Origin of the sequence: Algibacillus agarilyticus (genome assembly GCF_003286125.1) — a bacterium.
GTDB lineage: Bacteria > Pseudomonadota > Gammaproteobacteria > Enterobacterales > Alteromonadaceae > Algibacillus > Algibacillus agarilyticus.
In genome coordinates, this window is record NZ_QMED01000012.1 from 1 (window position 1) to 57671 (window position 57671).

The 57671-nt window shown below is 39.2% G+C and carries 45 protein-coding genes and 1 pseudogene (1 of these 46 running past the window's edge); 12 read left to right on the plus strand and 34 right to left on the minus strand.

What is annotated here, in order from left to right:
* The first annotated feature begins 575 nt into the window (after positions 1–575).
* Both DPX34_RS10965 and DPX34_RS10970 read left to right on the plus strand, forming a co-directional pair.
* Positions 576–4847: a hypothetical protein gene (locus DPX34_RS10965; RefSeq protein ID WP_111978477.1), complete on the plus strand. Its 4272-nt coding sequence runs from the start codon at positions 576–578 to the stop codon at positions 4845–4847.
* A 198-nt stretch (positions 4848–5045) separates the two neighbouring features.
* Positions 5046–6401 carry a YfiM family lipoprotein gene (locus DPX34_RS10970; protein ID WP_111978478.1) on the plus strand — a complete coding sequence of 452 codons (1356 nt, stop codon included), beginning with the start codon at positions 5046–5048 and terminating at the stop codon, positions 6399–6401.
* 554 nt (positions 6402–6955) lie between these two features.
* On the opposite strand, the pseudogene DPX34_RS10975 reads toward DPX34_RS10970, so the two are convergent.
* The 12 genes and pseudogenes from DPX34_RS10975 to sohB form a co-directional block, all read right to left on the minus strand.
* Positions 6956–7120 (minus strand): annotated as a pseudogene (locus tag DPX34_RS10975) (IS3-like element ISSde8 family transposase); the annotation flags it as partial.
* Positions 7121–7638: 518 nt separating this feature from the next.
* Positions 7639–8121, minus strand: a complete 483-nt coding sequence (locus DPX34_RS10980; protein ID WP_111978479.1) for a hypothetical protein — start codon at positions 8119–8121, stop codon at positions 7639–7641.
* Between the two features lie 21 nt (positions 8122–8142).
* Positions 8143–8907: a hypothetical protein gene (locus tag DPX34_RS10985; protein ID WP_111978480.1), complete on the minus strand. Its 765-nt coding sequence runs from the start codon at positions 8905–8907 to the stop codon at positions 8143–8145.
* 12 nt (positions 8908–8919) lie between these two features.
* Positions 8920–9264 carry a hypothetical protein gene (locus tag DPX34_RS10990; protein WP_111978481.1) on the minus strand — a complete coding sequence of 115 codons (345 nt, stop codon included), beginning with the start codon at positions 9262–9264 and terminating at the stop codon, positions 8920–8922.
* A gap of 251 nt (positions 9265–9515) precedes the next feature.
* The gene (locus DPX34_RS10995) at positions 9516–10397 is read right to left on the minus strand and encodes a hypothetical protein (RefSeq protein ID WP_111978482.1); all 882 of its coding nucleotides are present in this window, start codon (positions 10395–10397) and stop codon (positions 9516–9518) included.
* Between the two features lie 11 nt (positions 10398–10408).
* Positions 10409–10615, minus strand: coding sequence for a hypothetical protein (locus DPX34_RS11000; protein WP_157964699.1), 207 nt, complete (start codon positions 10613–10615; stop codon positions 10409–10411).
* A gap of 128 nt (positions 10616–10743) precedes the next feature.
* Complete coding sequence (locus tag DPX34_RS11005) at positions 10744–11052, minus strand: hypothetical protein (RefSeq protein ID WP_111978484.1); 309 nt, start codon at positions 11050–11052, stop codon at positions 10744–10746.
* A 102-nt stretch (positions 11053–11154) separates the two neighbouring features.
* On the minus strand, positions 11155–13290 hold the full coding sequence (gene recD / locus DPX34_RS11010; RefSeq protein ID WP_111978485.1) for an exodeoxyribonuclease V subunit alpha: 2136 nt from the start codon (positions 13288–13290) through the stop codon (positions 11155–11157).
* 1 nt (position 13291) lies between these two features.
* Positions 13292–17071 (minus strand): exodeoxyribonuclease V subunit beta, encoded by a 3780-nt coding sequence (recB, locus tag DPX34_RS11015; RefSeq protein WP_111978486.1) that lies wholly within the window; start codon positions 17069–17071, stop codon positions 13292–13294.
* Entirely contained in the window at positions 17068–20451 is a 3384-nt protein-coding gene (recC, locus tag DPX34_RS11020) for an exodeoxyribonuclease V subunit gamma (RefSeq protein WP_111978487.1), read from the minus strand. The genes recB and recC overlap by 4 nt, the downstream gene beginning before the upstream one ends.
* Before the next feature lie 49 nt (positions 20452–20500).
* Positions 20501–20914, minus strand: a complete 414-nt coding sequence (gene arfB, locus DPX34_RS11025; protein ID WP_111978488.1) for an alternative ribosome rescue aminoacyl-tRNA hydrolase ArfB — start codon at positions 20912–20914, stop codon at positions 20501–20503.
* A 185-nt stretch (positions 20915–21099) separates the two neighbouring features.
* A complete protein-coding gene (gene sohB / locus DPX34_RS11030; RefSeq protein WP_111978489.1) occupies positions 21100–22200 on the minus strand; it encodes a protease SohB in 1101 nt (366 codons plus the stop codon).
* Positions 22201–23126: 926 nt separating this feature from the next.
* On the opposite strand from sohB, the gene DPX34_RS11035 reads away from it, so the two are divergent.
* From DPX34_RS11035 to DPX34_RS11050, 4 genes are read left to right on the plus strand one after another with little or no spacing between them, the layout of a single operon-like run.
* A complete protein-coding gene (locus DPX34_RS11035) occupies positions 23127–23642 on the plus strand; it encodes a PTS sugar transporter subunit IIA (protein ID WP_111978490.1) in 516 nt (171 codons plus the stop codon).
* Positions 23639–23980: an ArsC family reductase gene (locus tag DPX34_RS11040; RefSeq protein ID WP_111978491.1), complete on the plus strand. Its 342-nt coding sequence runs from the start codon at positions 23639–23641 to the stop codon at positions 23978–23980. Before DPX34_RS11035 ends, DPX34_RS11040 begins: the two co-directional genes overlap by 4 nt.
* A 1-nt stretch (position 23981) precedes the next feature.
* The gene (dapE, locus tag DPX34_RS11045) at positions 23982–25127 is read left to right on the plus strand and encodes a succinyl-diaminopimelate desuccinylase (RefSeq protein WP_111978492.1); all 1146 of its coding nucleotides are present in this window, start codon (positions 23982–23984) and stop codon (positions 25125–25127) included.
* Between the two features lie 4 nt (positions 25128–25131).
* Positions 25132–25803, plus strand: a complete 672-nt coding sequence (locus DPX34_RS11050; RefSeq protein ID WP_111978493.1) for a M15 family metallopeptidase — start codon at positions 25132–25134, stop codon at positions 25801–25803.
* Positions 25804–25809: 6 nt separating this feature from the next.
* Here the strand turns inward: DPX34_RS11050 and DPX34_RS11055 are convergent, their stop codons facing one another.
* From DPX34_RS11055 to DPX34_RS11120, 14 genes are all read right to left on the minus strand, one after another.
* On the minus strand, positions 25810–26157 hold the full coding sequence (locus DPX34_RS11055) for a HopJ type III effector protein (RefSeq protein WP_111978494.1): 348 nt from the start codon (positions 26155–26157) through the stop codon (positions 25810–25812).
* An 89-nt stretch (positions 26158–26246) separates the two neighbouring features.
* Positions 26247–26543: a PilZ domain-containing protein gene (locus DPX34_RS11060; RefSeq protein WP_111978495.1), complete on the minus strand. Its 297-nt coding sequence runs from the start codon at positions 26541–26543 to the stop codon at positions 26247–26249.
* Positions 26544–26819: 276 nt separating this feature from the next.
* Complete coding sequence (gene hrpA / locus DPX34_RS11065) at positions 26820–30734, minus strand: ATP-dependent RNA helicase HrpA (RefSeq protein ID WP_111978496.1); 3915 nt, start codon at positions 30732–30734, stop codon at positions 26820–26822.
* A gap of 463 nt (positions 30735–31197) precedes the next feature.
* Complete coding sequence (locus DPX34_RS11070) at positions 31198–31617, minus strand: CBS domain-containing protein (RefSeq protein WP_111978497.1); 420 nt, start codon at positions 31615–31617, stop codon at positions 31198–31200.
* A 276-nt stretch (positions 31618–31893) separates the two neighbouring features.
* Positions 31894–32118 (minus strand): DUF2835 family protein, encoded by a 225-nt coding sequence (locus DPX34_RS11075; RefSeq protein WP_111978498.1) that lies wholly within the window; start codon positions 32116–32118, stop codon positions 31894–31896.
* Positions 32119–32211: 93 nt separating this feature from the next.
* Positions 32212–34827 (minus strand): aminopeptidase N, encoded by a 2616-nt coding sequence (gene pepN, locus DPX34_RS11080; protein WP_111978499.1) that lies wholly within the window; start codon positions 34825–34827, stop codon positions 32212–32214.
* 53 nt (positions 34828–34880) lie between these two features.
* Positions 34881–36326: a Na+/H+ antiporter NhaC gene (nhaC, locus tag DPX34_RS11085; RefSeq protein WP_111978500.1), complete on the minus strand. Its 1446-nt coding sequence runs from the start codon at positions 36324–36326 to the stop codon at positions 34881–34883.
* A gap of 47 nt (positions 36327–36373) precedes the next feature.
* Complete coding sequence (locus DPX34_RS11090; RefSeq protein WP_111978501.1) at positions 36374–37969, minus strand: sodium-dependent transporter; 1596 nt, start codon at positions 37967–37969, stop codon at positions 36374–36376.
* Between the two features lie 314 nt (positions 37970–38283).
* Positions 38284–40308 carry a carboxy terminal-processing peptidase gene (prc, locus tag DPX34_RS11095; protein ID WP_111978502.1) on the minus strand — a complete coding sequence of 675 codons (2025 nt, stop codon included), beginning with the start codon at positions 40306–40308 and terminating at the stop codon, positions 38284–38286.
* A gap of 15 nt (positions 40309–40323) precedes the next feature.
* Positions 40324–41073, minus strand: coding sequence for an RNA chaperone ProQ (gene proQ / locus DPX34_RS11100; protein ID WP_111978503.1), 750 nt, complete (start codon positions 41071–41073; stop codon positions 40324–40326).
* A 20-nt stretch (positions 41074–41093) separates the two neighbouring features.
* Entirely contained in the window at positions 41094–41363 is a 270-nt protein-coding gene (locus tag DPX34_RS11105; protein WP_111978504.1) for a hypothetical protein, read from the minus strand.
* A gap of 42 nt (positions 41364–41405) precedes the next feature.
* A complete protein-coding gene (locus DPX34_RS11110; protein ID WP_111978505.1) occupies positions 41406–41828 on the minus strand; it encodes a hypothetical protein in 423 nt (140 codons plus the stop codon).
* A 99-nt stretch (positions 41829–41927) separates the two neighbouring features.
* Positions 41928–42635, minus strand: coding sequence for a DnaA regulatory inactivator Hda (gene hda, locus DPX34_RS11115; protein ID WP_111978506.1), 708 nt, complete (start codon positions 42633–42635; stop codon positions 41928–41930).
* Positions 42632–43726: a DUF2066 domain-containing protein gene (locus tag DPX34_RS11120; protein WP_111978507.1), complete on the minus strand. Its 1095-nt coding sequence runs from the start codon at positions 43724–43726 to the stop codon at positions 42632–42634. Before DPX34_RS11120 ends, hda begins: the two co-directional genes overlap by 4 nt.
* 408 nt (positions 43727–44134) lie before the next feature.
* On the opposite strand from DPX34_RS11120, the gene purM reads away from it, so the two are divergent.
* From purM to fadE, 4 genes are all read left to right on the plus strand, one after another.
* Positions 44135–45175 (plus strand): phosphoribosylformylglycinamidine cyclo-ligase, encoded by a 1041-nt coding sequence (gene purM, locus DPX34_RS11125; protein WP_111978508.1) that lies wholly within the window; start codon positions 44135–44137, stop codon positions 45173–45175.
* An 8-nt stretch (positions 45176–45183) separates the two neighbouring features.
* Positions 45184–45822, plus strand: coding sequence for a phosphoribosylglycinamide formyltransferase (gene purN, locus DPX34_RS11130; protein ID WP_111978509.1), 639 nt, complete (start codon positions 45184–45186; stop codon positions 45820–45822).
* Between the two features lie 44 nt (positions 45823–45866).
* On the plus strand, positions 45867–46595 hold the full coding sequence (locus DPX34_RS11135; protein ID WP_232824711.1) for a DUF3108 domain-containing protein: 729 nt from the start codon (positions 45867–45869) through the stop codon (positions 46593–46595).
* 359 nt (positions 46596–46954) lie between these two features.
* Positions 46955–49384 (plus strand): acyl-CoA dehydrogenase FadE, encoded by a 2430-nt coding sequence (gene fadE, locus DPX34_RS11140; RefSeq protein WP_111978511.1) that lies wholly within the window; start codon positions 46955–46957, stop codon positions 49382–49384.
* A gap of 68 nt (positions 49385–49452) precedes the next feature.
* Here the strand turns inward: fadE and DPX34_RS11145 are convergent, their stop codons facing one another.
* The 8 genes from DPX34_RS11145 to DPX34_RS11180 all read right to left on the minus strand — a co-directional run bounded on the left by DPX34_RS11145 (position 49453) and on the right by DPX34_RS11180 (position 55797).
* A complete protein-coding gene (locus DPX34_RS11145) occupies positions 49453–51039 on the minus strand; it encodes an ABC-F family ATPase (RefSeq protein WP_111978512.1) in 1587 nt (528 codons plus the stop codon).
* 334 nt (positions 51040–51373) lie between these two features.
* Positions 51374–52375 carry an extracellular solute-binding protein gene (locus tag DPX34_RS11150; RefSeq protein WP_111978513.1) on the minus strand — a complete coding sequence of 334 codons (1002 nt, stop codon included), beginning with the start codon at positions 52373–52375 and terminating at the stop codon, positions 51374–51376.
* 67 nt (positions 52376–52442) lie between these two features.
* Complete coding sequence (locus DPX34_RS11155) at positions 52443–52775, minus strand: hypothetical protein (protein ID WP_111978514.1); 333 nt, start codon at positions 52773–52775, stop codon at positions 52443–52445.
* Positions 52768–53298, minus strand: a complete 531-nt coding sequence (locus tag DPX34_RS11160) for an ImmA/IrrE family metallo-endopeptidase (RefSeq protein ID WP_111978515.1) — start codon at positions 53296–53298, stop codon at positions 52768–52770. Before DPX34_RS11160 ends, DPX34_RS11155 begins: the two co-directional genes overlap by 8 nt.
* A 6-nt stretch (positions 53299–53304) precedes the next feature.
* Entirely contained in the window at positions 53305–53808 is a 504-nt protein-coding gene (locus DPX34_RS11165) for a YcgN family cysteine cluster protein (RefSeq protein WP_111978516.1), read from the minus strand.
* Between the two features lie 2 nt (positions 53809–53810).
* Positions 53811–54476, minus strand: a complete 666-nt coding sequence (locus tag DPX34_RS11170) for a fumarylacetoacetate hydrolase family protein (RefSeq protein ID WP_111978517.1) — start codon at positions 54474–54476, stop codon at positions 53811–53813.
* Positions 54477–54479: 3 nt separating this feature from the next.
* Positions 54480–55514, minus strand: coding sequence for a lytic murein transglycosylase (locus DPX34_RS11175; RefSeq protein ID WP_111978518.1), 1035 nt, complete (start codon positions 55512–55514; stop codon positions 54480–54482).
* Positions 55495–55797: a YcgL domain-containing protein gene (locus DPX34_RS11180; RefSeq protein WP_111978519.1), complete on the minus strand. Its 303-nt coding sequence runs from the start codon at positions 55795–55797 to the stop codon at positions 55495–55497. The genes DPX34_RS11175 and DPX34_RS11180 overlap by 20 nt, the downstream gene beginning before the upstream one ends.
* 357 nt (positions 55798–56154) lie before the next feature.
* On the opposite strand from DPX34_RS11180, the gene minC reads away from it, so the two are divergent.
* Together minC and minD are read left to right on the plus strand one after the other, a co-directional pair.
* Entirely contained in the window at positions 56155–56907 is a 753-nt protein-coding gene (minC, locus tag DPX34_RS11185; RefSeq protein ID WP_111978520.1) for a septum site-determining protein MinC, read from the plus strand.
* 23 nt (positions 56908–56930) lie between these two features.
* A protein-coding gene (gene minD / locus DPX34_RS11190; protein WP_111978521.1) for a septum site-determining protein MinD crosses the window boundary here: on the plus strand, positions 56931–57671 show its 5' portion. Its footprint extends 69 nt past the window's final position; only the first 741 of its 810 coding nucleotides appear in the window; it begins with the start codon at positions 56931–56933; its stop codon lies beyond the right edge, outside the window.

Sequence of the window (57671 nt, forward strand, 5' to 3'; positions counted from 1 at the left end):
CACCTATAGCCAACATGTAAACGTAAAACGCATAGCCAAACTCAAAGCTGCACAACGTTACTACGCAACCCCCGCCGCACTCACTTAGCTAATATAAAATTTACCAACCTAAACAAGCAAAAACGTAGAACATCAACAATGATGCAAATAGTCACGCCTAAAAAAGCTAATTTCATCAATTAAACGTAATTTACGCGTATTAAAGCCATCAAAGTGAATAAATAACGTGATCAACTCACTCATTTATCAAACACAATGTAGCCAAAATCGGTTAAATCTTTCTTTTCTTAGAGCGACTGTCCCAGATAGTGTNAATAACGTGATCAACTCACTCATTTATCAAACACAATGTAGCCAAAATCGGTTAAATCTTTCTTTTCTTAGAGCGACTGTCCCAGATAGTGTGTTAACTGTCCCAGATAGTGTACTTAGAGCGACTGTCCCCGATAGTGCGCTTCAAGATGCTTATTCCTACTCTTCAAGTTACTTGGGTATATATAGTACAAAAAAAATTCAAACACATAAAACAGGTCTATGATTTTAATTCTATTAAATCTGGACCATATGGAGTAGTTATGAACATTCAGATCAAAAGACCAAAACCCATCCCATTTCATTCTATTTTTAAAACGCTCAGCCAATATTTACAGCCGATTTTGCTCTTATGCTTATCACCGGCTTTACTACACGCAGCTGAAGATACAAGCCACTTTACAGGCGATGAAATCAGTCAAGCACGAAAAATTGAACTCATAAACCAAGTTAAAAACTCATTGATACAACCCAGCGAAAATCATCCTCGTTTATACGGTGATAATTCACTTTGGTATCAAACCATAGCGCGTTTTGAAGCGCTTGATCCCAATTGCGATTGGCAAGGTAAAAGTGGCTGGGGCACCATTAAAAATATTAAAGAAGAATGGGATCGCTACAGTCTAGGTGGTGTCGAATGTAAAAGTGGTAACCAAGCGCCACCGAGCACATTAAGTGAACATAGCTTAGCCGAAAAATACAACCAAGCCGTTAGCATAAGCAATGGCCAAATCACCGTCACTAAAATGGATAATTGGCGCCGCGACAATGCGCTGCAAATAGTACACCTAATTCGACGTATGCAGCATTGCCATCAAATTCATCCCGAAGATGATCCACAGCAAAACCTCACAACAAATCAATGCCGATTTAATCAAACTGAAATAGCTAATTTATCTGAAAAATTTATCGCTTACGAATTTGATCGACTACGCCAAGAACCGCTTAATTCAGCCGGTTATATCAATGCATGGCATAAAGGCTTTCAAGGCAAATTTTTCGACCTTGGCGCTTACCCTGCATTTAAATTATGGACATTGATCTTAGATACGTTTTGGCACAGTGAATACTTAAAACCCGCTGATAAACAATTCGTTGAAAGCCATTTAGCCAATGAAATAGATAGCTTTATCGCAATCTATTATTTACCCAAAGATGCCAGTGGTTCACTCGGTCGCTGGGCTTTGCATAATGGCAATAACTGGACGCCAATATTAGATGCTGCCGCCTTATTTTGGGCCATAACCTACTGGCACGACACAACCTATTCAGCCAAAGCGCATCAAGTATTAGACATCGTGCTTGAATCTATTTGGCTACACCGCGATGAAATATTAAACGACGGCGCATATACCGAAGGCCCAAGTTACTTAAGCACATCGATGAACGGTTCACTTGAAATAAACAACTTATTAATGAGTAGTTTTGGCCAACCTAACCACGCTGTCAAATGGGCGTTAATGGCCGAAAAAACCAGCCGTTGGATGATAGAAAACGTTGCCTCTGATGGTCGACTTATCGATTTTGGTGATGCATGGGCAAAAGATGGCTACGAGCAATTACATATAATGGACATACTCTATTGGCAAGAGCTAACCGGCCAAGCCGAAATAGGCAGCACCACCGCCAATGCCTGCACATTACAAGATTACTTTGCCAGCAGTTACTATTCACACGCTTATTACGACATATGGAATGCGTCGGCCCATCATGCACGTAATTTTTACAAAGAAACACAACAATGCCAACGCGGCCAAGCAACCGGTAAAACGTTAATTTATCCAGAATATCAAATAGCAACACTTCGCCAACACACGCCTGGCGCAACCACCACAGCGCAAGATGTCACCAACGACAACCTACGCAACCAACAAGCCGACCAAACCTTTTTAGCCGGTAATGCCGTGAGTAATACACTCAAACACCGAGAGATTGATTTTGGCGCCGTGATCTGGAGCGCTTACGGCAATCGATTACTCGCCGATTGGGGTTATGGTGAATTATCCAAACCTTATCATTTTTATAACGTGCAAGGAGCCAACGGTCATTTAATTGCATCAAACCAACACAAGCTTGAGTTTTACTTAAAACCCTTAAGTGGCACACTCGATTTATCACGCTTATTTGTAAATTTAAAACTCAAAGGGTTTAGCAAAGAACTCAGCGTTGCGCCTTATCAAGTATCGACACCCCCCTCAGATTGGCTCAAATTTTCTATTCCACTCATTGATTTTGATTTAACAGATGCACAATGGTTAGGCAAAGGACAAGGTATTGAAATTCTCCGCTTTAAAACCACTGGCTTCATCAAAGACGGTGAGTTTGGCCTAGATGAAATAGCCTTTGTAAATGCCGCTAACCAAACCGAATTACATTGGTATGGCGATAATCACCTTGAATCGTTATCGGCCGCTATCGATGCAACCACCCCACAAATCAGCCATCCCGATGTCTTAAAGGTTATTTCAACCGAAGCCACTGGCGGCGCGAACAACAGTCAAACGTGGGCTAAATTCAGTGCCAGCGGAAGTTATTCAACTGCCGAGGTATTTTACAGTGCCGACCCAGCTGATTTTTCAGTCGCGAACTACATGGACTACTTGCCAATAGGGGCTAATACACTCGTGTTACCGAATGCAAAAGACACGCAAGATAACGCACCTAATTCAACTAACATGAGTCAATTTTTAGGACAAACAGGTCAAATATACGCACTCGATATTGCAGGTCGTTCAGCGGTTCACCTGAATGGCAGCGCAGTTTATGGCACACATTTAAGCAACGGCAACTTAGACTATTTTCATCGTTATTTAATTCCACTTAACGATGGTAATTTCATTATCGTTGATAGTTTTAAAACCAAACCGGGTAAAGCAGATAAAGTTCAAGAATTTTGGTATTCCAACAAAAATCCAGACAAAACGTGTCAATCACGCGCGCAAGATGTGACGCAACACATCAACGCGGATGGCGCGTTAATGCTAACACCACGCTGTAATAGCTTAAAAAACAATGAAGACGTTGAAGCATATGGTCGCATTACAGCCGCCTCGCTCCACCCCGCGCATTTTGAATTAGGCGCCCCCGATTTTTTAAGCAACGATCGGTATTTCAATCGCTTTATCGAAGATAACGGCCTGTATTTAATCAATCGCTTACAACGCAAAGAGATGCGCAATTTAGCGCGCTTCGTGCCCGTTAATTCTGTAGAAGAAGATGTACGCGTATTTTTACTGCAAGCCGCTACAAGTGTTAACTTACCCACGGCGAGTATTAATAAAACCGATTGTGCTGATAGCGTTTGCTTCAACGTAACCATTGAAAACGGCGACAACATCAATTTACAACTCAATAAAGTCGATAATCAATACGTGTTTGCGAATAGCATAACCGCCGTGCCATTACCCACAGATCAAACACCCACCGAGCAGACACCACCGGTTATTACACCGCCAACAACCGGCAATGTTAACTTAATCTCGCCAATCGGTTTTAGTGTCTCTCATCCAAATCGAGTGGGTGAACCCGATAAACTATTCGACGAGCAAACCGAACTTAGCACCAAACCAAGCCACGGAGATAAAAGCCCAGAGCTTCGTCAAACCAAAGCTTATGTGAATTTATCAAACTCAAGCGTTTTACCGCAAAAACAAGCAGTCGAAACAGCATCAAGCTACGGGCGTTACACCTATGTAGATGAAAATGCTCAAGCCTTATCTGCCAATTTTACAATTGAACTGGATGGCGCGCACATACTCAACGAAATAATGATTTACGATATGAGTAGCGCTTATCGCCCTGGTTTAATCAATATCTACACCAGCCTTGATCAACAAAACTGGCAGCTGCAACATGCATACTTAACCGGTGAATATAAACAATGGGCGAGCTTGGCGCTCAACAATACGCGCGCTCACTATATCAAATTCGCATTCACCGAAGAAAACGCCGCTAAAGGTATCACCGAGGTGCTAATTTTAGGTGAAAAAGCAGCACCAAGCGTTGAACAACTCATCACCCCGGTCAGCGTTAATTCATTACACAACGGAAGAATACGAGATGCAAATCCACTCTTTGATGAACAGATCGGTTTAACCGAAAAGCCACAACACTTGGCCTCATTGCCCGAGCTGAGAGCATCTTACTTAAATGTAAACTTTAGTAATACCGATGATTTACCGATGAAGCAATCAGTTCCGACGGATTCATTATATGGCAGGCACATTTACGTCGATGAATTAGGCCAGCCAATGCCTGCAGAGGTTATCATTAAGCTAGATAATATTTACGAGTTAACTGAAATTTTATATTACGACATGAGCAGCCAATTTAGGCCGGGTAAAATAATTATGTGGTCGAGTACCGATGGTATCAATTGGACAAGGTTTAATGAGCATGAGACAGGTGAATATAAAAAATGGATCAGCTTACCATTAGTTAATTTACCGGCTCAGTACCTCAAACTCGATTTGTATGAGCAAAATACAGCGAAAGGATTAACCGAAATGCTTATTTATGGCAAAGAGCTTCATTAGCAAACAACCATATCGGCCAATTTAATGACATACGTAATGACATTAAATTGGCCTTTATCAAGTAGTCGTTATAATAATCATTCATAAAACATCACCTCTATTTTACCTTTAGCACGCTAATTGATTTAGGTTAAGGTTGGGCTTAAAGACGATAGCAAGCTAAAATCAGATTAACCTCCAACATAAATAGATCGGTTAATGACACTATTACGGCGCATTTTTGTCGGCTTACTCACTAGCTTATTAATCTCATTATGCGGCGTTATTGTTTTATTTTTAGCAAGCCTTCGTATGCTCCCAACTGAATTACAAAACACGCAAAATGTCATGCCAAGCAAACACGCAAAAAATTTACAACAGCTATCACAGCGATTTGAAACAACAAGAAAAAATCAAAAAAACGAGCTTACCCCGCATTACCCAGTCCGCATCACTCAAGACGAATTAAATAGCATCCACTTTATTCTCCGTAACCAGTTTAATGCGCATTCAGTACAGGTTGATTTGCATCACGCTTATGCACAAATAAATGCATTTTACACTCTGGTCACATGGCAAGGTAAAGCCTTAGGGTTAACATTAAAAACGCAATTATTAAACAGTCAACACGCGTTCAATTGGCAAGAAACATATATATCAGGTTGGGCTTTGCCTAACCAAAGCCTGAATATAATGTTCGATTGGCTACTCACGTATTTAACAACAAAAATGCAAGCAGAAAAACTAAGAGGTAATATTAGTGAGATCAATATAACGCCCCAAGCGCTTACCTTTAAATACGCACACAGTGTAAAAGTCGAGACAATAAAACCAATTTTAAAAAAACAACATAAGGCACTTATAAACCCCGCTCACGTGCAACGCTATTTACTTTCGCTGCAAGTTATTGTGCAACAACATCGTCATTCTGATTCACCGGTTACGTTAGACTCACTTCTGCAAATCTTATTTACACAAGCCTTGTTTAGGCAACAAAAGCAAAACCAACGACAACAAGCAATTGAAGAAAACAAAGCCATATTACAAGCATTAGCACTTTTTATGTTGCCTCAACAATTTAAGCACTTTTATCCAAGTGATTTACATGTATTTAATTTTGAAAAAAAGCCATTAATAATTCGTTTTCATCACCGAGACGATCTAGCCAAACATTTCATTGCATCAGCTGCGATACATTTATTATTAAACCAACACGCCAGCACTCAAATAGGTGAATTTAAAGAGTTATTCGATAGTCAAATAAAAGGTGGTTCTGGTTTTAGTTTTGACGATATTGCAGCGGATCGAGCTGGCATTCATTTTGCTAAACAAGCAACACAAACACCGATCAGTGCCAAGAGAGTTCAAACCTTATTTAGTTTAAAAGGCATTCAGGCTAACGATTTATTACCTAATATACTGATCAATCATACCAGTTTAACCGAAGCCGAATTTATAACACGTTATCAATCGACTCAATCACCGCTTTACAAACAACGTCTACATAAAATAGACCAAGTGATATCATCAACATTGTTATATCAACAAAAAAACAACAATAATAATAGACATTGATAAGCATTGTTTTTAAGCCATATAAATTTAGTGATAAATGTACTAAAACTCACAAAAATTAAGATCAGCACTGGAATACGACATAAAATGCCCTAGCATTAGCCTCGTATAAACTTATCGACATCGTTAGTAATTTAGCCCACTTAATAGAGGGTGTTGATCTTTGAACGAAAAATGAGCGGGGGCATAGCAACAAGGTATAATGGTTTCGCCAAAAATCAACATACCACAATCGTGTGGGACAGGCATCGTCAACATCCTTTAAACGCTCGCTGAGTGGGCACTTATTATTACGGATTGGTATAAATAACGCGATCAACTTACTCATTTATCGAACACAACGTAGCCAAAATCGGTTAAATCTTTCTTTTCTTAGAGCGACTGTCCCAGATAATTCCGTCAAACTCAATTCATCAATCAATGCACAATTTACGCGTATTTAAAGCCATCAAAATGAATAAATAACGCGATCAGCTCACTCATTTATCAAACACAATGTAGCCAAAATCGGTTAAATCTTTCTTTTCTTAGAGTGCCTGTCCCAGATAGTGCCTCCCGGCTAATTCTGCCTGATACTGTATTTTCCATCTAGATACGGCCGATTTGCCCGCACCTGACATTTCTTCAATTTGTTTATTGGTGTAACCCTGTTCAACCATCAATTTGGCATATTCTAATTTTTGAAGAGTGCTGACAGTAACTTTCGCTTTTCTAGTCATAATAAATACCTTTAAGATTTTACATATTTTAAGCTATAAATCTCTACAGTTTCATTAGACCACTACAGTCCCAGATAGTGTCCTTAGAGTGCCTGTCCCAGATAGTGTCCAGTGAACATCGATGACTGTCCTACATGAACAATAGTTCGGTTAATAACGCGATCAACTCACTCATTAATCAAACACAATGCAGCCAAAATCGGTTAAATCTTTCTTTTCTTAGAGAGGCTGTCCCTGATAGCTAATAGCTAAAAACTAACTCAAATAGTTTTCTGTCATGCTCAAGTTGCAATCATCAAGTAACCTATATTTAGCAAAATTTACTATGAATGTAACAGTATCTTATACCTAATAAATTTCGTTAAAGCCTGCTATACAGCTTGATTTCAAGCTGCTGGCTGGCAAGTAAGTTTTAGCTTGAACTACATGATTAGGGCACATAATTGATGACTGTCCTCGATGAGTTACGCGCAGGCTGTCCTTGATAATTTTCGCTTAGTCGTCCCAGATAGTTCCACTCATTTGGTTTCGCAGCTTCCAATTATTTGTTCATAAATTTCATCTAAGGATTTAAAGCTTGCTTTTTCAAAGCCTTCTTTCCATTGTTGGTACATCGGCAAAAAGTAACTATCTGGACCTAACTCTTGGGCTTTTTTCAGCGCTGAAGATAACTCGTCTTCATCTTCACATTCTGATAGATAATCAAACAAACCAAAATCAATTTGATTCGTAATTTGTTCATCACCTTCAATTGAAGTTAACTCCAACCAAGGGTCTTCATCTCCTGTAATGGCGATACGAATAGATATAATGCCAATTTTTTTTAAATCACGACAAATATCTTCAATATATATCTCGTAATCGGAGCCTGACATAAAACCAAAGCTTACAATGCCAGCTTTAACGTTTCTTTTTTCCCACTCTGTATTTACTGTAAGTACTTCTTTGATAGCACTAAAAGATTGACCTGTTTTTACATAAAAACTCAAGTAATGTTCCATCACTATGTCCTTTGAAATATATTATTTATTCAACGCAGCTTTGCAATTAGCAAAGTGTTTCCTAAACTCTGGGTTTATCGAATCATCTTCAGCAATCGCAAATATCTTCTCAGCTAACTCTAATTGCAGCGGCGTATACTTATCAGGTTTTGCTTGAACTGCCAGCATAGCTTCGAGCAACCAACCAAATACTTTGTCTTCTTTGAAACCATAATTTATGCAATCACACCAGTAAGCCAGCCACCACTTCATATAAAAACTAGAACTTGGTTTTTTACATTCAAAAAAATCAAGTAATTCATAAGTTAAACCAGAACATTTTTCCTCAACCCAAACTTGAAACTCTTCTTTTTTGTCAAATTCATTTGGCTCAACTCTCTGAGGATAAAAAAGTTTAAATAACTCATACTCTATTTCGCCCCCCCCTAACATAGTAGCGTTACTAAATTGATTTTTTTGACTACGCCAGTCGTCCATTCTTTCTTTATAATATCTTTTTGCGTCAACCCAATGCCCATCACCCCATCTTGGGTGTGGTGAATATTTTTTTTTGATTTTCAATAAATTATCAGGTGATTGGTCTTGTGAAAGTAGCATCTCTATTAATGGAGCGCCGTGAAAAGAATCTACTGGGTGCTCAGCATCTTCTTCTCCAGTTAAGTAAAATTGCTCAAGATATTTATAATGATAACGGTTGTTACTACCTATGTTGTCTATTAATTTTGCAAATTCTTTCCAGCGCTTTTTACGCTGTTTTTTCTCTTCAGCATTTATTGTTTGATTCATTTTATAGCTCTTTTAAAATTGGTCGCTTTTATCAATCAATTCATCAATTAAATCATCATTAACGTTAGCAAGTAATACACCTTTAGCTGTGCCTAAAAGCCACGTTTTGACATTATGACGATTTAGTTTTTTACGCGCATCCTTCTGTGTGAACTTAATGCGATTTTCTTTTCCATCTTTATAGCCTAAGCTAGCATGCTGTATACCCTCTTTGGTTTTTGGTAATTTTCTTACCCATTCAGCCACACTATCTAGCTCTTTACTTGAATAACCCCGTATTGTCCGGCGTTTAAAATCCTGAAAATACCATTCAAAGTTTGCAGCAACCGGTTTTCCTTTTTCTTTGGCTCCATCCAACTCATTTTTAGTTGTTCCTACACGGTCAAGGAAAAATTCTCGGTGGTTGCTATAGGTACTTTTATTAATATTCCATTAGTAATCGTGTGGGACAGGCATCGTCAACATCCTAACTGAAGGATTAAAATCAAGTAAAATCATAGATTTATTAGTGCCTGTCCCAAATGACTTAGAAAAGTGAATAAATAACGCGATCAACTCACTCATTTATCAAACACAATGTAGCCAAAATCGGTTAAATCTTTCTTTTCTTAGAGCGACTGTCCCAGATAATTTGCCAGATAATTTGGCTCAGATAATAATTTTTCTTTGGCTAATTGGCGGTATTTATCAAATATTTCAAATGTACTTGCTGGTATTTCAGACTTATTGACAAATAAGCCAGATTCGAATTCATTAATAGAATTAACTTGAACAGGTAAAGCATTAGCAGGTTCAGCTTTTATTTTTTCTGCCACGTAGCAAAAACGTTCAACGGTAATATGAGCTCGCTGTTGGATATTTCCATGTTTGAAGCAGCTTAAGATATATGGAATGCGATATTGCGGCACATAATGCGGCATAGGGTCCGGGGTGTCGATGATTCCAAGTAAATCCCCAAATTTATAAGTCAGATGATCATCAAACCACTCCTGATTTTGATCATTTTTTTTCTTCAAGAATTGGGAATCCTTCTCAATACTGTCCGGTAACAATAACTGGCACATCAATTGCTCACGCCCATCAAACAAGCTATCCCCCAATAATTTATATTGTGCAAGGTAACTCGCTTTTTCGACACCGACTGCGTGTGTCAGATTATAAAAAATATGATAACCATGTTTAATCCAAACGTAACCATCTCTAGTTTCATCTCGATATGTAAAGCGCTTAATCTCCGATTTAACCTCTTCAACATCATCAGAAGGATGCAACCATGCTCCTAATAAAGCGGTAGCTTTCACCTTATGAAGGTCGCCACCAACAGCGCAGTGAATTAAGGTTTCTTTTTCTGGGCCATATAAGTAATACTCTTTTATTAATCTAACGTCTTTTGAATCATAAAGCCTAGTGTGGCTGAGCATAGGTTTAACTACTTTCCAATAAGCTTTACGCTCCTTTAACCAATCTTTATCTTCAGGTCTCCAACTCATATTATTTACTCTTAAAATTGTTGGCTATTTTCAATTAAGTCTTTCACTAAATCTTCGTCAACACCGCTAAGTAATCGCTTACCTTCGTCTTTGATTAACCACTCTTTAAGATCAAACACATTTAAGTGTGAACGCGTTTTTTTCACCGTCCATTTATCATCATGGGCTGTTTTACTCTCAAAACCCAAACTAATAAACCCATGCAGGACAGTCATCACTAGGAAATCAATAGGCAATTACAGAAAGCCAATAAACCATTGATTTAATTTAACTAAATGCATCGTAACTTACCCCTAAAAAAATAAAAAGTAAAAAGCCTTTCGTCTTCGGCGTGCCTGCTGTCAATTTAATCAATAAAACCCGCTTTTATAAAATTAGCGCGGGCTTGGGCGTATTCGTGCTCTTGGCAGCAAACAAATGCGAGGGCGTATTCAAATCCAATTGGTAGGCATTTATTCAAGTCGACTAGCTCATATTCGTTCATAACAATATTCATGGCTTCTTGTGTGTAGTCAGGTTCGTTTTCTGCAATTTTTATTTCGAGTGGATCATAATTATCCACCATCCAATCTTGTACTTCGGCGGGGGTTAACCGCCCTTCAATGCAATCTTTTAATACGGTGACGAGGTGTTTTTTTTCAATATTGTCTAGCAATTTTATCTACCTTCAAAGTTCGTTTAATACTTGTTTTTAGTGATTTTTTTAGCGATGCGTTTTAGTTTTTAACTTTTATTTGGCTGTTAATTTAAGTGAAAGCTACACACCTATTCGTTCGGCAAGGCCTGAATAACGTTGTACTTTTTTAGTTATTGTTTTTTGTAAAATATGCGGGTCGCTGTATAGGCTGATGTGGGTTTTAGCCCGAGTAATACCAGTATAAAGCAGCTCTCTTGAGAGTATTGGGCTGTAGTTTTCTGGCAATACGATCGCAACATGATCAAATTCTGATCCTTGGGTTTTGTGTATTGTCATGGCAAATACGGTTTCAAAATGCGGTAGCCGCGCTAAGCTTATCCAACGTATACCCTCGGCATGTTCAAAGGCCACCATGAGTTTGTTTTCGTTAGGCCAAATTAAACCTATGTCGCCATTGAATACATTATTTACATAATCATTTTGTGTGATCATGATGGGTTTGCCCGGGTACAAATGGTCTGGCGTATTAACGAAACGCCGAATGATTTGTTTTTTACGTAAAATTTGTTCAATTTGTTGGTTTAGCGCTTCTACGCCAAAATCAGTCTGGCGCACAGCGGCTAGCAATCTAAATTCGCTTAAGCGTTTAAATGCCTGCTCTACGTTGGGGGCTTTAAAAATGGGTTTTATATAGTTAGTAACCAAGTTTGTAAGTTGTTCAGGGGTTATTTGCTCGTTAAAGCTAACATCTTCACGTGCTGCCGCTTTAAGTTTTTCGCATTGTTTATGTTGGCCATTTATAACGGCTTTAGCTAATAAACCAATGCCTTCGTCACCTTTAAAGCGATAGCTGACTTGTAGGTGGGTTAATTGATCACATGGGATCAACGAGGCCGGCAAGTCAATATTTAGCAAGTTCGCTAATTGTGCAGTACGCTGCTGGCTATAACCTTGGTGTGGCAGCGGTGCTAAATCGGCTAGCACCGCCCCTGCCGCCACTGAAGGTAATTGGTCGGCATCGCCTAACATGATAACGCGGCAATGGGCTGGCAGCGCTCTAAACAATCGAGTCATGAGCGGTAAATCAACCATTGAAGCTTCGTCGAGCAATAATAAATCTAAATCAAGTGGGTTTTGTTGATGATACTTAACGAGATGCGCTTGTTGCCGAATGCCGAGCAAACGGTGAACCGTTTGTGCGGCAACCGGTATTTGCTGAATGATATGATCAGGCAACAAATCAGCCAATTTATGCTTAGCCCCGCTGATTGATTCAGATAAACGTTGCGCGGCTTTACCCGTTGGGGCAACCATGGCTATTTTAAGTAAAGGTTGAACGGGATCAGCCGTTGACTCATTTGTTAGTTCTGCGGTGGGCTCGGTCGTCGACAAGTGGGCGTTGGTTGCAACGCTTTGGTGTTTTAAAAAGATCAAAGCGGCTAATAGTTTAACCACTGTGGTTGTTTTGCCTGTACCCGGCCCACCACTAATAATTGAAAAACCTTGCAATAACGAATTGGCAACCGCAACCATTTGCCAATCAATGGGTTGGGCGGGTTGCGCAAACAAGGTGTGTAAAATAGCGTTAGCGTGCGCCATATTGAGCTCAAGCTGAACCGATTGTCTTTGGTTTAAGGTGGCGGCTAGTTCGGTTTCAAATTGCCAATACCGACGTAAATACAGGCGTTTATTTTGTAAAACCAAAAATTGCTCATGTTTGGGTGATTGCAATTTAGCTACGGTTAACCCGAGTTTATCTAATGCGTTAAGCCATTTAGTTAAGGTGGGAAATACATACCCTTGCGCTACGCTTGCTTGACTCACGCTTTCATCGTCTGGTTCTGTTATTGACTGTGTTTGAGTTAAGTGCGTTTGTGTTAAGTGCGTTTGTGTTAAGTGCGAATGGGGATTGTTTTCGTCGGCTATATTTACAGTATGATTGACAGCATCGTTAGCATTGACGTTTACGTTTACGTTTACGGCAATCTCATTTTCGATCGCGGTTGTTTGCCAGTAGGTGTTTTCAGCAAAGTCGGCCAATAATATACAGGTATGGCCCGAGCGTAATTGCTCTGATACTAAAACAATCGAATGAAAGAGTATGTCGAGTAACTCATGATCTGAATCAGCGAATGGGGCTTCTGCCCGCATTTGTACATCGTCACAAATTTGCCGAGCAAGGTAAAAATCAATTGCGTTTATGCCTTCTAGGTGTTGCTGTGCTTGGGCGTAATGTGAATAAGGATATAAACTCATTTTATTGCGCTCCTTCTGTTTGATCTGCTACCTGGCCCGAAAAAATAGTGTCGAGCTGTTTAATTTCGTCACCGGTTAATGCTTGATGGTAAACACCATAAGTTGGCTTGGTTTGCGATGACGGTTCGGCATGCGTTTGGTCTAAACTTTTTGTCTTTACGCCCGTTTTTGCAGCCTGCATACCCCGTAAATATAAATAGTAACTGCCACCTAAATGTGTATCTGGGTCATAGTTAGGTATTCGCGTGGCGAGGTATCGGTGCAACGCTAAGGTATAAATTAAATACTGCAAATCATAAAAGCTACTTTGCATGCTTTCTTGCATTTTTTCAGCGTTGTAATCTTGATGGCGATCACCTAAAAAGTTCGATTTATAATCGGCTACGTAATATCGCCCTTGCCACTCAAACACTAAATCGATAACCCCATTCATCATGCCTTGTAGCTGGTCGGCAAATATAAACGAGCTGACATCCGCCCCTCGATGTTGAGCTAAATAGTTAATTAATGCATCGGTTTTAACGTGTTCCATCGGAAAATAAAATGCGACTTCGCGCAGTGTTGTTGCGGTGGTTAAATCGGCTAAACGCAAACCACTGTTTGGATTTAACTCTGCTTGTAGGCAATCATCAAACCAAGCAAAACAGCCTGCTTTGTCGGGTACGTTTTCTTCGTTAAAAGCATCTTCAATAATAGGCCATGCGGTTTCGTAATCGGGGTTATTAAAATCTAAATGCTCAAATATTTCGTGCAATAACAGCCCTGATGTGGCCCCTTTAGGAAACGTAAAGCAAACCGCTTTACTGAGCTGTTGATCTTGTTGTTGCGCTTGTTGTAGATCAAGGTGATCTTCATCTATTTCTTTGTATTCGATACTGGCCACGACACTTTGGTGTGCATAACGAGTTAAGCCCGAAAAAGAATGCAGCAGCCAATCTTGCTCTATATAACCGGTGAATGAGCGGGCGGTTACGGTGTTAGCGACTGTAGCAAACGCATTGGTTTTATCATTATTATTGTCTGTTGTATCGAGCTCTGGCTTAGTCTTAGGCTCTGGCTCTGGTTCAGAAACCGTATCGTCATTAAACGCGACCGTGATCGTGTCAATATTGGCGTTGCTTTGTGCCAATGCTGTCGCTTGTGTTAAAACTGATTGTGTTTTATCTAAGCCTAACGTTAACCCTAATGGCGATTTGTAGGCATCTTTAAATAAACTCACGCCTAAATAGCAACGATAAACCGCACGGGTAACGGCCACATACAATAAACGAATATCTTCGGCTTGCTGTTCGGTTTGTGCTTGTTGAATACGCTCGGCATCATCACCTAAGTAAAAAACACTAAGCTGTTCTTTTTTATCAAATAATTGAAAATAGCGTGGATTATTGCCACCTTTACTTCGGGTTGCAAACGGCACAAATACAATCGGATACTCTAACCCTTTACTGCCGTGCAATGTCACAATGCGGATCAAAGCTGAATCACTTTCTAGCCGTAATTCGGCATCGCTATTAATATCGGGTTCAAACACTTGGCGCTCTAACCAATCAACCAATTGTTGTGGATTGGCCATTTGCTGACTGCGCGCTTGTATTAGCTCAATTAAATGTAGGTAGTTGGTTAGTTGTCGCTCACGTGTATCGGTAACCGGCTGGGTATAATGATGCAAAATATAAAAGGCCATGCTAATAAAGCCTTTGGTTTGCCATAAATGACGCAAATCTATAATGCGTTCACGCCATGTTTCCCATAAGCATTCATCTTGCTGTAACCTGGCTAGCGCCTCGTTGTTTAGTCCCATTAAAGGGGTCGCAAGGGCCGAAATAAGGTATCGCTCGTTGTCAAATAATAAGATACCTTGTAAACATCGTAGCCAATGGCTCGCTTCGAGGGTTTTATATATATTTTCGCGATTACTTAAATAAACAGAGCTTAATCCTGCGCTTTTAAGTGCTCGTTGTACATCATTCGCTTCTGAAAAATCACGCACTAAAATAGCAATATCTTGCTCGGCGACGGCTCTTTTATCATCATTATTATTCAGCATAACGGGCTTGTTGGGATCAAGTAAGCGTTTGATCTCGTGGGCAAACCACGCTGCCATATCGGTTCTAAACTTTTGATTTTGTGCGGTGTTGTCATCATCGGTTTCAAAGCTGACTAAGCTAAGGGCGGCACGAGGTTGCTCATCAATTAAGTTTAAACCCTGCGCATGTTTTGCTTTAACCGGTGTGTAGTCAATATCAAAACCAAAAACACGAGCGCTGGGTTCAATGTTTTCAGAATTCTCGTGTTGGTATGCGGGTAATGCTTGACCATAAAAAAGACGGTTGTATGCATCAACCATACTAAACGACGAACGATAATTAGTGTCCATTTGCCATTGGTAATGAGCTTGATCACGCGCGGCAAGGTAAGTGAATATATCACCGCCACGAAACTTATAAATAGCTTGTTTGGGATCACCTATCATCAGCAATAGATGGGCTTCGTTATAGGTTTGGATCAGGTTAAAAATAGCATATTGTTCAGGATCGGTATCTTGAAACTCATCAACTAAAATGGCCGGATATTGTGATGATAATAACGCAGTTAACGCACTCGATTCGTGTGTATTACTTGTGGCTTGTTGTTCTTTTTCGTGTTGTAAATGTTGGCTTAAACAGTTAATTAAATCATTAAAACCCAGTTGCCCTTTTTGCTGTTTATCAAGGTTAACGGCTTGGCGTATCGCTAATATCACGTTAACGAGCACTTGGTTTAATTCCGCTTTGATTATTTTAGCCTTGTATTTTTTACTGTAGTCGGTTTCGTAGGTTTTAACTAAATCGAATACGGCTTTTAAAGGCTGTTTGATTTCAGCAGGTTTGCGGCTAAACCGATTGCCATTGATGAATTTTTTAACATGCGCGGGCAATAACCGGCTATAAAAATCCGATGTGTTGGCCTCATTTTGAGCCGTGTTTTGTGCTGTATTTTGTGCTGTATTTTGATCTGTTTGATGCTCGATTTGATACGGCTCTGGCGTCGCGGTAAAAAAAGCTAATAAATCGCCCCACGCTTGTTGATGCGTGGCTTCATCTTTGCCGGTGTGAACTAAATGAGTCAAGATCAAATCTTGCTCATTTAGTAAGGCGGTTGCGACCTGTTTTAAATACGTTAAATGTGCTTGTGCGATATCGTCAGGGCTGTTAGCAATGAGCGGTGCGCAGTCATCAATTAAACGACTGTATTGCTGCAAAAACGCGTGTGCATCGGGGGCACTGTCTAATATGAGCGCGAGATCATCGGGTTGTTCACTCAACCGGCGATATTGATCTTCGATGGCTTGCAACACCATTTTGCGTGTATCGGTTGCCAGCTCAATATCAAAAGGCAAACCCGCCAGCATATTATGCTCGGCTAATACGCGCGAGCAAAAACCATGAATAGTTAAAATAGAGGCTTCGTCTAAATGCAATAAGGCTAAGTCGAGTCGGGTTTTGGCTTCTTGTGCGTCTATTTCTTGGCGAAGTTTGGCATAAACAGGATCGTCTATAGTCTCCGGTGCTTGTTGCCATATATCAATCGCCAATCTGAGTTCACGTGCGATCCGCCCTTTTAATTCTTCTGTTGCGGCTTGGGTAAAGGTAACGACTAATATTTGTTGCACGGTTAATTTTTGGCTTAACAACAAGCGTAAATATAAACGCGTTATGTTGTAGGTTTTGCCCGTTCCGGCACTGGCTTCAATGATATGTCGACCGCTGAGCGGTAATGATTCTGCTTGTAAAAACTTCATTCGGCAGCTTCCTTACTTATGTTAAGTGATGACATCATTAACGAATAAAGTGTGCTTAATTGCTCGGCATCGGTTGATGTCCAATCGGGTATGGTTGAAAACAAATGTTGGTAATACGGGTTGTCGTTAAAACCTGAACTGAAGGGACCTGATTGCCATAAACTTAACCACGATTGTGCGGTAAACGGTTTTAATTCACCGCGGCGATCTTGACTAAAATACAGTTCAGCGATCGTGACATCCACGAGTAATGGCTGTGTTTGCCCGCGCATAAAAAACCGTACAAATTCAGTTAATGCTTCAATCGCGAGTTCGGCTATCATGGGATCAAAATAAACGTGGGTCGATACATCTTTACTGTTACGGTAAAAGCCATCGGTGCGTGTTGGGCTTTGACTATTCGCGATTAAATGGTGCAACCAAAGTCGCAGTTTATCTTTTCCTTTTGCATCGGCTAAACGCCAAAATAGCTGATGTTGAATATTGGCTGCTATTACTGCGGTAATTGCTGCGGTATTGTCTTCATTAACCGCTATCGTGTTTTTCTCCGCACTTGATTCAGAGCTTGATTCAATATTTGATTCAACACGTTCATCTGAACAGGTAACAAGGGGTAAACGAGCGTTGACTTCAATCCCTAAAATAGTCGTTTTGATAGTTTGGTAAGCAACTTCATTAACGTGTTTTTTATGTAAGCTATTGGCATAATCTTTTGCGACGGTTTGCCATTGCTCAAATTGTTTAGTGGCGATAGCATGATCGGGTAAAACGCCCGAATATTGATGTAATGCACTTTGTTTATCAAAAAGCGCTTGATCTTGCACTAACCCACATTGAACGAGGTCTTGTTGTATTTGATATCGGATTAAGTAATCGGCCGAAAACGGTTCAGAATCCATTAACGTTTGGATCTCGGTTGTCAAATACAGGTTAAGCACTTTGTTGCAATAATAACGCATCGGATCAGAAAAATAGTTAACCAAATCGTCTATTTGTATGACGGGTATATCAAGTGGCAACGCGTTTGCGGCTACACTGGTCGTATTGATTTTTGGTTTGTTTTGATCCTCTGCTTGTGGCTGACGAGTCGCGAGTGCGAGCCAACCTTGGTCAAAACTCGGGCATTTGTTATTTGAGTAATTATCGGGGCTAAAAACTTGTAACGGCGTGCGCGTAATATGACTCGATTGCCAACCATAATAACGGCCTAAATAAGCCATCAGTTCAACTAACACACTCGAAGGCTGACGCTCAGAATCGTCTTTTATTTGGTTACCTTGGTAGCTAACATACAATTTATCGCGAGCTGACAGTAAGCATTCTAAAAATAAATAGCGGTCGTCTCCTCGACGCGATCGGTCACCTAAGCGAGGTTTGTCTTGGGCGAGTAAATCCATACCATTGGTATTTTTTTGGCGTGGAAAATCACCGTCATTAAGGCCTAACAACGCGATAACTTTAAACGGAATACTGCGCATTGGGATCAACGAGCAAAATGTCACTTGGCCGGTCATAAAATGCTGGCTTTGCTGCGGTTGATTAAACGCAATATCAAAATAAGCTTGTACAACCCCCAAATCGATTTCAGCACTTGTTTCGGCTGTTGGGTTAGCGGCTTGTGTCCATTTTTGTAATTCGATGATCGCGTTATGCACAATGCGGTATTCAAAGGTTTGTTGGTCGTCTAAGGCAAATAGGTCTTCGAGCACAACCAATAAATATTGGCACCAATCAGTGGCCGAACGGGCTTTATTTAACTTTTTAGCATGCTGTTGCAATGTATCAATAAAAAGCAGGAGTCGGCCCAGTAGCTGAGCTTGATCGCCTTCAACATCTGGCAATAATACGGTTTGATCAAGCAATGTATTTTCGTCTTGGTAGGCAAAACCCAGTAATAATCGAGAAAGTCCTTGCTGCCAAGTAAAGCTCTTTTTAGCCGGTAAATTAAATTGCTGTTTATGCTCGGCACTGAGTCCCCAATGTATTGACGCATTTTGTAACCAAGGTAATAAAGTTTGAATATCTTGTTCTTGCCAGCCAAATTTAAGTTGCACATAAGGTGAGCGCATCATTTCAACAATTTGGCTTACTGAAAAGCGGCTGTCGGGCAATTGTAATATTTGATTAAATAATTGCACGAACGTCATATTAGATGAAAAAGAACGGTCGGCAATAGAGCAAGGTAAACGGTTTTCGGTGTGCTGATAATCTCGAGCACGGGTAAAGATGGCTTCGATGTAGGGCGCATAATCTTCAACCGACGGACACATAACCAATACATCTTTAGGCGTGAGTGTTGGGTCTAACTCGATTTGTTGCAACAGCCAATCATGTAAATGCTGAACTTCTCTAAGGGCGCTGTGACTACTGGTGATCGTAATAGAATCATCAATTGGAATAGATTGATCGGGTTCACGCATAAACAAGATGTCGTCTTGTATATGGTGTAATAATTGCGTGTTTTGGCTTTCGCTAAAGGCCGCAATTTCACTTTGCGGTACATCGTAAAGCAGTTTTAAAAAGGCCTGCCCTTGCTGCCCTAGCGCAGCTAATAGTGGGTTACCTAAATTATAAAAATGACAATCGACACCTTTATCTAAGTCGAGCCATTTGACTCGCTGGCGTGCGACAAATTTTTCACTGGCGATGTCTTGCCAAAATTCGTTACAAGGGCTGAGTAAAAACAAATGCATTTCTTGTTTTTCGGCTAACGTAACAAAAAAATCAAGCCACAAAGGCGGTAGTGTATTAAAACCAAATAAGATACGTTGCTTAGGCCTAAAGCTTGATTTTTCTTTTATCACGTTGATCAAGCGTTGCATTTCGGCCACTGGATGCCTTGGTTCTTGTTGTACTAACAAGAACCATAATTTGGCTTGCCAATTAGGCTGATTTTGCATGTTGATTTGGCCCGCGCTCCATTGGGTTATCCATTCAGGTCGGTATATTTGATACTGCTCGAACAAATCAGAAATATTTTTGGCTAATTGAAAACGCTTTTGTGCACGGGTTTGGCTCGGTTCAATAGAATGCCAGTAGGCCGTTGGCTCAGCAAAAATCGGGTCGTGAATAACCGCATCAGACGCCAGTAACTGGTAGATACGCCAACTTAAAATGGATGATTTATACGGCGATTCTTTCGCTAACGTGGGATCTAATTCACGCAATATAGACCAAATAGCCCCTACCGGGGGTTCAAAAGCCAAATTCATGGCAATACCATTTTGCTCTGCTAATTGCATTAATAACCAATGCTGCATCCCTTTGTGTTGAACTAGAATATGCTGTTGTTCAAACACACTCTCGGCGGTTTGTTGTAAAACAGCACCGAGCATATGGCTTAAATTTTCAAGGCGATTAGACAGGTAAATATTGAACATAGATATTCGCGTCCTTGGGTGTTGAGGTATCAATTACATTTTTTAATAATTAAAAATTTATTTTTCCACGCATTTGCTTTGTTTTGCCACGTTGAGTTTTGGTGTCAACTCGTCGTCGCTGCGAAGCTTTAGTCGCTTTAGTGGGTCTTCGTGTTTTGATTTGCACCGTCGCTTGTTTTATTAAATCGCTAAGCCGGTTAAGTGCATCTTCTTTATTTAATTCTTGCGTTCTAAACGCTTGCGCTTTGATCACAATAACACCGTCTTTTGTAATACGACTGTCTTTTAGATTAAGTAAACGTTGCTTATAAAAGTCGGGTAACGTTGAGCGGTTTATATCAAAACGTAAATGAATAGCGCTAGCGACTTTGTTTACATTTTGGCCGCCTGCGCCTTGCGAACGAATAGCCGTTAATTCGATCTCCCAAGCGGCCAGTGTAATTGAGTTCGAAATTTTCAGCATAATATTTGCCTATATAGTTAAAATGCACCGGTCTTTATACTCAAATCACTTGAGTCTATCTCTTAAGCCAATAAATAACGATTTAAGCCACTATTTTAGCACCGTTTAAACATAAAAAAGCCGGTAAAATACCGGCCTTCAATTTTAACGTTCACGTTATATTTAATCTATGTTAAACAATGTGTTTACTGATGACGTAAGCTTTGTAAACGTTGCCAAGCTTTAACAAATAGGGCGTCAAATAAGTTTGCAGCACCAAAGGGGAGTTTTTCAGATAAACTTTTCTTTTGACTGTATTTAACTTGATAAATATTTTTATCTTCATTTTGTGCCAGTAAATAGTCATCTGATGTTTCAACGCTATCAATCAAGCCTAAATCGAGCGCTTGGGTGCCATACCAGTGCTCACCTGTCGCGACTTTTTCAATGTCTAATGCAGGACGATACTGGCTAATATGCGTTTTAAACAATGTATGTGTCTCTTCTAATTCTTGCTTGAATTTTTCACGACCGGCATCGGTATTTTCACCAAACATCGTCATTGTACGTTTGAATTCGCCTGCTGTTACTTGTTCAAAATCAACGTTGTTGTTTTTAAGTAAACGATGAAAATTAGGGATTTGTGCAATCACGCCAATCGAACCAATAATGGCAAAAGGTGCCGATACAATTTTATTCGCCACACAGGCCATCATATAACCGCCACTGGCGGCCACTTTGTCTACCGCAATGGTTAATGGAATTTCACGTTGACGAATACGCGCTAACTGTGACGAAGCAAACCCATAACCGTGTACAACACCGCCTGGGCTTTCTAAACGAACGAGGACTTCATCGCCTTTTTCTACAATCGCTAAAATGGCAGTGACTTCTTCTCGTAAATTTTCAGCTTCGTGTGCATCCATACTCCCTTTGAAATCAACCACGAATAGTTTTTTCGGTTCACTGCTTTCAGTCTGCTCAGCTTGCTCGGTATCTGATTTTTTATTTTTAGCTTCTTTGGCTGCCAATTTGGCCGCTTTTTTATCGGCTTTAGCCTGCTCTTTGGCTTCTTCTTTTTCTTGTTTTTCTAATGCTTTTAGTTGTTCTTTTGATAACAGCTCATCTTGAATAGAACGTTTAATATCAGCAAAGTGCTCAGTTAAGTTAGTAATAACTAACTCACCTTTTTTACCCGCCTTACCTTTCATGGTGTTGGCCGCAACAATGGCAAGCACCACAACTAACGATACGATCAACGTGATCGCTTTGGCTAAAAACAAGCCATATTCGTACAAAAATTCCATTAACAAAACCTTAAATAGGAGTAAAAAGTTAGCGCTATTTAATACGCTAAGAGATCTAGCATGTAGATAAGGGCAAATAAGTTAATTTCAAGGTTATTGAACAGCCCAGTTTATGCACTTATCATTGCTTACTACTTTTTAATGTGAATAAAAAATCACGTTTATTCTGTAAACAATAGCAATTTAAAGCGATAAAACGGATATATAGAGAAATAACCAGTAAATAGACTGTTTTTTAATCAACCCATAAAAACCTTTAAAATCAACAAATTAACAAGCTTAAAGAAAGTAACCAACAAGGTTATGCACAGACAATGTTAATAACAGTGAATAAGTTAATCTACTCTGAATAAATACCCACATTAACTTAATTTATACGCAAGACTTAGTGAATACCCAGTAAAAAAGGCGCTATTTATATTTATTTAACGGCTTCAAATTGTTAAGGGCAATAATAAACGTGTGAGTTTAACAATTTAATCGGGGTATTTTTCATCACACTTTTAGTTTAAATCAGTTTTATACACGTTATTCACAGAGTTAAGCATACAATACTTGAGTTAATTAATTAGAATACACAATACACTATTTTATGCCGATGTTTTATCCACATTCAGATTAAACAACTCAAAAAACAACCAAACGAACAAAAAACAAACAAACAATAAAAATCTTTAAAATCAATAACATAACAAGTTAACCGTAACTAACTAACAAACTTACCCACAACTTATGTTAATAACAGTGCATAACCATAATATTGACGAAAACAAGCTTAAAAAGCCTTAAAACACGGGGATAACCTGACGAAAACCCATATAAAGAATATTTTTATTCAATATGGCGAGTTTTTACGGCTTTAATAACGTTTATTTGAATGAGTGGTGTACAATAAAGCTTATTATTTATCTAATAAGCTTTGACGTGTGGATAAAACCGAAATAATACACCCTTTTAGCCAAGCCGATTTAACGGGGAGTTTTGCCATCGCGGCACCTTGCAATGCGCATGTAAAACCGCTTGCTCAACACCCTCGACCTCTGGTTGCTAATGGCTATTTTGGGACGGGGGTTATGTTTGAGCCCTTTGGCTATAAATTTTATAGCCCGCTGGCTGGCGTATTAACTCATATGCCGCAAACTTGCCATCAAATAAAATTAAAGAGCAAACAAGGCATTCAATTACATATTGAGTTTGGTCAACAAACAGAAAATTTAATGGCGACCGGGTTTAAACTTTATAAAAGCACCGGCGATAAAGTTGAAAAAGGTGATTTGCTTTTTGAATTTGATTTAGCCCGTATGAAGCGAGAGCTACCCAGTATTATTTCCTTTTTAACGATTACGAATACACAGCAACTCGCTTGTATATTCCCGTTTTATCATGAAGTACATGCGATAACGGATAATCTTCTTAATTTAAAAGTGCGGAGTAAAAAATGACGGTTTTATATGGCATTAAAAATTGTGATTCGGTAAAAAAAGCAAAAAAATGGTTAACCGCCAGTGATGTCGATTTTAAATTTCATGATTTTAGAGTCGAAGGCCTCAGTGCCGAAAAAATTGAATTTTGGTTACAACACGTTGACCTTTCTTTGTTATTAAACAAACGAGGCACAACTTATCGTCAACTCAGCGACGAAATCAAAGACGGAATTAATGAAGGCAATGTTGTATCATTATTTTTAGAAAACCCGACGCTAATAAAGCGTCCGGTATTAGAAACAAACAATGAAGTGATTGTTGGCTTTAAAGCTGACGACTATCAAGCAAGGTTTTAATATGTCAAATCAAGAAAGCGCCGTTCTCGCATTAACTAAAGAGCTTATCAGCCGTAAATCGGTTACCCCAGAAGACGAAGGATGCCAACCATTGATGTCGTCTCGGTTAGAGGCCATCGGTTTTACTACCGAGCAAATGGTCTTTGAAGATACAACCAACATGTGGGTAAGAAAAGGCACAGAAGCCCCTGTATTTTGTTTTGCAGGTCACACCGATGTCGTGCCTTCGGGTCCGGTAAAAGATTGGCATACCCCCCCTTTTGAGCCAACTGAAATCAATGGCTATATACATGGCCGGGGTGCGGCCGATATGAAAGGGAGCTTAGCGGCGATGGTTGTTGCAACTGAGCGCTTTATTGAAAAGCATCCTGATCATAAAGGTTCTATTGCTTTTTTAATCACCAGTGATGAAGAAGGCCCTTTCATCAATGGCACAACACGTGTTATTGATACACTTGAAGCCCGTAACGAAAAATTTGATTGGGCATTAGTCGGCGAACCTTCAAGCACACATAAAATTGGTGATGTCATTAAAAATGGCCGTCGTGGATCATTAAGCGGTGATTTATATGTTAAAGGAATTCAGGGGCATGTGGCTTATCCACACCTTGTAGAAAACCCAATTCATTTAGCGACCCCTGCATTAACAGAATTAGCTCAAATGCAATGGGATGAAGGTAATGATTTCTTCCCTCCAACGAGCTTTCAAATATCAAATATTAATGGCGGTACAGGCGCCACAAACGTGGTGCCGGGTGATGTGCATATTCAATTTAACTTTAGATATTCGACAGAAGTAACAGCTGAAGAATTAGTTAAACAAGTTGAAAGCATTTTAGACGCTCATGGCTTTAAATATGATTTAGACTGGACATACAACGGTTTACCTTTTTTAACGGCAGCGGGTGATCTTGTTCAAGCCAGTGTAAAAGCGATTGAAGATACAGTGCATTATACGCCACAATTATTGACGACAGGCGGCACGTCTGATGGTCGTTTTATTGCACCAACCGGTGCGCAAGTTTTAGAGCTTGGGCCGTGTAATGCCACCATCCATAAAGTAAATGAATGTGTAAAAATAAGTGATTTAGAACACTTAACAACGATGTACGAGCGCATTTTAGAAAACTTATTGGCGACCAAGTAACGTTATGAAACGATTAACCGGCTTAGATAACCAGGCCCTATTTGAACTGTATCCTAATCATTGGATCCATGAAAATAGCCAAGCTGCGGTTATTTTATTGCAGCAACAAGCTGCTAAAGCCGGTTTTGATTTACGTTTAGCCAGTAGCTATCGCAGTTTTGCGCAGCAATGTAAAATTTGGAATGAGAAGTTTAACGGCAATCGACCTGTTTATGATCCTCATGGTCGGCCAGTCGTCATGAGTAAATTAAACGAGCTTGAAAAAATAAAAGCGATTTGTTATTACTCTGCTATTCCGGGCACCAGCAGACATCACTGGGGAACCGACATTGATGTTTATGACGCCGCAAAAATAACACGCCAAGATTTACAACTCATACCCGAAGAATACCAAGCGAATGGGCCTTGCTCGGCTTTATTTGATTGGATGATTAAGACACTACCAACACTTGAATTTAGCTTTCCTTACCTGCCCCCTTATTCAGACACACTAAAAATAGCGAATGAGCCTTGGCATATAAGCCATAAACCCGTTGCTAGCGCACTTGCCAAACAATTAACCCCAACTACTTGGCTATCTGAATTAAACGATGTGACAGCGCAAATAGCCGGGTTTAACACACTAAAAGTTAATTTGGATTCACTTTTTTGTGATTATGTTCAGCAAACGGTTTAATTATTCTTAAACTTTAGCGCTTAACGCGACTTGCTCAAATTTAATACCCGACCAACCGTGGATCATAAAGTTACGAATATTTTGGTGATCACTTGCATTTGGATGCTCAAGTACATCTTGGCGGTAATACCGACCAAATAATGCTAATGTGCTTTCAGGGTTTAGATCATTCAATTGGGCAAACGCAAATATTTTGCAGGAGCCATTATTTTGGCCCGCTTCATTAACCGTATCACCGTTCGTGAATTGAGTGGGTGTGAAGTCATATTGGTTATCAATAACCGCCATTGTGTCTTCAAAATCAAGTGAGAGTGGATTATTTTCTAAAGTTGTTAAAAATTGAGTTAGTGACATATTTTTCTTTTTAAGTTAAAAAACCACTCTACATTCAAATTATTTGAACATAAAAGTGGCTTGTTGGAAGGGCTGAAACACGATTTATATTAATTCATTTCAACAATTTCGATCCCTACAGTCCAGCTTTCGCCTTCTTGGGTACTTCTGAGTACCTTACCTTTCGCATTAAGCGACGGGATATTGGCATTCGTTGACGTTATATTCACTTGAACGACCGTTCCTTGATCAATTGGGTTTTCAAGCTCAACCGCCATGCCTGTGGCGCTTAAATCACGACAAATGGCATTAAATTTTTGCGGTGTTTCTGCATCCAGTACGGTTAAAATACATTCTGCGCTTACCATCATGCGATAGAATGCACGCTGATCATTATGACCTCTCACGACTACCTCCTAAATTATCAACGAATTATATAGTCTTCTCGCTCAGGTTTTATGGTTCATTGTCAGCGCTTACTCGCCCCAATCACATAGTAGAGCATATGCTCATGGCGTCTCGAAGCTTGCCTGCATGGATGCAGGTAAGGGGCGAGAGCAGGACGCGGTAGCTTTGACGGCTTCCCCTAAAACCCGATCGCTTTGACTATAATAAATAGAAGTCTACTAAACACTCCATATTTATCAAATTATTTAATAAACTTACTACAAAGCGTAGACCAATTACTTACTGATGTCTTTTATAAAATTAGTCACGCGCTTGGGTGAGATCGCATATTGTGTGCCTAAATTTTGTGCAAAAATAGAAACTCGCAATTCTTGTAGCATATAATAAAGCTCTCGATACTCTGTTGGCGAGGGTAACGGTTTAAATAAATGCTCAAGATAAACTTGCGCTTGCTCTTCACAGTTCACTACCGTGTCGCGATTTAATCGGTCGCGTACGGGATCTGATTTTAATTTTTCCATTCTGCGTACAATCGCATCTAAGTAACGCTGCAGATGACTTAAGTTATCAACCCCATGAAAACGCACAAAGCCTTTAAATATTAACGTTTCGAGCTGTGCTTTTAAATCTGATTGCGCTTGGATCATTTCAAAGCTAGTTTTACCTTTTAACTGTTTGGCTATTTGATGTGAGGTCGTCAGTACTTTCTCAACTTGTTGGGCAACCTTTAAAACAATATCGCAAATATCCGCTTTTATCGTATTGAGTAATTTAAGATAATCAGCTTCATTACGGATATTTAGCGCCTGTGTTAATACAAACTGCTCAACACTGGCTTCAACGCAGTCTTGGATCAAATCATTAATTTGACCAAATGGATTAAAATACAAACCTAATTTGGCTTTATTGGGTAACTTTTCGCGTAAATAAGATAAAGGAGAAGGTATATTTAAACAAATGAGCCTAACAACCCCTGCGGTATGCTGAAAATTGGCCAGTTCAAGCGAGTCGAATAACTTGATCGAGGCTGACGTTTTATCATCATGCAAAGCCGGATACGCTTTAACTTGGTAATTACCGCGTTTTTTACTGTATTCAACCGGTAACTCAATATCAGGCCATTGTGTTAAACCTTTTTGCTCAATACCATCATCAGCCACTTTACTTAATGTTTGTTTTAACTGACCTTGGAGTTTGTGCTTCAAAGTTGCTAAATCACCATCGGTTGCGATGGGCTTATCGTGTTCATCAACGACCGTAAATTTAGGCACTAAATGCGCAGGTATTTGCGACATATCCCAGCTTTCGGGTGGAATGCGAATACCCGATAAACGTAAAAGCTCTTTAGTGACGGCTTCGATTAATGGTAAGTCTTTATGCTTACCTAAAGCTTTCATACACGCATCGGCAAAATTAGGAGCGGGTACAAAGTTACGACGTAACGCTTTAGGGAGTGATTTTATTAATGCAACAATTAACTCATGTTGATACGCTGGAATTGTCCAATCAAACCCTTTATCTTCAATTTGATTTAACAAGGGCAAAGGTATTTTTACGTGTATACCATCTTCAGATTTACCTGGCTCAAATACATAATCGAGTTTTAAATCAATATTACCTTGTTGCCATTGATCAGGGTAAGCCGCCGCGGTGACATGATCGGCTTCATGTTTCATTAAATCATCTTTACTAAATTTAAGTAAATCCGGTTGCTCACGTTTGGCTTGATTCCACCACTTTTTAAAATGTTGTGTATCGGCTATATCAGCCGGTATTTTTTCATTATAAAAATTAAATAAATCATCTTCATCAATCAATATATCACGTCGACGTGCCTTATCTTCTAGCTCAATAACTTCGTCTATCAGTTGGTTATTATGCTCGATAAAATCAACTTTAAAATTTAACTGGCGATTGATGAGCGCTTCGCGAATAAATAATTCATGACTGATCACCGGATCAATTTTACTGTATTGAATACGCCGGCGATTAACGATAGGTAAGCCATAAAGCTTTTGTGTTTCGAAGGCAACAACTGATTGGCGTTTTTTCTCCCAGTGAGGTTCATCATATTGATATTTAACAAGGTGCTGTGAAAATTCTTCCAACCATTCGACTTCTATTCCGGCATTATTGCGGGCATATAGACGACTGGTTTCAACCAACTCACTGGCGATGATCCATTTAGGCTGTTTTTTAAATAAAGCAGAGCCTGGGAAAATATGAAATTGACTATTTCGAGCGCCAATATAGCCTTTTTCATTATGTTTATTACCGACATGACTCAGCAACCCTGGTAGTAAAGATTTATGGATCGCATCGTCACCGGCCGGGTTATCATTCATGTTTAAATTTAAATCTTTTAAACTTTGATTGGTCTGACTAAACAAGTCTTGCCACTCTCGCACGCGTAAGTAATTAAGAAACTCGACGCGACACATGCGTCTAAACTGATTACCCGATAGCTGCTGCTGCATTTCTTTTAAATAGTCCCATAACTTGAGAAAACTTAAAAAATCAGAACCTTCTGCATTAAAACGTTTATGCATTTCGTCAGCTTTGTTTTGCTGATCATTAGGCCTTTCTCTTGGGTCTTGAATACTTAATGCCGCCGCGATGACCGTTGTTTCGTACAAACTATTTTGGTTTACGGCTGCAACCAGCATACGCGCTAAACGCGGATCAATCGGTAGCCTTGATACTTGTTTACCAATACTCGTGAGCGTAAATTGACTTGAGCGCCCTTTTTGATTTGATTTATGTCGGCTGGCTTTCGTTTTACTCACACAACCTAATTCAAGTAGTAAATTAACCCCGTCATTAATGCTGCGCCCATCAGGTGGCTGAACAAAAGGAAACTGCTCAATGTCGCCCAAGCCAAGCGCCAGCATTTGTAATATAACCGACGCTAAATTAGTACGTAGAATTTCGGGGTCGGTAAATTCAGGGCGTCCATTAAAATCATCTTCACTGTAAAGTCGAATGCAGATACCATCAGCGACACGTCCACAACGCCCTTTACGCTGATTTGCACTGGCTTGAGAAATCGCTTCGATAGGTAAACGTTGAACTTTGGTTCGATAACTGTAGCGTGATATACGCGCGGTTCCGGGGTCTATAACATAACGAATGCCCGGTACGGTTAATGATGTTTCGGCAACATTGGTGGACAACACAATTCGACGACCGGTATGCGATTGAAAAACGCGATTTTGTTCATTCGCTGATAGTCGTGCATAAAGCGGCAATATTTCGGTATGACGCAAATTTCGTTTTTCGAGTGCTTCAGCAGTGTCGCGAATTTCTCGCTCTCCATTCATAAAAATAAGCACATCACCAGGCGGTTCTTTTTGTAGTTCATCTACCGCATCAAAAATAGCTTGCAATTGATCACGCTCAGTATCGTTACTGTCATTAATGGCTTGGTATCGTACTTCAACCGGAAAGGTTCGGCCTGAAACTTCTATGATCGGTGCGCCACTAAAGTGATTAGAAAAACGCTCAGGGTCGATCGTGGCCGAGGTAATAATTAATTTAAGATCACGTCGTTTAATGAGCAGTTGCTTTAAATAACCTAAAATAAAATCAATGTTTAAACTGCGCTCATGCGCTTCATCAATGATGATCGTATCGTACTGATTTAAAAACCGATCGTGTTGCATTTCAGTTAATAAGATACCGTCGGTCATGAGTTTAATGTAAGCCGTATCTGACATTTGGTCGTTAAACCGCACCTTATAACCGACCTTTTCACCTATTTTAGTTTTGAGCTCTTCTGCTATTCGATCACAAACGGTACGAGCCGCTAATCGACGAGGCTGCGTATGGCCGATAAAACCATTTAAACCGCGTCCGGCTTCTAAGCACATTTTAGGTAATTGGGTGGTTTTACCCGAGCCGGTTTCACCCGCCACAATAACAACTTGGTGCTGTTTGATCGCGGCAATAATATCGTCACGTTTTTGGCTAACGGGTAATTGCTCGGGGTATGTGATATCGGGAAGGCCAGATCGACGTGCATCTTTGCGCGCAATAGAGGTATCAAGTTGTGCTTGCCACTTATCGAGTGCGGCTTGTTTTTTATCTTCGGCAAGTTTTAAACAATGTAAATATTGTCTTTTTAAACGAAAAAAATCAGCTTGGTAACATTGCTTAAGTTGAGACGGAAAAGATGGGCGAACCTGAGACAAAACGACAAAACCTCTATAAAACAGCTAAAATATACACATTCACTTAACTAACCAAAACTAAAATGATAAAAGTTTAAATGACGACTGTGAGCACAAAGTGCATATGATAACAGTTTTTAGGCTGAACTAAGAAACAAAAAAGCCGAGTAAACTCGGCAATTGCTCAGGGGATTAACTCAGAGGCTATAGTCAAAGCGATCGGGTTTTAGGGGCAGGTTTCTAGTTCCAGACGAAACCGAAGTACTTACATCCATGTCAGCAAAGCCGTCAAAGCTACCGTGTCCAGCTCTCGCCCCTTACCTGCATCCATGCAGGCAAGCTTCGAGACCCCATGAGCATATGCTCTACTATGTGATTGGGGCCGCCTAAATGGATTTAGGTGTTAGAACGACGCAAGAGCCAAAGTCGAGAGAAAGCGCTTACAATGAACCATAAAACCTGAGCGAGAAGACTATACTTAAAATTAAGCAACCGTGTGATAAGCATCATGTAAATGGTGATCAATAGCGACCATTATATCGTGGCGCGATATTAAACCTAACAAAACACCATCATCATCTATTACGGGGTAAACTCTTGGCCGGTTTTTTGCCATGGCTTGTGCTAATTCAATAACAGATGCATAAGGCCTAACCGATTTTACATCGGTGATCATAAACTCACCTACCGACGCGATATTTTCACGGTAATAGGTTGAGGCAAGCATTTTACTAATACAATCTTGCTCAGACAAAAAGCCAATGACTTTTTTGTCGGGTCCTAAGACCGGTCCACCTGACTGGTTACTCTTAATTAAAAGCTCCACAGCAACGGCTACTGACATGTCGGGTGTAAATGTAACAGGACGAACTTTCATATAATCTTTAACTTGAATCGATTCCATAAATACCTCACATGTTCTTAAGTCACTGCAAAAAAGCAATACAATTTTTTCAACCTTGCTTTTTAGACTCGTTATACTTTTTGCTTAACATCACAAAAAAGTAAACGTTAATATAAGCTTAGATGCTGTTTTGAAAAAGACCGCATATTTATTAATTCAAAAAAGCATATAGGTAGATAAATTAGCTTTAAGAGCGTGAGGTCATGATTTAAATCTTATTGATAAAGATAAAGATAAAAATAAAAATAAAAATAGAGATAGAGATAGAGATTACGCTTATTTTACCTGCTGGAAAGATTGTATTTTATTATGACTATCAACAATCATACAAAAAACACCTTTTATGCCATTGGGCTTGATAAATTTACGTAAATTTGCAGACGGTAGTTGCACCCTCAAACCATTATGAGCAGTGGCCGTTACGGTGTGATGTAACCCCGTATAAAGCTGCTCACACTCTTGAATGCTAACATCTAATGAAAAAAAATAAGTTTGACTCATGGTATAAATTATAAAATAAGGAGCGGTAAAGCGAGGTTAATTAGCCCAGAATAAGCAACCGGGCTATCACCTGAAGATACCGCTAATTAATGATTAAGCTAATGCCTTCGTTATTTTTTCGTATAAATCATTTGATAGATTGTCGGTTGCTGCAATACGCGTTAACTCGGCTTTAATCATATTTTGTCGTGCATGATCTAAACTACCAAATTGAATAAGCGGGGTAATTAATCGGGCTGCAATTTGTGGGTTAATGGCATTAAGCTCAATTAATTTGTCGGCTAAATATTGATAACCTAACCCATCTTTGGCGTGGAACGCTTTAGGGTTATTCATTGCAAAAGCCCCAATTAACGCCCGTACTCGATTCGGGTTATTAAGGGTAAAATCGTTATGTTGCTCTAAGGCTTTAATGTTAACAAGGGCTTGTGATGATTCATGTGTTGCTTGTAGATTTAACCATTTGTCCATCACTAAACTATCGCCTGTCCATTGACGTTCAAATTGAGACATCAATTTAGCAAACAACGTTTCATTAGCAACCGAAGCGGCCGCCAGTGCACCTAAGGTATCGGTCATGTTGTCCGCTTGCAAAAATTGCGCTTCAATCACCCCTGTTATATCCATTGTTGTTTGATGCGCTAATAAATTTAAGGCGGTATTGCGTAATGCGCGCTTGCCAATTTCATTAGCATCAAATGCGTAAGATCCCGCATGTAATTGTTGAACAACATCCGCTAACGGTTGGCTTAAACTATCGGCTAAAAAGGCAACAAACGCATCGCGTGCTGAGATAATAAGATCAATATCAATTTGCTCATATTCAGCTAATAACGTGGCTACACTAGGCACTTTTAATATTTCAGCAACTAATTCGTCATCACGGTTTTCATCCGCTAATAATGTCGCTATAACCGTATTAATAACCGAAGAGAATGGGTGTTCAGGGTTTGCGATACGCGCTTTAATATGTTGAATAAAGAGTGTTTGTGTTAACTCCCAACGAGAATAACCACTCGTTTCCGCTTTAATTAAAGTAGCTAATGCGTCATCACTATAAGTGTAATGCAGTTGTACCGGAGCCGAAAAATCACGTAAAAGTGAAACAAACGGTTGTTCTTGTATATCGTCAAGTACGAATGTTTGCTGTGTTTCAGTTAAATTAAGTACTTGTTCTGCACCGCCAGTGATAGAAAGCGGCTCGCCATTGCGATTGAAAAAAGCAACATTAACCGGTATGTGTAAATCTTGCTTTTCAGGTTGCACCGTGCTGGGTTTGGTTTCTTGCGCGAGGGTTAAAGTGTATTGCTTTGTGGTTTCATTATAATTTTCAGATACCGTGACTTGTGGGGTACCACTTTGGCTGTACCAGCGTTTAAATAACGTTAAATCAACTTGTTCGGTATTTGCATCTTGCATAGCCGCGACAAAGTCATCACAGGTAACCGCTTGACCATCGTGACGTTCAAAATACAATTTCATGCCTTTTTGAAAGCCAGCTTCGCCTAATATGCTGTGTAGCATACGGATCACTTCAGCGCCTTTATCGTAAACGGTAACCGTATAAAAATTACTTTGCTCAATAACCGAGTCTGGACGAATAGGATGCGCCATAGGCCCTGCGTCTTCAGCAAATTGATGACTACGCATGACTTTAACTTGCTGAATGCGATTAACACCGCGCGACCCCAGATCCATACTAAACTCTTGATCACGAAAAACAGTTAAACCTTCTTTTAATGATAATTGGAACCAATCGCGACAGGTCACCCGATTACCGGTCCAGTTATGAAAATATTCATGCCCGACAATCGATTCAATCATAAGATAATCAGCATCGGTAGCGCTCGTCGGGTCAGCTAATACACATTTAGAATTAAAAACATTTAACCCTTTATTTTCCATTGCGCCCATGTTGAAAAAATCAACCGCAACAATCATATAGATATCTAAGTCATATTCTAAACCGAAGCGCTCTTCATCCCATTGCATGGCTTTTTTTAATGATTCAATCGCAAACGGTGCGCGCCCTAAATTACCTTTATCAACATATAAGGCTAATTTAATTTCACGTCCGCTGCCTGTTGTGTAGGTGTCTTCAAGTACATCTAAATCACCGGCAACTAAAGCAAATAAATAAGCGGGTTTTGGAAAAGGGTCTTCCCACGTGACTTTAGTCAATTGTGGCGAGAGTGTTTGTTTAGCTATTTGATTACCATTAGATAATAAACACGGGTACTGAGCTTCATCTGCGATGATATGCGTTGTAAATTTAGCCAACACATCGGGACGATCAGGGTAATACGTGATCTTTCTAAAACCTTCGGCTTCACATTGTGTACAAAACACCCCGGCTGATTGATATAAACCTTCAAGCGACGTGTTGTTTGCAGGATCGACTTCATTTTCAATCGTTAACGTAAAACGGGTGAGTGCTGGGGTAAGCGTCAGTGATTGATCATCCAGTTCATATTGTGCGGGCGTTAATAATACATCATTTAATTTAACCGATAATAACGTTAAGTTTTTACCATCCAGTACGAGTTGTTTACTCGTCGCTTCGGGGTTTTCATAATACTCAACAACCGCTGTTACTTTGGTTTTATGATCATCTAATTGAAAGGTCAAATCTACACTTTCAACTAAAAATGAAGGCACCTTATAATCGGTTAAAAATTTAGCTTGCGGGGCTGTATTATCTGTTTTCATCACGAAATCCTTGTGCTTAAATTCATAATTTAAGCGAATGGGTAAAATTAAGGTTATTTATTATTTTTGAGAATTTTAAAATCCATATATCCGTAGATAATGGCGAGTAACGGGTTTATCAAGTTAAAAAAGCAATAGAGAGCATAATCAAATGGATTAACGAGTAAAACACTGTGCATATAAGCGCCACAAGTATTCCAAGGGATTAAAGGCGACGTTAACGTCCCCGCATCTTCAATCGTGCGAGACAAATTGAGATTATCCAATCCCTTTCTTTCGTATTCTTCTTTATACATACGCCCCGGCATGACAATGGAAATATATTGGTCAGCGGTAACCATATTTGTGCCTATGCAAGTAGCAACAGTGCTCGCGATAAGCCCACCTGATGTTTTGACTTTAGCGATGATGGCTTGAATGATTGCGGCTAAAAAACCTGCTTTTTCCATAACCGCACCAAATATCATGGCAGAGATAATTAACCATATCGTATTTAACATACTGCTCATCCCGCCTCCACTTAGCAAATCATCTAAATCGGGCAACCCCGTATCAATAACAACACCATCAAATAAGATAGCCCATAGTGATTGAAAAATAATTAGCGGATCTTCACTTTGTGCTAATTTGATTAAGGCCGCTGGCTGAAATAGAACCGCCCAAACCAACCCGATTAAGGCACCTAAAAAAATGGCGGGAAAAGCAGGCATTTTTTTATAAGCTAAAAATAACAAGATTATCAGCGGCAATAACATTAATAGGCTTATATCAAAATGATGTTTTAAACTATTTTTTAATTCAACAATTTTTGCCGGTTCGGCGCCACTTGTTGTAAAAATACCAATAAATATAAAAACAATTAGCGTGATAATAATACTCGGCAAGCTGGTTAAAGCCATATAACGGATATGAGAGAATAGATCAGTGCCTGTTACGGCTGGGGCTAAATTGGTGGTGTCAGAGAAAGGTGACATTTTGTCACCAAAATAAGCTCCCGATATAATGGCACCCGCCGTTATGGCTTCATTCATGCCAAGGCCCTGTGCAACCCCTATTAATGCTACGCCGATAGTCGCGGCAACAGTCCATGAACTGCCAATACTTAACGCCACCACGGCACAAATAAGGCACGTAGCCGCATAAAAATAATTACCACTCAGTAATGATAGCCCGTAATAAATTAAAGTCGGGACGGTACCTGATATGCTCCAAGTCCCGATTAAAGCACCAACGGCCAGTAAAATTAAAATAGCCCCCATGGATAAAGAAATGCCTTTTATCATAGAGGCTTCAATAATACGCCAAGATAGTCCTTGTTTAATTGCGATTAAGGCCGCCACAAAAGCACTGACAATAAGCGCTATTTGATTAGGGCCATAAGAAGAATTATCACTGAATAGGTAAACAGAGCTACTCAACAAAATAACGAGGGTAAATAACGGCACAAGCGCCGATATTAAACTGGGTAAGGTTTTATTAGACTCGTTGATTAGTGTCATAGTGAAAAGCTCAGTATCTCGAGCTTAACCATTTTGTAAGCTCAAGCTTAAAATTGAATGAGTTTAATCATCAGCATAGCCGCACTGATAGCAATAAAGGGCAATACAAACTGTACTAAAAACACCGATAAGCTCGTGCGGATCTGTTTGTGCATAAACGCCGTTCGTTGTATTAATTTTAAACCCACAACTGAAATTACCGCTATAAAGCAACAGTAAACAATAGCTGAAAGTTCAAAACTAGGCGCTTGAAATTTAACTACATTAACTAAATTTAAAAACACATAAATAATAGTATAAGGTGCAATATAACGTAAGATGAAATGCCACGCATTAAATAATCTGCCTTCCATTTGCAACACTTGTTGGCAAAGTCTTTTATTTAATCCCCAACTAACAAACAACGCAATTAACAAGCCGCCAATTGGAAGCATTACCTTTGACGTTAAATAATCAAAACTATCAAAGATTGACGTAGTGATAGGCTCAACACCCCAAATAAAATCAATTGTAAAGTGAGCCCAACTGCCGCTAACAAAACTATATATGGTTCCAACACCTAAGATCCACAAAACAACAGTTGAAATAATAGCCGCTTGCCACCGTTTTATTTCCGCTTTTTCGACTAGCCACGCAACTGAAGACTCAATCAATGCAATAGCGGATGTAAAGGCAGCAAAAACTAACATGATAAAAAACAAGGTGCCAAAAAAAGTACCAAGTGGCATTTGACCAAACGCAATAGGTAATGTTTTAAAAATAAGACCCGGTCCGGCGGCTGCTTCCATACTATTAGCAAATACAATCGGAAAAATAGCTAAACCTGCAACTAGCGCCACAATCGTATCGACAATTGAGATCCAGATAGAACTTTTCAGAATGGACGTATTTTTAGGTAAATAAGCACCATACATCATCATAACGCCCGACGCTAAACTCAACGTAAAAAAAGCATGGCCAAGTGCTTCTAATACACCACTTATTGTCAGTTTAGAAAAATCAGGTTGAAACATAAACTTAAAAGCGCTAATAAAATCACCATACACAGCAGCATAACCAGCGATAATAAGCAGCAATACACACATCGCTGGCATCGCATAAGAAACGGCTTTTTCTAACCCTTTTTGAATACCACGCGCAACCACAAATCCAGTCATGGCTAAAATAAGCCCCGACCACAACATCAACTCCATCGGGTTTGTGATAAATGTATTAAATATCTCACCGATTTGTGTTGGTGTTTTATCTACAAAATCTCCGCCGCCGGCTTTGAAAACGTAAGCAGAGGCCCAGCCTGCAATCACGGCATAAAACGACAGTATCGTAAAACCGGCGATAACACCTATCCACCCAGTGATCGCCCAGTATTTAGAGGCTTTGACTTGGTTAATTAACGTAAGAACGGAATTACTGGGGCTCTTTCGACCGGCTTTACCGATCATCACTTCAGCCATCATGACGGGAAGACCAATCAGTAAGATACACAGGAGGTAGACCAATACAAACGCACCGCCCCCGTTATCACCCATAATATAAGGAAACTTCCAAATATTACCCAAGCCAACCGCCGCGCCGGTTGCAGCAAGAATATAAGCTAAACGGTTAGACCAAAGTGAATTTGAGGTATTTTGTGAAACGTCCATAAGAAGCAATAACCTTTGTTTTTATTATTTTTACAGTAAGCTAATTAGACCCAAGCCGATTTTACCAAGGCATGATAAAACCAAAAAGCGAGCGAGTCTTTATTGACAACCCGCTTGAATTCAAGAGACGACAATAAATTCGTTCTGAATTGTGAAGTCACTTGGCTATATAAATACACTAAAAATTAAACGCCGTGAAGACAACATTAAACATTTTAAATGTTTGGTTTGGATTTGGGTTTTGGAAATTTATACGGATTGAACGAAAACACTTAGCCTGCCTCGAAAAGAGCAGGCTAAGTGAATTGGATATTTTATTTTTGAATTAGGTTTGCGTAGTCGTAAGTGATATTTGCCGTTTCATCTAATAGCGGATCAAGTTCACTTAATTCTTCCGGTAAATCATCAACTGTTTTAACCGCTTCTTTACCTAAACGTTTCAAACGTTCATTAGCGCGTTTTAATCTTTTTGCTTGGTTTTCATCACGACGCTTAACTTTTTCAGCTTCAACCAAGGTTTCAAATTTTCGGTCTTTGGTTTTATTATATTCAGCAATATCTTCGGCTAAATACGCAAACTCAGGATTCGTTTTAATACGGACTTGGTGATCAACATCTAACTTGGTGATCATTGGGGATAAGCTAGTGAAAGTATCATAGGTTGCAGGCTTAATTTTATCCCACGGTAACGCATTTTCAGCTTTAGCTTCGCCCCATTCTGCTGGGTCGATAGGTGATGGGAATGAAATGTCTGGCTGTACACCCTTGTGCTGAGTGCTACCGCCATTAATACGATAGAACTTAGCAAATGTGTATTGAATATGACCTAAAGGCTTATCAAATAAATCAAAGCGCTTGTTTAATGATTTATGTTGTTGAACCGTACCTTTACCAAAGCTATTTTCACCAATAATAATCGCTCGACCATAATCTTGCATAGCCGCGGCAAAAATTTCTGAAGCTGATGCGCTGTATCGGTCAATCAAGACAACTAAAGGGCCTGAATAATGTACGCTCTTATCTAAATCACGATGAATATCAATTCTGTCGGTCATGTTGCGAACTTGAACAACAGGGCCTGACTCAAAGAACAAACCACTTAGCATGATAGATTCAGGTAAAGACCCACCACCATTACCGCGTAAATCAACAATAACCGCTTCGACCTTCTCTTCTTTGAGTTTGTCTAATTCAGCTTTAACATCGTTTGTTAGATTATTATAAAAACTTGGAATTTCGATAACACCTAACTTACGATCTTTATTTTTACCTTCTGGCGCGTTATAAACTTTAGAAATCGCTTTACGGTCTTCTAGTTTTATCTTGTCACGGATAAGTCGCACTTCATTGAGTTGATTATCAGCTGAATCACCTTTTAGAATTTGTAAACTCACTTCAGTGCCCTTAGGCCCTTTAATCAGTTCAACTACATCATCTAAACGCCAACCAATAACATCAATAAACTCTTTGTCTTCTTGTGCAACACCCACGATTTTATCTTCAGGTTTAAGCTTTTCTGAGCGATCAGCGGGTCCACCCGGCACAAGTGAGCGAATAGTGGTAAAGTCATCTTCGATAGATAAAACCGCACCAATGCCTTCTAATGATAAATTCATCTCCATTTGAAAACGGTCTGCATTACGCGGAGACAAATAGCTAGTATGCGCTTCAATGCTGCGAGCAAAAGAGTTCATCACTAACTGGAATGCGTCTTCACTTTGACCTTGTGAAACACGTTTAATCGCAGCGTTGTAACGCTTACCTAACAGTTCTTGAATTTCAGGCCATTTTTTGCCCGTTAGTTTTAAGTTCAACGCATCATACTTAACCCGTTGACGCCAAAATTCGTTTAATTCGTTTAAATCTTTAGCCCAAAGCGCGTCTTCACGATCGTAATAATAAGCATCGCCAGCTTTGTTAAAGTCCATTTCTTTATCTAATAAGCTCAACGCATATTGATAACGTTCATAACGGCGTTGTTGGTTTAAAACAAATATATCAAACGCGAATTTGAGTTTGCCGCTGGCTAATCCATCATCGAATTGCTTTTGATGTACTTTTAAGTTGTCAACGTCACTTTGCAAAAAGAATTGCTTGTTAAAATCTAACTGGCGTAAATAACGATCAAAAACCTTTACCGAAAAGTCATCATCAGGGTTAATGCGTTTATAATGTGAGCGAGTGAAGTAATTATAAACACGCTTACTGGCCAATAAATGCTGACTTTCTTGGGTTAGTTTAGGTAAATCTTCTAACGCAATTTTCGCATCCAACGCCAAAACAGGCGTTGCTAATAAACCAACAAGTATACCGGTTAAGGCGCATTTCAATTTATACATTCAATCGCTACTCCATTACTTAACGATGTTAGATTTTTCAGTTTTAATCGTAAAACCAGTCGCAGTAACCACTACAACTTCATCGTTATTTATTTCTTTAACTGTAGCACCAATTGGTGCTCTGCCCATTGAGACAAACACATCTTTACCAACAAACAAACCGGTATCAACCGTATGTTGTTTTTTAACGTTAACTTCAACGTTTTTCGCTTTTGGCGCTCGTTTTGCCGCAGGCTTAGGTTTTCTGTCTTTGTTAGCTGCATTTTGCGGACGCTTATCACGCTTAGGCGCATTTTGCTTACGCTTTTCTGCTGCTTTTTTCTTGCTTTCAGTTAATGTCGTTTTAGCATGTTCAACATGTTCTGCTTCTATCGCTTCAACTTCATTACCTTGAATATCAACACGCATAGCGCCTTCTTTGATAGAATCAAGGTAACGCCAGCTTGACGTATATTTACGGAGTGCAGTCCGTAAAATAGTACGAGAAACTTTGCCTTCTTTATCTACTTCTTCAGCTAGATCTTTAAAAATACCAATTTTGATGGGTTTTGCATTACCTTTAACCGAAAAACAATTTGGAAATTGTTCAGCTAAATAAGCAATAACAGCATTAGTCTCTTTAATTTTTTCAACGGTTTCTTCTACGGTGGTTTCAGTCGTTTCAGCGACTTCATTAACATTTTCCGTGTTAACCACTTCTGCTTCAGCAACCGCTTCAGTAACGACCGTTTCTTCTACATTTTTTACTTGTTCATTTTCTTGCATAACTTCACCAATACTCTAATTTAAAGTTGATCTGCTAAAAACAAATCAACCCAATTAGATATTTCATCTTCATCTTCAAATTCGGTTAGGTACTCATTAGATGCTAATAATGCCACTGCATTATTTAACAATTCAATGAGCTTTTCGGGATCGACATCTTCGTCTGCATTACCATATATGATATGCAATACGTTATTCAGGTTATCAGCAGCTAATTCGGCATCTTCATGCCAATCGCTAAAATGATGGGGTTCAACTAAATAATCTTGAATGATAACAAATTCTTTCAAATCTTCTTACCTAGATATGAGTTTTTAAACATTCAATAAGCCTCATAGAAGTTCATCGAAGTATTTATTGCGTTTATTAAGCGGCCTATCAATATCAAGTACGCCAAATAAAGCTTTATCGTTCATGATGGGAAACACACTTTGTGAATTACTCGCAACGTTGCAAACTAAATAATTAGCCATATCGTGAACGTTGATTACTCTTAATATTTTCATTAGTTTTAATGATAAAGGCCAGGTTATAAACACAATCAGAGGTTGAGCTATCATTGAGTCATACTTTTTAATAGCTAAAGAAAAAGATTGTATAAAAGGTGCTAAATAGCCGGCAACAAAATTTAGATAAAAACAACCTAAAGAGCGCTGAACTAACACACGAGCTTTTATTTTATAACGACTTATTTTTCCTACAAACATGAAAATAATTGAATATTTAAAGTAAGCGCCTAAGTTAACCGTATTCAAAGAGAATTAAAACCTCTTTTTGAGGTTTTTAGCTTATTAAGGCTTAATTTGGGTTGGAATGTTAAGTTTAGATATCTCAAAAGTATATTTTTACTTTAATTACCAATTCATAACAGATTTAACAAAGGGAATAGTTAAACGTCGCTGCGCTTCTAAAGACAGCTTATCGAGCTTCTCTAGACATTGCATAATGATGTGTGGGTCACGACTTAACCTAACGTGTATAAAGTTAGCCACATCGTCAGCTAACACCATTCCTTTACAATTAGCTCTAAATTGCATGAGTTCTATTTGTTGCTCATCACTTAACATTTCTAAGCGCCATATTGCGCCCCACTCAAGACGAGAAACTAAATCAGCTAAATGAAATTGACAATCAGCGGGTTTACTTTTGGCACTAAAAATTATTTTTTTACCGTTTTCAACGACACGGTTAATCAAATCAAACATGGCCTGTTGCCAATCGTGGTTAATATTTAGTAGATCAATATCATCGACGCATAAAATATCAAATTGCTCCATTCCTAAAGTCGCATCGCAATCATATTGAACAAACGCTTTCATCGGAATGTACTGGCAAATAATATTTTGATCGGCAGTAAACTGGCTAATCGCTTGTAACAGGTGACTTTTTCCGGTGCCCCGTTGTCCATATATATAAAGAATAGAATCACTGGGTTTTAGACTTTTAGCTTGCACAAAATCGGCTAACGCGCTAATTAATACCTCGTTACCCTGAGTATAAAAATTTTCAAGCGAATCTTCACGATCTACAGCAAAGTCGATAGTTAACTGATTCTGAATCAAGGGCTAACATCCGTCCAAGTATAGTAATTCTCGACAGGTAAAATTTCGCCAAATTGCGGCTTAACCGCTTTAACCCGTTCATCAAGGTCCAGCACCGTTATAACGTCAATGGCTTCACCTAATAGCTCAACCTCAAACTGAACACCAAATTGATTCACTTGGTAGATACGTGCGTTCGCAATAGGTGAAAGCGAATTAAGGTAACGTTCCAAATTTAGAGCTTGCGTCATGTTATTGATATCAGCAAAGGTTAAATATACATTCGCCAAATCACTTTGGTAAGCTTGTGCTTTTATTGCGTAATGCTCACCAAGTTGATCGGCTATCCAGTCTAGGGCATCCAACGCAATTTGTGCTTTCGAATTTCCTGTCAACTCAACAGTTAATGGCTTATCTAATAAAAGCAATGAAACTTGCCCAAGCCAATTAGCCGATAAAAAACTATTTTGTGCGTTTTTTTCGTTACTGTCTTGCTGAAAGACTTTAATGCTGGCAATTACATCAGGTTGATAACGATGACTTGCTTCAATAATAGGCGCTTCAAAACGCCCCCAAATATCATTTGCTTGAATTTGCATCGCGTCATCAAAGTCCATAATAGGAAAAATAACCGGGATACCGCGCTCTTTTGCTCGCGGTTGATATTGCTCAATAACCGCGGCTGCATCTTCGGCAACGATAGACCGTTCAAATTGACCTTGTTGCTCAGCTAACCAAATGAGCGTTAAAGGTCGACGTGCTCCCCAAATGGCATATTCATTTTGCTTAAGTAAGTTATTAACCGCTTTTGGGTTAAAATCAATATCGAGAAACAAATCATCAATTACACGACGATAAGCGTATCGAGTCACATATTTGTTCGCCGTTCTGATCGCACTTTTTATTTCACTATTATTTTTTATATGCTTTTTACCCGCCACGCGGATCAATACATTTTCAAGCGCATCTCGATATGCCACTTTGCGCTGATTTTGACTTTGATCGGGCACCGATATACTCGCTTTGTATAAATCGGCAACTTCTACCGCTTGCACAGATAAAAAGAGTGCCGAACAAAAGCCAAAAACGATAAAAGCTGAAATTTTAATCATCTTGCTCAATTAATAGACTTCCCTATAGTGTCATTACCTAAAAGTGTACCATTACCACACATAAAAATATTGCAGATCTAGTTTAACAGGCATAAAAGTAGAATAAAGTAGTAGATAATGTACGAAAGCATTTTTATTACTTTTACAGCGTTGTTACAATAGGCGCAAGTGAGTTCATATTTTTCGAATAAGTATATTTTGTTTAACATGCACTAATTTAACAACCTATGCTTATAATTTAAGCTAGCGGTTAAATATTAGCGGTTTTTAAAATAACCCGCATTGCATGCTTGATTTAAACAATGCATCTTTTATAGCGATAGAATATGGATTGGTTTACGCATTGTAAACCGATACCGCAACCCTTATAAGTGTTAAGCTTTAATTTTATATTTTGAAGGAGCCACCGTGGCTGAACAGAAAACCTCTCTAAGTTACAAAGACGCTGGTGTTGATATTGATGCTGGTAACGCATTAGTCGACCGAATTAAAAACGTTACGAAATCAACTCGTCGCCCTGAAGTCATGGGTGGTTTAGGTGGCTTTGGTGCGTTATGTCGCCTTCCAACGAAATACAAAAAACCATTACTTGTTTCAGGTACAGATGGTGTTGGTACTAAATTGCGTTTAGCCATTGATCTTAAAAAGCACGATACTGTGGGTATCGACTTAGTTGCGATGTGTGTTAATGATTTAATTGTTCAAGGTGCTGAGCCATTATTCTTTTTAGATTATTACGCTACCGGAAAATTAGATGTCGACATCGCAGCATCGGTTGTAACGGGCATTGGAGAAGGTTGTAAATTATCTAACTGTGCCTTAATTGGTGGCGAAACCGCTGAAATGCCAGGTATGTACGAAGGTGACGATTACGATATCGCTGGCTTCTGCGTGGGTGTTGTTGAAGAAGAAAAAGTGATTGACGGCACAAAAGTAAAAGCCACTGATGCCATTATTGCTTTAGGTTCATCAGGCCCACATTCAAATGGTTATTCATTAATACGTAAAGTATTAGAAGTGAGTAATGCCGATTTAGATGCTGACTTAGAAGGTAAGCCGCTTAAAGATCATTTACTTGAACCCACCCGCATCTATGTTAAATCGGTTTTAAATTTACTTGAAACCATTGATGTTAATGCTATCTCGCACATAACAGGCGGTGGCTTTTGGGAAAATATTCCTCGCGTATTACCAAGCGATGCTAAAGCGATTATTAGTAAAGACAGTTGGGAATGGCCTGCTGTGTTTAATTGGTTACAAGAACAAGGCAATATCACGGATCATGAAATGTTACGCACATTTAACTGTGGTGTTGGTTTAGTTATTGTTGTTGATCAAGATAAAGCCGATCAAGCTATCGAAATCTTAAATCAAGCCGGTGAAAACGCTTGGTTAGTCGGTTCGATTGCAACGGCAGCCGAAGGCGAACAACAAGTCGAGATGGTGTAACCACGACTATGGCTTCACCTTCTATTGTTGTACTTATTTCAGGTGGCGGTACTAACTTACAAGCAATTATTGATGCTTGTAAGTTAGGTGACGTACAAGGTCAAATCACAGGCGTTATTTCGAACAAAGCAGATGCCTTTGGTTTGACTCGTGCACAAAATGCCAATATTCCCACCGCCACGCTAAATCATAAAGATTTCGATAGTCGAGAAAATTATGATCAAGCATTAATTAAAGTTATTGATCAATTTAAGCCAGATTTGGTTGTATTAGCGGGTTTTATGCGTATTTTAACCCCTAATTTTGTCCAGCATTATCAAAATAAAATGCTGAATATACACCCTTCTCTGCTACCAAAATATCAAGGCTTAAATACACATCAACGTGCAATTGACGCAAATGATAAAGAACATGGTGTTAGTGTTCATTTTGTTACTGAAGAACTGGACGGTGGACCCGTTGTATTGCAAGCCAAAGTCGATATATTGGCGCAAGATACAGCAGATTCTTTAGCACAAAAGGTTCACAAGCAAGAATACATCATATATCCTAAAGTTATAAACTGGTTCTGTCAGGGACGATTGACAATGGTTAACGGAATAGCGCAACTAGACAATCAACCTCTTTCTGAACAAGGTCACATTTAATGCTTAAGTTTCGGTATATTTCGTCATTTTTAGCATGTTGTTTAATGAGTCTCAGTATTAACTGCATTGCACAAGATAAAGATAAAAAGCCCACTATTATCAATTTGGATAATAGTGCGCCTACAGCACTCACTCCTTTTAATGCAAAATATGTTGTTACTCGCGGACGTTTAACATTAGGTAATATTAAACGCCAGTTAACTCAGCTAGATGATGAAAAATTTGTCTTTTCATATATGTCGGATCTGTCTTTTTTAATTTTATCAGACAGGCGTAAAGAATCAGCCGAGATATTAATCAAAGATAATAAAGTCCAACCTTTGCGTTATCTATTTAGACGAGAAGGCACAGGAACAGATACCGAAACGACCATTAAATTTGATCACGTTAATAACAAAGTCATTGATGTTGATTTATCACGTGAAATTGAGTGTTCAACTGATTTTCATTGGTTTGATCAAATAAGTTATCAATTGCAAATGAAGATTGATTTGAAGGTTGATCAAAAGCAATATGAATATTACTTAATTAACGACGACAAAAAAGAAAAAATTTATACCTTTAATATTATTGCGGAAGAAGAACTAACGGTTCCAGCGGGTACATTCAAAACCATCAAGTTAGAACGTGAACGTTCTAATAAAAAGCGGATCACGCATGTATGGATGGTGCCTGAGTTGGGCAACTTAATAGTGCGAATTCGTCAAGAAAAAGATGGCTCAGAACAAGCTGACGCGCAACTCGAAACGGTTACTTTCAACGCAATAAAATAAACCTATTTATCAAACTCATTAAACTTGAGTGCACAGCTCAAGTTTAATGTTTATCTCCACCCTCTATTTTTATCTTCCCCCCACTCTCCAGTATGAATAATATAGTCTTCTCGCTCAGGTTTTATGGTTCATTGTCAGCGCTTACTCGCCCCAATCACATAGTAGAGCATATGCTCATGGGGTCTCGAAACTTGACGGCTTCCCCTAAAACCCGATCGCTTTGACTATAGTTTAAGACAAGTCAGGCGAAAAATAGAGTCGACGCTATAATTAACGTAAGTTTTCAATAAATTAACTTGAACATCCGATTAATTTGACATAAATTAACTGGTAAGACCACTTAAAGGTAACTTAATTATATGTTGTATATTGCTTGGCTAGTCTGTTTGGTATGTCTATTTTCATTAATGGCTTATCGTCGCGCTTCACTCACCAGTTTTACAATTGTTAGCATCGCTTGGTTAGCCATAGGCTCACTCGGTAGTATTGTTGGGCAAATCACTTGGTTTATATTTCTACTGTTAGCCGTTCCTATTAATGTACGCTCAATACGCCAGCACTTAATCAGCCAGCCCGCTTTAAGAATGTTTCGAAAAGTGATGCCTGAAATGTCTAAAACTGAAAAAGAAGCGATTGCAGCAGGTACGACATGGTGGGAAGCTGATTTATTTAGAGGTGAACCGGATTGGCATAAACTGCATAACATTCCGCAACCACGCTTAACCGTAGAAGAGCAAACTTTTATTGAAGGCCCTGTTGAAACCGTTTGCGCGATGGTATCAGACTGGGATACCACACATAAATATACAGACTTAGCACCGGAAGTATGGCAATACTTAAAAGATAATCAATTTTTCGCATTAATTATTGAAAAAGAATACGGTGGTTTAGAATTCTCAGCTTATGCACAAAGTCGAATATTACAAAAATTAATGGGGACCTCTACCGTTTTAGCATCAACCGTAGGTGTGCCTAATTCACTCGGTCCTGGCGAATTATTACAGCAATACGGAACCGACAAGCAAAAACAATATTATTTACCACGTTTAGCTTCGGGGCTTGAGATCCCTTGTTTTGCATTAACCAGCCCAGAAGCCGGTTCAGATGCTGGCGCGATCCCGGATACGGGTATCGTGTGTAAAAAAATGATTGAAGGAGAAGAAATACTCGGCTTAAATTTAACCTTCAATAAACGCTATATAACACTTGCGCCTGTTGCGACCGTGATCGGTTTAGCGTTTAAAATGCATGATCCTGATCATTTAATTGGTGATACTGAAGATATTGGCATAACCTGCGCATTGATCCCACGAGACACCGCAGGCTTAGATATTGGTCGCCGTCACTTTCCACTGAATGTTCCTTTCCAGAATGGGCCAATCAGAGGCGAAAATATTTTTGTTCCGATAGATACGATCATTGGTGGGGTTGCGATGGCAGGACAAGGCTGGCGCATGCTAGTTGAGTGTTTATCGGTTGGCCGAGCAATCACCCTGCCCTCAAATTCTACAGGCGGCTCAAAGGCATTAGCGTTAGCGACTGGCGCTTATGCTCGTATAAGACGTCAATTTAAATTACCGATCGGTAAAATGGAAGGAGTTGAAGAGGCGTTAGCCGTGATTGGCGGTAATGCCTATTTAATGGATGCCACCGTTAACTTGTCGACAACAAGCATCGACTTAGGCGAAAAACCTTCGGTAATTTCAGCCATAGCCAAATATCATTTAACCGAACGAATGCGTGATGTTGTTAATGCATCAATGGATATTCATGGGGGTAAAGGGATCATGCTCGGGCCTAATAATTATTTAGGCCGTGGCTATCAAGGCGCGCCAGTCGCTATTACGGTTGAAGGCGCAAATATCCTCACTCGAAATATGATCATTTACGGTCAAGGCGCAATCAGATGCCACCCCTATGTGCTAGCCGAAATGGAAGCGCTCTCGATTAAAGATGATATAGACGCGATCAATGCATTTGATGCAGCGATATGTGGTCATATTGGGTTTACTATTAGTAATAAAGTCAGAAGTTTTTGGTTAAGTTTAACCAATGCGCGTTTCACTTCGGCGCCTTATCCAGATCAAACTCGATATTATTACCAACAACTTAGTCGATTTAGCGCTATTTTAGCCTTTATGTCTGATATGGCAATGGTAACGTTAGGGGGCTCGTTAAAACGGCATGAACGTATTTCAGCGCGTTTGGGCGATTTACTCAGCTATTTATACTTGGCCTCTGCTAGCTTAAAACGTTTTCATGACGAAGGTCGGCAAGTCAATGATTTCCCGCTACTTGCTTGGGCTGTAGAAGATTGTTTATATAAATCTGAGATTGCATTAAATGATTTACTTGATAACTTTCCGGTTAAGTGGGTCGGCAGAACATTAAAAATGACATTAATGCCTTGGGGGATAACCAACAAAAAGCCAAGTGATTTAACCGAACATGAAATTGCGACTATATTACAAACGCCTTCAGAGACTCGAAGTCGAATAGGCTCTGGCCAATACATAACGCCAGACGACAATAATTTACTTGGAAAACTCGAATTAGGTCTCAGCCTAATTATTAAAGCCGAACCCATACACGATAAAATATGCAAAGCGTTTAATCAAAAACTCGGCTTTACCCGCTTAAACAAACTTGCAGACACCGCATTTGAACAAGGGGTTATAACAGAACAAGAAGTACAAATTTTACGACAAGCAGAACAAGCAAGATTAGATGCAATAAATGTAGATGATTTTGATCACGATGAATTAGCCCATTTATCAGCCAACCGCTAAAGTCGAACTTATTCTTAACTCACTTGGGGCAATACCCAAGTGAGTTAAGTTGTTTATAAAACGGAAAATTAAATACCTTGGCTAGTTAAATACTCTTCGTATGAACCGTGGAAATCAACAATACCCGTAGGTGTTAATTCAATGATCCGCGTTGCTAATGAAGAAACAAATTCACGGTCATGACTAACAAACACTAACGTGCCTTCATAATTCTCTAACGCTAAATTTAATGATTCGATCGATTCCATATCAAGGTGATTAGTCGGTTCGTCCATTAATAAAATATTAGGACGTTGTAGCATTAACTTACCAAACAACATACGACCTTGTTCACCACCTGACAATACCTTAACGGTTTTATCTATATCTCGTTGCGAGAATAATAAGCGGCCTAACGTGCCTCGTAATGCTTGTTCATCATCACCTTCTTGACGCCACTGTGCAACCCAATCTAATAATGGTAGATCTTCTTCAAATTCATGCGCATGATCTTGTGCATAATAACCAATCGTTGAATTTTCAGACCATTTGATAGTACCTGATGTTGCTTGCTCATCACCTACTAAACATTTCAAAAGCGTCGTTTTGCCAATACCATTAGGACCAATGATCGCAACACGCTCTCCAACTTCAATCTTTAAATCAAAATTAGAGAATAATTCTTCGTCAAAAGACTTTGCTAATTGCTCAACTTCCAACGCCTGTCTAAATAATTTTTTGGTTTGTTCAAAACGAATATAAGGGTTTTGCCGACTCGAAGGCTTAACTTCTTCAATTTGAATTTTATCTATTTGCTTAGCACGTGATGTGGCCTGTTTAGATTTAGATGCATTTGCAGAAAAACGGCTCACAAACGATTTTAACTCCGCTATTTGTGCTTTTTTCTTGGCATTGTCAGAGACTAAACGTTCGCGTGCCTGTGTTGCCGCTGTCATGTACTCATCATAATTGCCAGGGAATAAACAAACTGAACCATAATCCAAATCAGCCATGTGTGTACACACACTGTTTAAGAAGTGTCTATCGTGCGAAATAATGATCATGGTGCAATTACGCGCATTTAGTACATCTTCTAACCAACGGATCGTATTAATGTCCAAGTTATTCGTTGGCTCATCTAATAATAAAATATCAGGATCAGAGAACAATGCTTGTGCTAATAAAACGCGTAATTTAAAACCGGGCGCGATTTCACTCATCGGGCCAAAATGTTGTTCAACCGGAATACCAACCCCAATCAACAATTCACCCGCTCGTGATTCAGCGGTATAACCATCCATTTCTGCAAATTCATCTTCTAATTCACCGGCGCGAATACCATCTTCTTCTGTCATATTTGGGTTTGCATAAATTGCATCACGCTCTTCTTTTACTTTCCAAAGTTCGTCATGCCCCATAATAACCGTATCAACAACACTAAAGGTTTCGTAAGCAAATTGATCTTGGCGTAGTTTACCAATTCTTTCATTTGGATCTTTCGATACATTGCCGGCAGATGGTTCTAAATCACCACCCAGAATTTTCATGAATGTTGATTTACCGCACCCATTAGCACCAATTAAACCATAACGATTTCCGTCTCCGAATTTAACTGAAACGTTTTCAAATAATGGCTTTGCGCCAAATTGCATTGTGATATTCGCAGTAGTAAGCAAAATGAATTCCCAGTTGATATTAAGCGGTTCTAAAACAGGTTAGTTTAAAGCCGTGTATTTATAGCTTAACCCCGTATTTAGGATTATAAAGCCCGTAAAAATTGGCGCGATTTTAACACAGAATATAAACGATTTGGATGAAAAATTGATCTAAGAAAGGGGTAGAGAATAATAGTAGATATCAATAAGTCATCATGTACAGACCGGCTTGGCGTCAGGTAATTTTAACAGGCGTTAACATTAAGAGATAATGAAAATGAAACATAACAAGGCGCGTTATGTTTCATTTATACTTATATACAGATCACGAGGGATAAAGATGGATACCAAAAATTTATAGATCGAACTTAACTTGATCCATTAATTTTAACGCTTGGCTTCTATAACGACTTATTTTATCAATGGCGATGTCATCTTCTTTAAACGTACCCCAAGATGCAACCAACGCTGATAATTTAACATTCAGCTTAACTGGGTATTCCATATTGACTGATGCATAAATATTTTGCGCTTTTTCACTGGTTAAAAATTCAATTAACTGTAATGCTTCAGCTTTGTTTTTTGTGTGTTTAGTTAATACGACACCACTCACGTTAACATGTGTGCCTCTATTTTTTTGATTTGGAAAGTTAATATTAACGGCATCAGCCCATGGCTTTTGTGCCTCATCCATCAACATTTTTCCATAGTAATAACTATTACCAAAAGAAACATCACATAAACCTTCCATTATGGCTTTAACCTGAGCGCGGTCATTACCTTGAGGTTTACGTGCTAAATTATTTTTAACACCTTCTAACCATTTTTGTGTTTGAGCTTCACCGTGGTGAGCAATCATCGAGGCAACTAAACCTAGGTTATACGGATGTTTACCACTGCGAGTACAAATTTTACCTTTGTATTTCGCATCGACTAAATCTTCATAATTAATAGCAGATAAATCGCCTAAACGTTTAGCACTGTATATATTACGCGTGCGTTTAGTTAGCGCAATCCAATGACCTTTTTCATCACGATATTGAGCAGGGATATTATTCGCAACCACTTTGCTATTGATGGGTTGGGTTAAATCATTATTTTGTAGCTGCAACAATGCATCTAAGTTAGACGTTAATACAATATCTGCAGGACTAAACTTACCTTCACGCTTTAAGCGTTCAATCAAGCCTTTTTTAGCAAAAACAACTTGTGTTTTAATACCCGTTTCTTCGGTGAATGCCGTGAGAATGGGTTCAATTAAGAAAGCTTGACGATAAGAATATATTTTTACTTCTTCAGCTTGGCTAAAAAAGCTAGCGCTAAATGATAATGCTAATAAGGCTATAATTTTTTTCATTGTATCACTTATAGTTTAATGAGAATCGTTCTCATTATAATATCAGTGAAATAATCTTACACAAGTATTAATTGCGCTTAATTTTATGTGAGCCTCGGGTGGGAAATAAATTATGCACAATGATATAAATGACACCAAAAACTTCGATTACCGTACTCGCGGTATAGATGCGCAAAGTCACTTCATCAAATGTTAACCAACCAGCCCCTTGTGAAACAAAAACAATATTCATAATAACCAGCTGGCTAATTAAAATGGCGATAAACCAGACGGCATAACGTTGTTTTAATAAACGGTTAGATTGCTGATCTAAATCGTCTTGGCTCATTTTAGGTGTATTTTTAATCGGCCCCGACTTGGCGATGTCATCCCATAATTGGCTTGCGGTTTGTTCAGTCATTGTTCAGCAACCCGAGTGAATCTAAACGATAACGCATGGCACTAACCGACACCTTAAAAAAATTAGCGAGCGCATAAATATCATCTGAATCTTTTAATAAAGCGTGAATTTTTTCAACCGGCATGAGTAAAGCCGCTGCAAAACGACTTGCACTGATCTCTTCTGGGCATTTACCGGTTGAAGAAAGCTCACTGCGTTTATCAACATGATCAATTTCTTGTTCATCAAAGTGACCACGCTCGAGTCGATAAACATAGTGACCTAACTCATGTGCGCAAGTAAACCGTTTGCGGTTAAGTGGGTCAAACTCATGCAACATAATGATGGGATCACCTCCCACTTTTTTTAAAAATGCGCCCGCAACATCCTCTGGTAAATCAGCATCAATAATTCGAATTCCCAGCTCTGTCCCTATTGTTACCGGGTCAACCGGAAAACGGTCTCGATGCCAATAATTGAGCCTAATTTGGTTAGCAAGCGTTTCAGCTTGTGCTAACGATAATGCTTTTTCTGCTGTTGTCATTGGTAATTAATCACTGTCTCGTAAAGGCCAAGTCACAATCCGATCTTCAAACTCTTCAAGATCATATTGGTTATCTTTTATCACTTTGCCACGAACGGATATACCAGCTTGGTGCATTTTATGTTTTTTACCTTTATTTAATAAAGGATGCCAACTTGCCAAGCCTCTACCCTCTTCAAGTCGCCTATAACTGCAACTTGTTGGCATAAAAAAAACATCTTTTAAATTAGATTGGGTTAGCTTCACGCAAGATGGCACTAATTTTTGACGTTTCTCGTATTGGGTGCAAGCGCATGTTTTATCATTTAAATACTGACAGACGATATCGGTATACACCATGGTTTCATCTGATGATATTTGTTCAGTTGATAACATATCATCATCTTCAACAGACTCATCATTAATAAAAGTATGTAAACAGCACTTTCCGCAACCATCGCAGATTGATTCCCATTCGGCTTCTGTCATTTGGGCTAGTGACTTGTCTTGCCAAAAAGCAATATTACTCATAATTAAACGACTTCAGTTTCAAATTGATAGGTTGATGCTAAATTAACGGTTAATTTATCACCTTTAATCAAAGGCCCGACCCCTGCGGGTGTGCCCGTTAATACAATATCGCCAAGCAGTAACGTAAAACAATGTGATATTTCAACCAATAAATTGTTGATACTGCGTAACATTTGACCTGTATTGCCCTTCTGGCGAACCTTTTCATTAACGATCAGGCTTATTTGACAAGCCTGCGGATCAACAAACTGTGCTTTTTCGATAAATGGAGAAGTAGGACAAGAGCCATCAAACGATTTAGCACGCTCCCACGGTCGACCCATTTTTTTTGCTCTTGCTTGAACCTCACGTAAGGTTAAATCTAGCGCAATACCATAACCCCATATAGCCGCATCAATTTCATCAATACAGGCTTTGGTTAAGGGCTGCTTAATTAACACCGCTAATTCGGTTTCGTTATGACACGGCCCCAGTTTTTGTTCTGGTACTGCGAACTTCGGCATTAAGGGGGTTAAAGCCGTGCTGGGTTTCATAAACAATAAAGCGTCATCAACATCAGGTGTGCTATTCATCTCCAGAATATGATCGGCATAATTTTGCCCAACACAAACAACCTTACCAACGGGTAAATTAATTGGCAGCAATGTTATATCAAGATGCTTATACATGGATTATTCCACCGGTGGGTAAGCGATTCGATCAGATAAATAACCAACCGTAGTGACAAAATAATATGAACGGTTCCAATGCATTAACGATTTATAGTTATCGTAAGCAAGGTAGATGCGTCCATTTTCGCCATCGGGGATCATCATCGCCGCTTTTAAATCAACTTTAGGTAAATCTGAACCATCCGCACGGCGCACACCCAAAGCTTGCCATTCGCTTAACGTTTTTTCGGTGCGCTCCCATTCTTCTAACCAATGGGCTCGACCTCGTGTTTTCTGCGGTACGGCATGATTAAAATCAAAATTGTCTGGCAATTTTACTTGGCGACCCCACGTTAAATCTTTATTCCATTTTTCATGTGCAAGATAATTGGCCGCACTGGCGAATACATCGCCCATATTTTGCCAAATATCTTTAACGCCATCGCCATCAAAATCGACTGCGTAAGCTTTAAATGAACTAGGCATAAATTGAACTTGCCCCATCGCCCCCGCCCATGAGCCTTTTAATTTTTCGTAAGGCACCTTTTCAAATTGCAAAATATCTAATGCATCCCATAGCTGAGCTTTAAAAAAAGTTTCGCGTCGTCCATCAAAACACAACGTCACTAAAGACGAAATCAGTGGGTATTTACCCTGAATTTTACCAAAGTTAGTCTCTAACCCCCATAAGGCAACAATAAAACGAGGTTGAACGCCATAAGCTTTACCTATTTTATCGAGTAACACTTTGTGCTCTTTATAAAGCACGCGTGCTTTATCTACTTTCCATTGTGGTACCCGTTTAGGCAAGTAGGTTTCAAGTGTTTCAACAAATTCAGGTTGATTACGGTCGGCTTTTACTATTTTCTTTTTAAAAACCACATGACTAAATGCTTGCTCAACAATTGCCGAGTCGTAGCCTTTGCTCAGTGCTTCACTTCTTAAAGCACTGACATACTCTTCAAATTCAGCTTCGGTTTGCGCATATACCGTTGGTGTGGCAGCAGCTGCAACCAGTATGATCGCATTAAACCATTTATTTATTATATTTTTCACTTAACTTTCCTTGCTCTTTTAACTTGGCTAAATGTTCTTTTAATAGGTTTTCAGGTGGCGGCGGAATTTGCAAATAAAACCCCTTTTCAGCGAGCTCAGCTCTTACTTTGTTAATATCAGCGATCCCGAGTCGATCCTTAGTTGATAAGTTTAAAACGGTTACCAACTCAGCAGTACCAAACATAGCTAATAAGGGTTCTGGTACCTTAGAAAAATCATCTCTTTGCTCTATAAATAAATAGGTATCAATTTTTTTTAAACTTTTATATACCGCAGAAAGCACTTAATTAAACCTCTAGTCATATAGAAATACTTACTTTCATAAGCCTGAAATAAGTATCTTTGATTTGAAATATTATTGTTTACTCTTAAATCATTTTGCTCAAACACAAAACTAAAGTAAGACGTATTACAACGTCAATAAGTAAACAACGTTAATACATTATTCTTAATACATTACCAATTATGTATTTGCACGCGTAAACACTTGCGATAATCTGAAGTAGACTATACCATTGCTCCCTGTATATTAAGAGTTTAAAACGTATTTTTAGTAATAATATCGACTGTTTATTTTACTAAATCATCATTTAAATGCATTGCAGACTAATTTCAATCAAATCAGGCAACTATACTTCACATGTCTCAAACTGGAATAGAGCTAAAAGGAAGTGGTTTTACACTTTCTGTATTACATATCTCAACAACTGATATTTCTGTGGTGCGTGAAGCATTAGCTAACAAAATAGCTCAAGCACCTAAATTTTTCGAAATGGCACCGATCGTTGCCAATGTGGAATCTTTAAAGGGTGATGAAGTAGATTTTCATACACTTAAAAATGCACTGCAATCGCTCAATTTAGTGCCAGTTGGTGTATCGGGTGCAACAGACGAACAAAAACTCCAAGCTAAAGCAGCAGGGTTAGCTGTTATGGTGGCGCCTAAAACGAACAGTACTGAAAACCAACCACAGCCTACAACCGTCATTGAACGTGTTGAAGTTCCTGTTATTGAGCGTGTAAAAGTAGAAGTGCCTGTTGAAGTTAAAGTACCTGAATACATACCCGCTATGCAGTTAAAACAAAATGTTAGATCGGGTCAGCAAGTTTATGCTAAAGATACTGACTTGGTCATTATTGGCTCTGTAGGTAATGGCGGTGAAGTAATAGCAGATGGTAGCATTCATATATATGGCGCCCTACGTGGTAGAGCAATTGCGGGGGCTCAAGGTGATAGCCAAGCTAAAATTTATTGCTACAACCTACAAGCTGAATTAGTCAGCATCAATGGTACTTATTGGACCAGCGAACAATTACAAAAACATGGCTGGCAACAAGCTGGCTGCATAGAATTAGATGGCGAACAGCTATCAGTAAAAGCGCTAACAGAATAATAGATTAGGATTGAGGTAAAACAATGGCACGTATAATTGTTGTGACATCGGGTAAAGGTGGTGTGGGTAAAACGACATCAAGTGCCGCAATCGGCACAGGACTTGCCTTACAAGGAAATAAAACCGTTATCGTCGATTTCGATATTGGTTTACGTAACTTAGATTTAATTATGGGTGTTGAACGCCGTGTAGTTTACGATTTTGTCAATGTAATTAATGGCGAAGCCAATTTAAACCAAGCTTTAATAAAAGATAAAAGAGTTGAAGGTTTATTTATATTACCCGCTTCGCAGACACGTGATAAAGACGCATTAACACGCGAAGGTGTGGAAAAAATTCTCGATGAGCTTAGTCAAGAGTTTGATTATATAATTTGTGACTCGCCGGCAGGAATTGAGCAAGGTGCGCTCATGGCTTTATACTTTGCAGATGAAGCGATTGTCGTGACAAATCCTGAAGTTTCATCAGTACGCGATTCTGATCGTATATTGGGTATTTTGGCCTCAAAATCACGTAGAGCTGAACAAGGCTTAGAGCCCGTAAAAGAAAACCTTTTATTAACACGTTATTGTCCTGAGCGCGTTGAACGCGGTGATATGCTCAGCGTAGAAGACGTAAAAGATATTCTCGCCATTCCTCTTTTAGGGGTTATACCAGAATCTCAAGCGGTATTAAAAGCGTCAAACTTAGGTGAGCCTGTCGTACTAGACCAAGAGAGTGATGCTGGGCAAGCTTATCTAGATGCCATTTTTAGGCTACAAGGC

Excerpts from the sequence above, each read along its gene's own strand:
- arfB (WP_111978488.1), bottom strand. The coding sequence starts at position 20,914 with ATGCTGAAAATTTCGAACTCAATTACACTGGCCGCTTGGGAGATCGAA.
- fadE (WP_111978511.1), top strand. The coding sequence starts at position 46,955 with ATGTTGTATATTGCTTGGCTAGTCTGTTTGGTATGTCTATTTTCATTA.
- DPX34_RS11075 (WP_111978498.1), bottom strand. The coding sequence starts at position 32,118 with ATGAGTCAAACTTATTTTTTTTCATTAGATGTTAGCATTCAAGAGTGT.
- DPX34_RS11120 (WP_111978507.1), bottom strand. The coding sequence starts at position 43,726 with ATGATTAAAATTTCAGCTTTTATCGTTTTTGGCTTTTGTTCGGCACTC.
- DPX34_RS10985 (WP_111978480.1), bottom strand. The coding sequence starts at position 8,907 with ATGAATCAAACAATAAATGCTGAAGAGAAAAAACAGCGTAAAAAGCGC.
- nhaC (WP_111978500.1), bottom strand. The coding sequence starts at position 36,326 with ATGACACTAATCAACGAGTCTAATAAAACCTTACCCAGTTTAATATCG.
- DPX34_RS11050 (WP_111978493.1), top strand. The coding sequence starts at position 25,132 with ATGAAACGATTAACCGGCTTAGATAACCAGGCCCTATTTGAACTGTAT.
- DPX34_RS10995 (WP_111978482.1), bottom strand. The coding sequence starts at position 10,397 with ATGAGTTGGAGACCTGAAGATAAAGATTGGTTAAAGGAGCGTAAAGCT.
- DPX34_RS10970 (WP_111978478.1), top strand. The coding sequence starts at position 5,046 with ATGACACTATTACGGCGCATTTTTGTCGGCTTACTCACTAGCTTATTA.
- prc (WP_111978502.1), bottom strand. The coding sequence starts at position 40,308 with ATGTATAAATTGAAATGCGCCTTAACCGGTATACTTGTTGGTTTATTA.
- DPX34_RS10965 (WP_111978477.1), top strand. The coding sequence starts at position 576 with ATGAACATTCAGATCAAAAGACCAAAACCCATCCCATTTCATTCTATT.
- DPX34_RS11055 (WP_111978494.1), bottom strand. The coding sequence starts at position 26,157 with ATGTCACTAACTCAATTTTTAACAACTTTAGAAAATAATCCACTCTCA.
- DPX34_RS10980 (WP_111978479.1), bottom strand. The coding sequence starts at position 8,121 with ATGGAACATTACTTGAGTTTTTATGTAAAAACAGGTCAATCTTTTAGT.
- DPX34_RS11040 (WP_111978491.1), top strand. The coding sequence starts at position 23,639 with ATGACGGTTTTATATGGCATTAAAAATTGTGATTCGGTAAAAAAAGCA.
- DPX34_RS11160 (WP_111978515.1), bottom strand. The coding sequence starts at position 53,298 with ATGACAACAGCAGAAAAAGCATTATCGTTAGCACAAGCTGAAACGCTT.
- DPX34_RS11135 (WP_232824711.1), top strand. The coding sequence starts at position 45,867 with ATGAGTCTCAGTATTAACTGCATTGCACAAGATAAAGATAAAAAGCCC.
- pepN (WP_111978499.1), bottom strand. The coding sequence starts at position 34,827 with ATGAAAACAGATAATACAGCCCCGCAAGCTAAATTTTTAACCGATTAT.
- recD (WP_111978485.1), bottom strand. The coding sequence starts at position 13,290 with ATGAGTTTATATCCTTATTCACATTACGCCCAAGCACAGCAACACCTA.
- DPX34_RS11170 (WP_111978517.1), bottom strand. The coding sequence starts at position 54,476 with ATGTATAAGCATCTTGATATAACATTGCTGCCAATTAATTTACCCGTT.
- purN (WP_111978509.1), top strand. The coding sequence starts at position 45,184 with ATGGCTTCACCTTCTATTGTTGTACTTATTTCAGGTGGCGGTACTAAC.
- DPX34_RS11150 (WP_111978513.1), bottom strand. The coding sequence starts at position 52,375 with ATGAAAAAAATTATAGCCTTATTAGCATTATCATTTAGCGCTAGCTTT.
- recC (WP_111978487.1), bottom strand. The coding sequence starts at position 20,451 with ATGTTCAATATTTACCTGTCTAATCGCCTTGAAAATTTAAGCCATATG.
- dapE (WP_111978492.1), top strand. The coding sequence starts at position 23,982 with ATGTCAAATCAAGAAAGCGCCGTTCTCGCATTAACTAAAGAGCTTATC.
- DPX34_RS11165 (WP_111978516.1), bottom strand. The coding sequence starts at position 53,808 with ATGAGTAATATTGCTTTTTGGCAAGACAAGTCACTAGCCCAAATGACA.
- minC (WP_111978520.1), top strand. The coding sequence starts at position 56,155 with ATGTCTCAAACTGGAATAGAGCTAAAAGGAAGTGGTTTTACACTTTCT.
- DPX34_RS11155 (WP_111978514.1), bottom strand. The coding sequence starts at position 52,775 with ATGACTGAACAAACCGCAAGCCAATTATGGGATGACATCGCCAAGTCG.
- DPX34_RS11090 (WP_111978501.1), bottom strand. The coding sequence starts at position 37,969 with ATGGACGTTTCACAAAATACCTCAAATTCACTTTGGTCTAACCGTTTA.
- DPX34_RS11070 (WP_111978497.1), bottom strand. The coding sequence starts at position 31,617 with ATGGAATCGATTCAAGTTAAAGATTATATGAAAGTTCGTCCTGTTACA.
- proQ (WP_111978503.1), bottom strand. The coding sequence starts at position 41,073 with ATGCAAGAAAATGAACAAGTAAAAAATGTAGAAGAAACGGTCGTTACT.
- sohB (WP_111978489.1), bottom strand. The coding sequence starts at position 22,200 with ATGGAATTTTTGTACGAATATGGCTTGTTTTTAGCCAAAGCGATCACG.
- recB (WP_111978486.1), bottom strand. The coding sequence starts at position 17,071 with ATGAAGTTTTTACAAGCAGAATCATTACCGCTCAGCGGTCGACATATC.